Below are 57671 nucleotides of genomic sequence, written 5' to 3'. Positions count from 1 at the left end.
CTGCATCGAAATTATCAATGGACGCACGCAAATGTGCCAATTCATCCAATATTTTTTCCTGCATTATCTTTCCTTCCCTCTTTGCATCTTATTTTTTCTTGGGATGCTGAGGAAAATTTCCCCTATCGGCACTGCCATTGGAAAGACCAGGAAATGTAAGTCCACGCCCTGGAAGACCAGGTAAGACCTTGCCCCCATTACCACTTTCAATTTGTTTTTGAAGTTCTGAAAATTGCTTTGAATCAAACCCCGATAAATCAGGGAGTGCTCCAGAATCCCCGCCAACAGCTCCCATACCACCGAGTCCCATTTTAGAACCAAGTGCTCCGAACATTTTCCCCATCAAACCACTCTTGCCTTTACCTCCTATGGCTTTGACCATATCAGCCATTTGGCGATGCATTTTCAAAAGCTTATTAATATCAGCAGCACTTGTGCCAGATCCCTTAGCAATCCGTTGCTTACGGCTATGTTTCAAAACTTCAGGATGGGCGCGCTCTAAAGGTGTCATGGACGAAATAATAGCCAATTGACGATTAAACAAACGATCATCAAGTCCCGCAGCAGCAATTTGATCTTTTACCTTCCCTAACCCCGGCAACATTCCCATAATGCCGCCCATTCCACCCAGTTTTTTCATTTTCTGCAATTGTTCTGCAAGGTCATTGAGATCAAATTTTCCAGCCTGCATTTTTTTTGCAAAAGCAGCCGCTTTTTCATGGTCCATTGTCTCAGCAGCTTTTTCAACCAAAGAAACAATATCACCCATTCCGAGAATACGATCAGCAATACGACGAGGATGAAACTCTTCCAAAGCCTCTATTTTTTCACCGATTCCAATTGCTTTAATCGGCTTTCCTGTAACAGCACGCATTGAAAGAGCAGCACCCCCGCGGCCATCACTATCCATACGTGTTAAAATAATACCTGTAATTCCCACCCGCTCATCAAAAGAACGGGCAAGATGAACGGCATCTTGCCCCGTAAGACTATCAGCAACCAGCATAATTTCATGGGGAAGGGAACAAGCTTTAATTTCAGCCAATTCGAGCATCAAAGCTTCATCAATATGGTTACGTCCCGCTGTATCAAGAATCAGCACATCATAACCACCCAATTTTGCTGCCTGTACCGCACGTGACGCAATATCAACGGGAGACTGCCCCGCGATAATAGGCAAACTTGCAAGTTCTGCCTGTTCTCCTAATTGGCGCAGTTGTTCTTGCGCCGCGGGACGGCGTGTATCTAATGACGCCATAAGAACTTTTTTATTATGTTTATCAGTGAACCGCTTTGCAAGCTTTGCTGTTGTCGTTGTTTTTCCTGAACCTTGCAAACCAATCATCATAATAACAACAGGTGCCGGTGCATTTAAATCGCTCAGAACGCCTTCATTTCCAAGGACATTAACCAATTCATCATGAACAATTTTAACGACCATTTGGCCAGGTTTAATTGATTTAACAATTGCAGCCCCAACGGCTTTTTCGCGAACCCTATCGGTAAAAGAACGTGCGACATCAAGTGCAACATCGGCTTCTAACAAAGCACGACGAATTTCGCGCAACGCTTCTGTTACATCCTGATCCGACAAAGCCCCACGCCCTGTCAAATGAGACAGTATGGAACCAAGCCGCTCTTGTAAGGATTCAAACATTCTCTACCTCATTGCTGTATAACAAACAGGGCTGCATAACAAACAAACCAAAATGACATCCGAGAACGCACCGCGCCGTCGGATGTTGACCTCTGAGATCTCTTTATACCCTTAAACTGGGGTCTCAGTCGGTTGCTCCAAATTAATTTGGTCACTGAAAGCTTGTTCTTTCAAACAATAAAACCCTACCTTTGTCAAGATTTATCATATAATAGCTTCACTTTTAAAGTTATTTTATGAAAGAAAGGGAACGTTACACTTCGAGATCAGCCAACCTCAACACGCACAAAATACCCTGTGTCTTGTTCTATACTCCACAATTCACCGCTTGAGATATCAAACCAAACCCCGTGTAATGTTAAAACGCCCTGCTCTTTACGCGCCTTTATCCACGGAAATGTCTCTAAATTCCTCAACGAATGACGAATAGAAAGCTGCTCTAATGCGATCTGTTGTTCCGATACAGTTAACGATTTATTGCTTACAACTGTTTGCGCAGCTGGTGCCAAAAGGTCAATCCATTGACCAATAAAATCTTTTGATGATAAAGACTTATACGTCCCTTTAAGAGCAGTACTCACCCCTCCACAATGAGCATGACCAAACACAACAATATGCTTAACCTCAAGCAATTGTACAGCATATTCAAGAGCTGCAGATGTTGCATGATATTGGTTATCAGGAGAAAAAGGGGGGACCAAATTTGCCACATTGCGCAGTGTAAAAATTTCACCAGGCTTGGCATCAAAAATCGTTTCTGGTACTGCCCGCGAATCACAACACGCAATGACAAAAACTTCAGGTTTTTGCCCTTCAAGCGCCAATTGTTGATAATGTGTCCTTTTATATGAAAAGTGATTTTTTATAAAGGTCCGGTAACCGCTTAAAAGTCTTTCTGGCAAATGCGTCATTCTTTACTTACTTTCATTGTGTCTCTTTTGAAAAACAAACTCTTAACATACAAAGATACTAAAAATATCCTTTCATCTATGCACAATGGACTCCCTTAAGATAACGGATTATTGCTATACAATGGAAGAAACAAGTTTACCCTTTCTCAGAATAAATAACTATTCTCTTTGGGTAGAAGATGTTACAGTGCAAAATATGATATAATGGTCTAGTTCCATGAAGAAAAGATCCTAAAAGCAAAAAGGGAAGATTATTGTGTTACAACAAAAAGCAGCAGAAACAAAAAACAATCAAGATAAAATAGAACAGATCCTTTTTGCTCATACCGATAAAGAAGATATCGCCTGTTACGTAAACGACGAACTCAAAAAAGCTACAACCACTGCCATTGAAGCTTTTAATCTCCATCAAACTGGAAAAACGATCATCTGCTTTGAACAAAATTTAACGCGTAACAATAAACCTATAACTGTTATTACGCTCGTAAACGATAACAAGCCCTTCTTGCTCGATTCTATTTTGAATGTCTTCAATCAAAACAAGAATCATATTTATTTGATTGCGCACCCCGTTCTTGATTGTACCTCCGGGCAACGCATCAGCCTGATGCAAATTCACATTGAGTCCTTAAATGAACAACAAATACAAAAACTCAAAGAGGAGCTCACTCTTGTCCTTGAACAGGTCAATGCAGCTGTACAAGACTGGAAATCTATGCTTGAAGAAGTTGAAAAGCATATCCATGCCTATCAAACAAGCCTCCCACAGCACTACAAACAAGAAGGTGAAAAAGCCATTGAATTTCTTAACTGGCTGATGGACAATAATTTCATCTTCCTTGGCATGCGCACTTATCATTTCATCAAAAACCAAGAACCGACAAAAGCCTTTATAGCAAGCGATATTGAACTTGGTATTCTCACAGATGCCTCGATCCGCATTATCGGTGATTCTCGTGTAGAAGAACCTCCCCAAGAAATCTTATCCTTTATGGAAAGTGATAATTTGCTTATTGTAACAAAAGCAAACAGTCGTTCAAAAATTCATCGTCCTGTTTGGCTCGATTATATTGGTCTTAAAATCTTTGATAAAGAAGACAAGCTGTGTGGAGAATTACGCATTGTAGGATTGTTTACCTCCTCCGCTTATACGCGTTCTATTTTGCAAATTCCTTTCTTAAAAGAAAAAGCCAAAACCATCATTCAGCGCCTTGGATATAACCGCGCAGACTATTCTGGGAAAGCACTCATCAGTGTTTTAGAAACCTATCCAAGAGATGAAATGTTTCGTTCTGACGTTGAGACATTGACAGAAAATGCCAAACTTATTCTGCAATTAGACGAACGCCCTCGTCTGCGAGTCCTTGCACATACTGATTCTTTCGGACGCTTTGTTTCTATACTTGTCTATGTGCCCCGTGATCAATACAGCAGCAATATTCGCGAAAAAATTGGCGAATATTTTGTTGAAATCTACAAAGGCGATTTTTTTGAATCCTATCCGCTATTTTTAGAAAGTACACTCATCCGCGTCCATTATATCATCCATCGCAAAGGAAACGAAAGCGCGCCTGTCATCGAGCGCATGACACTTGAAGAAAACGTTCGTTCCATAGCACAAAGTTGGGAAGACAGTGTTCAAACCATAGCTCAAACCCGCAAAGCGACAGACCAACAAATACGTTTGGCGAGCCAATTTCCCAACAGCTACCGTGATTTATTTTCAACTGAAGATGCCATTGAAGACGCAGGACATATCTTAAGCCTTAATGATAAAAAGCCTCTTTTTGTTACTTTTTATCATGCGCACAAAAAAGAAAAACGAAATATTTCTCTTCGGCTTTTTCACCGCCACGAAGCTCTTGCCCTTTCTAAACGTGTACCACTTCTTGAAAATATGGGGTTTCGGGTCATTGCTGAACAAACGCTTGAATTACCAGATGGCAACGGACACTCTGTGTATCTTCATGATATGCAACTGGAAAGCGCTTTCCAACTCTGTATCGATTTTGACAAAAACAGTCAAAAGCATGCCGAAACATTCGAAGCCATTTGGTCTCAGAATGCGGATAATGATGCCTTTAATGCTTTAACCCAAACAGCTGAGCTTGATTGGCGTGAAATTGTCATTTTACGCCATTACGGACGTTATCTCCAACAAGCTGGAATTCCTTATTCACAAGACCGCGTTGCCCAAACTTTAAACGCTTACCCTGATATTACCCAAGATCTTTATGCTTTGTTTCATTTGAAATTTCATCAAAGCCATACAGAAAAAGAACGGAAAAAAAACCAGCAGATCATTCAACAGCGCATTGAAGAAAAATTACAAAACGTCTCAGGGTTAGATGATGATCTCATTTTACGCCGTTATCGTAATCTTATTGAAGCAAGTTTACGAACCAATGCCTTTACCCCTCTTCAAGATGGCACCCCACGGCGTATTTTAGCAACCAAGTTAGACCCCCGCCAAATTGAAGGCTTGCCTGAACCGCGACCCTATCGGGAAATTTTTGTTTATGGACCAGAAGTTGAAGGGGTTCATTTGCGTTTTGGTCCTATTGCCCGCGGCGGAATCCGTTGGTCTGATCGTGCACTTGATTATCGCACTGAAGTTTTGAGCTTAGTCAAAGCCCAACAGGTTAAAAATGCTGTCATCGTCCCCGTTGGTGCAAAAGGGGGATTTTATCCTCATCGCCTTCCCCAAACAAACGATCGTGCTGTCATAATAGAAGCTGCACGACAAGCTTATATTGACTTTATCACAGCTTTGCTTTCTATCACCGACAATCTGGTTAACGGCGAAATAAGCACTCCTCACAATATCATTTGTCATGATGGTCATGACCCTTATTTTGTTGTTGCTGCCGACAAAGGCACAGCAACATTTTCTGATACAGCCAACGCACTCAGCCAAGCAAATCACTTCTGGCTTGATGATGCTTTTGCCTCTGGAGGTTCAGCAGGTTATGACCACAAAGCCATTGGCATTACAGCGAAAGGTGCGTGGGAAGCCGTTAAAAGACATTTTCGAGAATCCTTTAATCACGATATTCAAACAACCCCTTTCACCTGTATTGGTGTTGGTGATATGTCTGGTGATGTTTTTGGCAATGGAATGCTTCTTTCTAAACAAACAAAACTTATCGCTGCCTTTGATCACCGCGATATCTTTATCGACCCAAATCCAAACATAGCTGAAAGCTATGCAGAACGTATGCGTCTCTTTCAACTTCCTCGTTCAAGTTGGCAGGACTACGATCAAACAAAATTATCAAAGGGCGGTGGTATTTTCTCACGTACAATGAAGACCATTACTCTCTCACCCGAAGCAGCACAAGCTATTGGTTTTGAAAAACAAACAGGAACTCCCTTTGAAATTATCTCTGCACTTCTCAAAGCACCTGTTGATCTTTTATGGTTTGGTGGTATTGGCACTTATATCCGTGCAACAACAGAAACGGATGCGCAAGTAGGGGATCGTGCAAATGATGCACTACGCATTACGGGTGATCAAGTTCGTGCAAAAGTTATTGGTGAAGGAGCCAATCTTGGTGTTACACAACGTGGTCGGATTGAATATGTCTCAAATGGTGGGCGCTGTAATACCGATGCCATTGATAACTCTGCAGGTGTTAATTGTTCAGATGTTGAGGTCAATATCAAAATTGTTCTAGCATCAGCACTTCGAGCTAAAACATTTACGCGCGAAGCACGCAATGAACTCTTGAAAAAAATGACTCCACAAGTCGAACAATTAGTTTTACGCAACAATTATCTACAACCACTTGCTCTTTCTTTGGCTGAAAGCCAAAGCATTGCGGATTTGCCTTATCAAATACGCTTTATGCATGATTTGGAACAGAAAAAACTTCTCGATCGGAGAGTGGAAATTCTCCCTGATGAACAAACTTTGCGGCAAAGAACAACACAAGGACTTCTTCGTCCAGAACTCGCCGTTCTTTTTGCATATGCTAAATTAACCCTCAAAGAAGAAATCGCCCATAGTCCCATTGTCGATGAACGTTATTTTGATGCAATCTTGTTGAACTATTTTCCAACGCAAATTCAGACAAACTTTGAGAAAGAAATCATTCATCATCAGTTACGCCGTAATATTATTGCAACCCTCATTGCCAATGATATTGTGAATCGCGGTGGACCTACTTTTGTTAGCCGCCTCCAAGATGCAACAGAACAAAAAATTGAAAATATTATTCGCGTTTTCATCGCACTGTGCGATGGTTTTGAAATACCCCAATTGTCTGATCAAATTGATAAGCTGGATAATAAAATACCAGGTCTTGTCCAAAACAAATTCTACGCAGCCATTACGTCAATGCTTTTTGAAACAACAAATTGGGGATTGCGCAATATGGATCTCTCGATTCCATTAGAAGAACTTGTGAAAACAATGAAGCAAGCCCGTACGGTTATTGAAAAACTTCTTCTGCATTCCAATGATAAGGATATTAATCAGAAAATTAAAGAAAAAACGATACATTATAGAGAAGAAGGAGCGACTGAGGCTTTAGCAAAACAATTGGCTCTCTTGGAAGCTGCTCCCATAATTTGTGACATTTCTTTCATTGCAAAACAAAGCACCAGCGACCTTATTAAAACCGCAGAAATTTATTTCTCACTTGCTCAAATCATCCGGATAAACCGCATTAATGAAGCAAGTCGAACAATTCCTGTCCTTGATTATTATGATAGTATGGCCTTAAGCCAAGCTAAAGAAAATATTGCTGAAAGCTTACGAAAAATTGTTATGAAAATCCTGAAAGATTACGGAACAAAAAAAGATCCGTTCGCCGCCTGGAGCCAAACAAAAGAAGACCAAATTCACAATGTAACAAATCGCATTGGTGCGCTCATTGAAAATGATCTCAATATTTCTCGCTTTACTTTCGCAGCAGGTATGATCGCACAACTTTAAAGCATCACCTCAGACTTTACATAGAGCAAGATAGCCAAGTTTTTAAAACCCTCATTTTGCTCCTCCCATGAGTAATCACCAAGCAAGGGGAAAATGAAGCTGCTATCTGCGCTTTTAGGCATAGCACTTAAAATTCTTTGTCCCACAGCAGGATGGTTTGCATAACTTTAAAACACAATTTTTAGACTTAAAGCGGTACGAGACGGCCAAGTTTTAAAAATCCTAATTTTGCCCATCCATGGTTAATCTGCAAGGGCAGAACTGGATAGCCATCTGGACTTTTAGGCATCACACCCAAAACAAAAAATAAAGCTTGCAGATTGTTAGCTTGCTCAGGAAATAAACGCTGCATAGTCGTAAGAAGCTCCATATGCTTCACAAAGACAAGCTCAAAGTTTGCTGTCAAATATCCTTCATCATCAAAAGAAAAAGGTCCACTAACACGCAATACGCCACCTGTATGAAAAATCAATTCACTACGTTTTAAAACACCGCTTTTCCCATACAAACGCTGTTTCCAACTATTTTCTCCATTTTCAAACAAATGCGTTACATCATTGAAAACCCATTTCAAATTGCCATCAATTTTTGGGAAATCAATAAAATAAGGAGCAAAAAACATGGAAGAATCAAAATCATCAAAAGTAATATGCCCTGATAAATGATTCTTTTCATGTTTAAGATCGAGTCGCAAAAATTCTGCTGTTATTTTTTGGGGCACATTCTCTTGATTTAATAAAGGCACAATCACATCTTGAACATCTGTTAAAGATGTTTGCTCTCCAACCTTTTCCTGCATTGTCTTTTTGTTTTTCGTTTGTGGTTCCAATTTTCCTTGAGGTTTTTGTTCCTTAAAAGAGGCGATGGTGGAAATTTCAAGCCCTTCAACCATCAGTTTAAATGTTTTCCCCGTTCTCCAATAAGGTTCTGTTTCAATCACTAGATTGCGCCAGTGTGATGCGATAGGCGTTTTTCCAGAAAAAACAATTGATGTAGGGGAATGAACATTAAACTCTACAAAATGAGGGGCATAAATTGGTGCACCAACCGTTAAACGCTCCGTTGATAAGGAAATCCCATGCAAAGGCCAAACAAACTGAAATTGATCACAAACAACACCAATACGCAACGGATAACCATTCTTATCCAGATGCTCGCACACAAGCGTCATATCATGAGCAGAGGCCTTAGCGAATAGATTGGAAATATGATCCTCTATTTTACGTGAAAAAAAAACCAGAGTGAGCTGTAAATAAGTACCAGAATAAGACAAAAGAGCCCGCAAAGCAAAGTACTCAAAGAAAGGCTTTTCCGTAGTGATGTCAAGTGAGAGAACATAGACAAAATTAAAACTTTCCTTATCTTAAATGAACAAATTTCTTAATTCTCACGTATGTGTAACAGGTGCACAAAAGATTTTTTGCAATGCATTTTCAAACCATTGGCTTAAAGCCTGATCATAAATTAAACGACCTTTCAAATGTGCAGAAGCAGGCTGAGCACCTTTTTCGGTCAATTTGTGTGCCGAACGAACCACTAAACGCCGCATCATAGCACGTGTGAATTCGGCATGAAATTGCAAACCCCATGCATTTTTTCCATAACGGAACGCTTGTGTAGGATATGTATGTCCTGTTGCCAAAAGCATCACCTCTTTAGGTAAGTCATAAATCCCTTCATCATGAAAATGATAAACCATTTCTGGCCAATTCATCAATGCCTTTCCCTGTAAGGTTGCTTCTAGTGGATACCAGCCAACTTCAACAGTTCCATCACTTCTTGTACCAACACGTCCTCCTAGATTTCGCGCTAACATTTGTGCTCCAAGACAAATACCCAAAAATGGTTTATTTTCTTTCAGCGATAGGGAAATCCAATCAATTTCTTCACCAATATAAGCTTCGTTGTCATTCACACTCATCGGCCCCCCTAAAATAACAACACCAGCGTAGTGTTCTAATGTATCAGGAAGTTTTTGTCCCAAAAGAGGGCGATAAATATCAAGCACAAAACCACTTTGTTGCAAGAATTTTCCCAAACGACCAGTATATGTAGAGTGACGATGCATAACCACCGCAATTCTTGGTTTGCACTTTCTTCGCTTTGTATCAAGATACCTTGGATGTAAAAACATTTTTTAACCAATCACTTCTGCCACAAAGTAAAATTTTATTTCTCAAATATAAGAAAATAATTTTTGCAAACAATATTCACTACAACTTTCTTTATTTAAAAGAAACGAAATTTCTTTCTCGACAAAAATGCACCTTCTTCTTCTGTTTTAACCCCCGGATCATCAACATTTAAATGGATTTTATTGAATATCTTGACATCATGATCTTTTGTATCTTGTTTTTTTACTTGTGCATGATGCAAAAGAGCATCCTCTACAGGAGATAATTCTTCAAGTATCTTAACTTCAACATCAGCACTTTTTTTCACAATATCTTCTTTATCTTGTTTTTTTGACACAATATCTGTAGCCTCCAATGTAAGAGGAGGAAGGCAGGGTGGCGCCTTCCATTCAAAACAGCCCAAACGACCACTTATTGGAGAAACCACTGACCAAGAAGGGAAGACAGCCCCATCACACATCCACACTGGATCGCGTTCAGCACGAAGTGCCAAAGAAAGCCATTGACGCACTGCTCCCTGATTATTTCCTTGTGCCTCTTCAATGTCTGCCAACAATAAATAAACACTTTCCCGTGGGTGATATTGAAGTGCTTTTTCGGCCTGTTCCTTTGCCAATACTGTTTCACCAGCATTCAAAGCAGCTTTGGCAATAAGGAAAGCCGCTTCAAATGTATCTTTATTATAAGAAGCAAGTGTTTTAGCCCTTTTCAATCGCCCAACAGCTCCTTCCTCTCTTTCAAGATAAAGCGCTGCTAAATCAGGATGTGGTTCCTTTTTCCAAGCTGTAATAATCATTTTATCAGCTTTGCGTATTTCATTGAGTTTATAAAGAATATCAGCAGCGATAACTATGATTGGAACGAAATCAGGTTCCAATTTATGTGCTTTCAAAATGGCTGCACGCGCTGCTACAGGGTGTGTTTCAAACAAATGAAGCGCTTGCCCACTGAACAGTAAAGCCTGTATATGTTGACGCTCCGCAGTTGAACGGGTTGAGCGCGGTAAAGCTTTTTGCGCGCGTTCAAAAACAGCCAGTGCTTTATCCCACCGACCCTCAACACTCAATCGATCAAGCACAGCTTGATGAGCCCATAAAAGTGCCGGTGATAAAGCCAATGCTTCTTCTGCATATTGTTGCGCTGCTTCATAAGCTTTACTCTTGAGAGCTTCACGAAACAATCCGTAAAGCCCCGCTAATTTTGTTGGCGTTTCTTTTCTCATCTCCTCATAAAGACTGATGGCAGAAGCAGAATTATTTTGCAAAGATAAGGTTTGAGCTCGTAAGAGTTTTGCCAACGGTTCCTGTTTGTCTGCAAGGTATTTAGCAACACGTGCCTCCATTTGTTGCGCCAAAATACCATCACCTGCAAAAACGGCAAGAATCCCCTCTGAAAGAGCTTGATAACCACGCTTTTTATGACGTTGATAAAAATAATGAGATAAAGAACTGGGTACTGAAAAAAGGACAGACAAAAACCACCATAAAAGCGCTAAAACTCCAAGAAATAAAATAAGCGCGCACAAAACTGTTAGAAATGAAACAGAAAACCGCAAGTGCAAAAATGTTATGACAAAGACACCGTTATGATTAGCAACCCACCCAAAAGCCAGTCCGATCACACATACAAAAAAACAATAAATAAAAATACGTATCATCTTAAGCCTATTTACCTCTTCATTGCCTTAAGAGATCCCTGTTGCACAGAAACTAGCAACTGTTGAAGAAGTTGATGAACAGCAATATGTCTTTCAAGTTGATGAACAAAATCCACCGAAATATCTTTTGCATTTTGGGGTAATGTTTGCCATTCGCTCAAAGCTTTTTCGTAATCACCATCTTGAATAGCAACTTCCATTCGCGCTGCAATTGCTCCCAGCGTCATGCCTTTAACATTTCCAACAGGACGTGACACAACTAAGCCTTTTATCCATGCCAAAACCCTTTCAGAAAAACCGGCATCTGAAGCAACTATATTTTGCACACGAACAATTTCATCCGCAACATTAGCAAAATTCGCAGCAAGTTGTGCGGAACTTGGAAGACCTATAGTGGCTGTTTCTTGCAATAAATCAAGTCCATCAAATGAAGGAGATAATTGCTGTACTGTTTTCAATTCATTGATATAAGATCCCCCACGCTCTACAGCATTTTTTAGAGAACTGATCGCAATAAATAGCGCAGTGTTGTTTTCGTTTTTCTCACTATTTTTAACAGCAAGTTCTTTTTGCAGAGTTTCTAAACGTTGCTTTAAAACAGCAAGAGCATTTGCATTATTCTGTCCAACGGACAAAGCCGTTTCCATATCTTTTGATATTTCAACGAAAGATTGCATAGATTCTTCAAGACTTTTCACTTTTTCTTCCAAAGCAGTCAAAGCTTTTCTGCTTTCTTCTTGCGATATTTCATCAGTTTGAATTGTTTCAACCTGTTGTGATGAAAAAGAAGAAAAATTTGTTTTCAATGTATCAATTTCTTGAAGCACATGCGCCAATTTCTTTATTGTTTCTTCACCTTGATTTTTTGCGATTTCAGCAATTTGCAAAGCTTTTTCTCCTCCAACGCGATTTTCCACGAAAGAAGAAGGAAGCACACGCGCCCATTGCAACCCCATGAAAAAACCTAAAGCAATGAGACCACCTAAAATTCCTGAAAGAAACAAATATAGCCAAGTCATAGGGGATCTGGATTGAAACCGCATATTCTTGTTCTGTTTGTCTATAGCATCCAATTCTGCTGAATTTGTTATGTGTTCTGAATCAGGATGCACAGCTTCATGCTCAATCACAGGCTTTTTACGGCGCGTACCGACATAATGTGGTTTAACTTTTGGTTTTGAAGAATCTTCCATTTTAGCCACTTTTTGTACACATTTTCATATAACGATAAAAGAATAAAATGAAAAAAGTTTTAAAAATGAAGCTTTTCTCAAACATCATAGCTTGTTTTATAATCTTTTTACAAAGAATATAACTTTACAGCAATTTTCAAAACCACATTTTTATCCGCAACATTTATAAATATATACTTTAATCAACAAAGTTTTAGAAAAGTATCAACATTTTATACTGAAAAACACAGCATCCCTTTTTGGTGAACAGTGCTTTTCGTGTAGAGACAGCATTATAATGGATCTCTTTATAGAGGTATCAACTCCAAGAGAATTTCTTTGCATCTTTTCCTATCCATGGTACGCAGACAAAAAAGAAACTTCAACATAAGGTTTTGTTCGAAATGCGTCTGTTGGGAATAGAAACAAGTTGTGATGAAACTGCTGCTGCTGTTGTTGAATACACCAATGAAGAAAACAGTCGAATTCTTTCGAATATTGTTTGGAGTCAAATTGATCATCATGCACCTTATGGCGGTGTCGTTCCTGAAATTGCCGCCCGTGCTCATGTTGAAATTCTCGATAGTTTAATTCTAAAAGCACTCACAGAAGCAAACACACCATTAGAAGATATTGATGCCATTGCCGCTACAAGTGGCCCTGGTTTGATAGGAGGACTTTTAGTAGGCGTTATGAGTGCAAAAGCACTTTCTCTTGCCATGAGAAAACCTTTTATTGCCGTAAACCACCTAGAAGGGCATGCTTTAACAGCTGTGCTCACGCATAATGTTCATTTTCCCTATTTACTGCTGCTGGTTTCAGGTGGACATACACAAACAATTCTCGTCCACGGGATAGGCAATTACCAGCGTTTAGGAACCACTATTGATGATGCATTAGGAGAAGCGTTTGATAAAACAGCTAAACTTTTAGGACTTTCTTACCCTGGTGGCCCAGCACTTGAAAAAATGGCTCTCTTGGGTGATAAAAATCGTATTCCTCTTCCACGACCTTTAAAAGGTGAAAAACGATTAGACTTTTCTTTTTCCGGCCTAAAAACCGCTGTCCGACAAGCCGCAACAGCTATGGCTCCTCTTACAGAAAGCGATGTTGCTGACATTGCAGCAAGTTTTCAAGCAGCCGTTACCGATACCGTGCATGATCGCGTTCATTTAGCTCTACAACACTTTACTCACCAGTATCCGCTCTCTCATTACCAAGGACGCCGTCCTCCTGCTTTAGTTGTTGCAGGCGGAGTTGCTGCCAACCAAGCTATACGATCGACATTACAAGAACTGGCACATCAACATGGTTTTGAATTTATAGCTCCACCTCTTTCCTTATGTACCGATAACGCTGCAATGATTGCTTTTGCTGGGGCACAAAAACTTGCACGAGGGGAAACAAGTTCTCTTGATATTGCTCCTCGTTCACGCTGGCCATTAGATGAAAAATCCCCCCCCTTAATCGGAATGGGACGCCGTGGAACAAAAGCATAAGAAAAACAAATTGGCTACTTTTGTTATTCACATGGCGCTTTCACGCACCCTATGAGGTAAAAAAGATTGCCCATTTTTCTATCACAAAATGTGACTCTAAAAAAGGAAACAAATTGATAATGCAATTCTTTACCCCATTTTAAAAATCACACTTGATGGTGTGTTATACAGAGGCTTATAAAAAGATGTACATGACTTGTAAAAAATATCAAAGTTCATAAAAAGGAGAGCTTATGGCTTATTGGCTTTTTAAATCTGAACCCCATAAATGGTCATGGGACATGCAAAAGCAAAAAGGTGCTGTTGGTGAACAATGGGATGGTGTGCGTAATTATCAAGCCCGTAATAATATGCGCGCTATGAAATATGGTGATAAAGGTTTTTTTTATCATTCAAATAAAGGATTAGAAATCGTAGGCATTGTAGAAATATGTGCTGAAGCACATCCTGATTCCACAACTTCTGACCCACGCTGGGAATGTGTAGATATCCGTGCACTCTGCGATATGCCAACACCTGTTTCATTAAAACAGATTAAAGCAAATCCAAAACTGAAAAATATGGTACTGGTTAATGTCTCTCGCTTATCAGTGCAACCCGTGTCAGAAGATGAATGGAAAGAAATCTGTTTGATGGGCAACCTTAAAGAAACATCCCTCGTTGCTCCCAATTCCATTTCGCAACAGCGCTCGTGAAGGACAGAGCTAAAACCAAACACGGAAAAAACGGTAGAAATTACAGAGAAACCCTTCTAAAAAGCGCATATGTGCTAGGAGCGTCGTACCATTTCCTTCACCCTTAAAAGCAGAAATACGCCGCGCCCTAAAACACAAAAAATGGTTCTCATCAACGTACAAAACACTCCGCCCGCAATTCCCCACTTGTCAGCGAATGACCAGAGAAACAACAAAATTCGTTTTTAAAAAAGCTTTCTTTTTTAATTTCTCTTGCATGAAATCCCATTTTTCATGAAACTACTCTCCACCAATTGGTACATCAATATATTTTATAAGGAAAAAAATGAACTCTATACCCTTTTAATTGTTGAAGAAGATGATGATCTGCGTCCTATTTTGGTAGAACAACTACAAATACATAAAGAATTTGAAGTCTTACAAGCAAAAACAGCTGAAGCAGGAATAATAATAGCCCGAGAGAAACATATTGATCTCGCTATTTTAAGTATTGAATTTTCTGATCTTGATGGTCATACCGCTGTTAAAAAATTACGCTCCCAAAAATTTCGTGCTCCCATCATCATGATTACCAATCATAACACAAATTGCGATATTCTTTTAGATCTTGAAACAGGCGCCAATGATTATGTGACAAAACCCTTTCGCTTTGCTGTGTTATTGGCACGGATCCGCGGCAATTGCGCCAATACGAGCAAAACAACGATGCAGTTTTCACATTGGTCCCTATAGCTTTAAACCAAAACAAAGGCTCCTCATTGATCAATGCAATAACAAAACGCATCTCACAGAAAAGGAAGCCGCGATTCTTAAATACCTCTCTTCCACACATGATAAAATTGTGAGCCGTGAAACACTGTTAGAACAAATTTGGGGCTACAATGAACATGTTGTCACGCATACTTTAGAAACCCATATCTATCGCTTGCGACAAAAAATCGAAAAAGACCCTTCCAACGCACAAGTCCTCATTACCGATCAAAATGGCTATCGCTTAAACCTTTAAAATTTCTCTCACATGAGCTGGTTCAAAAACGATTTTGATACCCTCAATTCTTACTTTGATACCCAAAATAGAATATTTTGACTTAGTAAAGATCATTCATCACTTTGCGCTTTGAATACGCATTCTGAAGAGAGCCATATTTCTCATTGTATCCCCATCTTATAATGGATTAAAAAGTTGCCTGCACACCACAAGAAAGAAGCGACATGGAAAACAAGCCAAAAAGAATGATAACGCCACTTAATCACTACATAAGAAAAAGTTGTTCCCCATAGATTTTGAGATTCTTCACGAGCGACGCTGTAAAAGGGGAGTAGAAATAAAACGAGAAGCGTTTTCATAAGCTTGTGGCGATAATGCAGGAATAAAAACACGCCGTGATTGACGACGCTGTACAAGCAAGCCTTGATAAACACGTTTTTGTGCCTGACACATTAAGAGCCCACCAAAATAAGGCAAAAGATAGCGTACAAACGGCTCATAAAAAAAAGAAAATAATCGTGAGGCATAACCTGAAGAAGGCATATAATGTACAATTTCTTGCACTGATCCAGAAATAAAATTTGTTTTTTCAAACAAACGAGTGATTTGTTGCCGACTATAAGGTTCACCGTAACCAAAAGGTGTACAAGCATTGCGCGCCCAAAATCCAGGGCGATGTGGAACAATAACAATTAAGTTCCCATTGGGTGCTAAAACGCGCCATATTTCATTCAGTGTTTCAAATGAATTTTCTGTATATTCAAGTGCATGAACCAATAAAATACAATCAATCGAAGCATCAGAAAGCGGCAAATCTTCTTCAAAAACAAGAGCCGTAGCAACCTTATCATCACAAGGCCAGGGCGAAGCACCCTGACCTGCTGGCATAAAAGCAAAACATTGTTGTGCACGTGCACGCAATACAGAAAGATAAGGAAGCGCATACCCCAACCCCATAACCCGTTTATCAGCAAGATCGGGCCACCATAAATTTAATTGCTCACACACTGTTCCCTGAACGCGCTGTCCAAGGGCAGAATCATAAAAATCTTTCAGTGTGACTATATCCAACTTAACATACCGTGTAGAAAAAAACTTCAAACATCACAAGCTTTCATATCCCCCACTTATATGGGCTTTTCCCTTTTCTCCGCAATGGCAAAAACTCTCATATTTCATATTTTAAACCCAAAGAACAAAAAACGGCACAGAATATTTTTCATAACCCCTTCATAAAAAACACTTTCATTACGCCTTTTATTCCACATCCTAAAAAATTTCGCATATGCTCTTTTCAACATCAGACAAAAAAAGCGATTAATGAAAATGAAGCAACCTTTCAAGATAGTTTTTTTCTTCTTCCAAAATATGCTCCTTACCAAGGCGCTTGCGAATTTCTTCTAAAATCCGCCGCGCACGCATTTGATCACTTTCTTGTGGTAGTGTCACACCTTCTTGCCCTTCTTGATCTGGTTTTGAAGAAAGCGACCGCCCTAATGGATCTTTAGGATCATGAATAGCATTTTGACTATCGCCGGATTCTTTAAGCATTTCACGCATTTTCTCTAAAACATTTTGTGCGCCTTGCCGCAAAGCTTCTAAAGCATCTGACTGATTTTGTATGGATTTCTGATTGTTTCCATGTTCAAGAGCATCTTCTGCAGAGTTCATTTTCTCTTCTGCTTTTTTGAATGCGTCACTTGGTTCAAATCCTTGCTCTGATAATTCTTTTTCTAACGTTGATAATTCAGACTGCAATTCGGCTTGACGTTTTTGTAAAGATTTTTTTTGCTTTTCTGGTCCATTTTCTCCCCGTCGTTGTTCCATTTCTAATTGGTGTGTTTCATTAAGAATTTCCTGTTGACGACGCATTAAATCTCCAAGCTTATCCATCTTTTCTTTCATTTGTGCAGATTGGCTCTGATTTTGCTTGGAACCTTGATTGCCTTTTTGAACTTGTAAATGATCAAGAGTCTGTTCAATTTCAGCCAACAACTGTTCAGCTGCTACAGAGGAACCCGTCTTGGCCATTTCTTCGATTAAATCCAGCTTTTTTTCTAATGAATCCTCAGAAAAGTTGGGACGACTAAGATTATGATTGCTGGGATTGCTCTTGTCTTGTGCTTTTTCAGCCAAAGCGTGAATATAATCATCCATAGCTTGGCGTAAATCTGCCATAAGCCGTTCAATTTCTGTATCTGGAGCACCATAACGAAGAGCATCACGTAAAGCCGCTTGCGCTTGTTTTAAATTTTTCTGAACGGATTCGAGTTGATTATCTTCAATACCCAAAGCAATCTGCCATAAATAATCGACCACATTACGCAAATCATCTTCTGTTTCTGCCATAGAAAGTCTTGTCCATGCACTCTGTAGAGCAAGAAAATGTGTGATATTTTTAAGCCCATCTTCTGGACGCACAAGCAAAGCAGACAGCATATCGAGTACACGCTCTTGTGCTAAAGCATCAAGAGCCAATAAACGACGCAATTCACTCACTGCGCGGGCAACAGGATTCGAAAAAACACGTTGTGGTAAGGTCATAACAAAAGTTTTGCTACGCCCTTTCTGTCCTGCACCATCTTCTGCCACCAAAGTAATTTTGACTTCTGAACCAGCCCATGGATGGGCCGATACATCTTGGACCGTTCGCATTTTACCTTTTCCGCCACGCGGTAGAAGAAGCTTTATTTCAGGTGCCTCATAAAGAGAAGAAGCGCCTTTACGCTGATTAAAAAAAGGTCCTATTTCAACAAAAGCCTTTGTCACTCCATAATCATCATCCAGCTCATACTGAAGTTCTAATGAACCCGTCAAAATCCGCCCTGGTTTTTCTAACCAACGAATTGTCGGAACCTGATCTTTAATCATTTGCAAATGCCATTGCTGTTTTTTATGCCGCGATAACACTTCTAAATTCATTGAACGTTCTAAGCGTGTTTCAAACTGAATGATGGGATCATTCAAAGCCACCTTTTCGTTTTTCTTAGAAAACAGAATTTCCTGTGCGTCCTCTTCAGAGTTTGCTTTCACTGTAACACCGGCACCATTAGTAACACGTACAACCACATCACTTCCTTCAGGAACCGCAAGTTGTTTTTCTTCACCTTGTGTTAAATAAAGAGGTGCAACGCCTGTATAAGCAGGTGGCGTTACCCAAGCATCAATCCGCATTGATGCTTCATCGACCAGAGGGCGTAAATCGAACGCATCTGCCAAACGTCCTCCTAACGAGCCAAAAGAAAAACTAAAAGCACACACAAAAAGGAGAGCACATAAAGCTCTGAGAGCCAGAGGATCACAAATTGCACTATTAGGATAGATAAATCCGGTTTTTAAAGGGTATAATTGTTCTGCCATACGGCGTTGATGTTCACGCCAAACAAGAGCACTAAAATCTTCATCATTCTCAAGACACAAACGATCTGTTTGAACGCTTAAAGGTTGATTTTTAAGACCGTTTTCTTGTTCAAGACGCTGATCAACTTCTCTCATTGTAGGAAAGCGAAAATGAATAAGAAAAAACAAGCTCCCTACAGCCAAAAAAAGTATAATCCCGAGTAAAAGCAAATGTAGCCAATAACCCAGAATTCCAAAAATACCGAACCAACTAAGCGAACAAAAAAGACTGAGAACTAAGAAAAACGGCAACAACCGTATCCATATCCGCTCAAATGAGAGGATAAACCACATCAAAACGCGTGCATACAAAAGTTTTATCCTTGCAAAACTTTTGATGTTTTCATTTCTCATAGACAAGCATGTGTCCCCTTTTACAACGGTGAACTGAGATCTTAATCTCCTCCTCACTTTAAAAGATGAAGATTCTTAACCAGCACCCATCTGTAATCAGATTGGTTTCTCTCGAGAGAAGTCCTACCCGCTAATCACTTGTGTGATTCATAGACCCTCTGAGCAAATCTTACCCTGAATATTACGTTCAACTTTATACTTTTACACTTGGTTGACGCAAAAGAAAACTGAAATTAAATAGATTTTCACTCTGCATGAATGCACCTTATTACTGTACTGAAGAAAAATATTTTATGACACTCCTGATAAACCACACATAAAATAATTTTCAGACACGAAACTGTTTCACCAAACTTTAGTAAAAATAAGACCAAGAATGCTTAACAATGTTCAATCCAATCTGGAATATGATCACAACCTATCAATTGAGCATAATCAAGACGCGGACGAACAACTGCATAACGCATATCCTGAACGAGAACTTCTGGTACCAAAAGTCGACTATTGTAGGTACTCGACATCACCGCACCATAAGCACCTGCTCCCGTAATGGCTAGAAAATCGCCTGCCGAAACAATCGGCATGGAGCGATTTAATGCCAAATAATCCCCTGTTTCACAAACAGGACCAACAACATCTACATTGATCAATGGAGCCTTCATCGGCGCTTTCTCCACCGGTATCACATTCTGCCACGCATCATAAAGTGTGGGACGCATAAAATCATTCATTGCCGCATCAACAATAACAAAATTGCGTCCTTCACCTTTCTTTAAATACAAAACAGATGTCACCAACACACCGGCGTCCCCAACAATACTGCGCCCAGGCTCTAGGATAATATGAATCCCTAAGGGAGCAATATGTTTTTTTACCAGTGCCGCATAATCAAAAGGAGAAGGTATTGGATGCTGCTCATGACCATAAGGAATACCAAGCCCTCCCCCAATGTCGACATGGGTTATTGCATACCCATCATTCCATAATTGGCGCACAAAATCTGCAGCAATCACAAATGCATCTTCAAAGGGCTTTAAGTCACAAATTTGGCTACCAATATGGAGATCAACACCACAAACATCAAGACCAGGCAATTGGGTTGCTTTTTTATAAGCATCCTTAGCCAACAGGAGTGGAATACCAAATTTATTTTCGGACTTGCCCGTTGTAATCTTCTTATGGGTTTTAGCATCCACATTCGGATTAATGCGCAAAGAAACACGTGCTGTTTTTGAAAGAGCAACAGCCCGCGCTGATAATTGTTCAAGTTCTGATTCTGATTCAACGTTAAAACAACAAATATCCTGTGCAAGAGCAAAATCCATCTCTTCAACTTTTTTACCCACACCAGAATAAACAACGCGATGAGCAGGAATACCAACAGCAAGAACACGCCGTAGTTCTCCTTCTGAAACCACATCCGCTCCCGCTCCATGATTCGCTAGAAGCCGTAAAACCGCTTGATTAGAATTCGCTTTAACCGCATAAGCAATCAAACTAGGCACATCTCGAAATGCATTCTGATAGTCTTTAAGATGTGCAAGGAGTGCATTGGCTGAATAGCAATAAAAAGGTGTTCCAACATCCCGCGCAAGTTCCAAAAGCGAAAGATCTTCAACGTGGAGTACATCCTGACGATAAGAAAAAAAATGCATAAAAACCTCTATTGTATCAATCGATCGAGAATAAAAGGTTTATCTGCTTTGCTTTGAGAAACGGAGGCTTCTTTCGAAGAATCCATCATTGTCGCAGGAGGCAATTCTAATGCCCCTTTGCGCCCACACCCAACGATCATAACACTCCCCCAAAGAACAATTGTTAAATTCTTCAAAATGATTTTCATACGCCCTCTTCCCTCCTATCGACATTTCTTTTATTTTTTGAATTTACAATCCAACCCTTCAGGCGGTTATAAGGCGTTTTTTCCAATAAGCAATTTGATAAAGCACTTCTGAAGGTGCCGTACCACCAAAACTTTTACGGCTTTTAACGGATTTTTCAACCGTCAAAACGTCAAAAAGTGCTGCATGAATCTCTGGACAGATCATTTGAAGTTCAACCAATGATAAATCATGCAAAGCGCATTGTTTTTTTTCTGCCAGTGCGACAGCCCGCCCAGTAATATGATGTGCTTTACGAAAAGGAATTCCTAATTCACGTACAAGCCAATCGGCAAAATCTGTTGCGGTAGCATAACCGAAAGCAGCCGCTTGTTTCATAGCATCTTCATTGACTTGCAAATCACCAAGAATCCCTATCATTGCTTCCAGTGATAATTCTAGACTCAAAGCTCCATCAAACACATATTCCTTGTCTTCTTGCATATCCTTCGAATAAGCAAGGGGCAGTCCTTTCATCACCGTTAACAGACCCATCAATGCACCATTGAGTCGCCCCACTTTAGCACGCACAAGTTCCGCAGCATCCGGATTTCTTTTTTGTGGCATAATGGATGAACCCGTTGAAAAAGCATCCGATAAACGAATAAAATGAAATTGTTCACTTGACCATAGGACAATTTCTTCGGCTAAACGCGAAAGATGCGTTGCACAAAGAGCACCAGCGCTTAAAAATTCCAAGGCAAAATCACGATCAGAAACACTATCAATCGAATTGCGTGTTGGTTCTCGAAAACCTAATGCTTTTGCTGTCATAAAACGATCAATTGGAAAGCTTGTTCCTGCCAAAGCAACAGCTCCCAAAGGGGATTCATTCATTCGCTCGACCGCATCACGCATTCGCGATAAATCTCGAGCAAACATTTCAACATAAGCCATCATATAATGACCAAATGTTACAGGCTGTGCCGATTGTAAATGCGTAAAACCTGGCATAAAGGTTTCAACATGCTGTTCTGCTCGAACAAGCAATTGCTCTATCAATCTTTTCAAAATTTGTGCAATTCTCTGTGATGCTTCACGCACCCACAAACGAAAATCAACGGCAACTTGATCATTGCGGGAACGCGCTGTGTGCAAACGTCCTGCTACAGGACCAATCAATTCATTCAATCGCGCTTCAATATTCATATGAATATCTTCAAGCTTTCGTGAAAAAATAAATGTACCGTCCTCAATTTCTTGTTGAATACGTTCTAAACCATGAACAATTTTTTCATAATCTGATTGTGAAATAATCTTTGTTTGTGCCAACATCGCGGCATGAGCAAGTGAACCTTCAATATCCTGCCGATAAAGTTTTTGATCAAAATCAATAGAGGCGTTAATTTTTTCCATAATTGCAGCAGGTCCTGCTATAAATCGGCCACCCCACATCTGGTTTTTTAATTTCTCATGCGTCATACTCTCAAAGCACCCAGTGAAAAGGACAAAATTATGTTTCCTCAAATTTTTATAAGCAAAAAAAGGCAACGTTTCCTTCTATTTTCTATTATTTTCCCCTCTTTTATTATTGCCTTGAGTATATACGCAACAATAACCCACTCTCATAAGAAAGTACAAGCAATAAACACCGATAAAGCACGAGCGGAAAAAATAATGGCGATCAAAAAAGCAGCCAACGGTTTTTTTACCCACATGCGATTTGCAGATACGCTCTTAGATATGAAAGAACTCTCTTTCCAAGATATTCAAGGAAAAGACTACAAACTTAACGACTTTACTGGAAAACCGATGCTCATCAATCTGTGGGCTATTTGGTGTGCACCCTGCCGCACAGAAATGCCAGAATTGGCGCAATTAAAACGTGAACTTGGTGGAGAAAACTTTGATGTCATAGCTATTAATATTGATAAAACTGCTTCTCCTGAAAAAATTCAGAAATTTTTACAAGATATTCATGCCGATAATTTGCTTTACTATCGTGATGAAACAATGGATATTTTCAACAATGTCAGAAAACAAGGGCTTGCTTTAGGACTACCCGTTACATTGCTTATCGATAAAAATGGATATCTCATTGCTTCTTTCAACGGTGCAGCTCCATGGGCGAATAACGATGCCAAAGCGCTTATAAGAGCTGTCATAAAAGAAGCACTCTAACCTAATAACCGCGTCTTTTTAAACGTTGTATAACGAGATCCAGTGCAGACAAAAAAGCCGAACGATCTTTGCGACAGAAGGGACGCGGACCACCTGTTATATTACCCTGTCCTCGCAAATCTTCCATCAAATTGCGCATTGCCAAGGCTTGACCAATTGAGTTTACATCAAAAATACGCCCCGTTGGCGAAAGACAAAAACCTCCCGCCTTCACAACGCGTGCAGCTAAAGGAATATCACTGGTAATAACGACACTAGCCTCATGCACATGTTCTATAATCCAATCATCAGCACAATTAAATTCTCCAGAAACAACCACCCTTTCAATGAGGGGTTCATCTGGAAGAGGAAAAAACCGATTTGCCACAACAAATGTTTTAAGCTGATAACGTTGCATCACACGATAAACTTCATCTTTTACAGGGCAAGCATCGGCATCAATCAACAAAGTAATGGCAGACTTTATAGGAATATTTGTACCTTGACTTTCACGCAATAACTAAATTCTTTCAATCATCTGAATGTTGCAAATGCTTGCGATAAAACATTATCGCCGCGTTTATTTCCGCGCCAAAAATAAAAATTGCGCTTAATATGTAAAGAAATATTATGGCAACCATAATAGATGCTAACCCCGCATAGGTAGAAATATAATCAAACATTGTCAAATATTGCGCAAAAGCAATAGAAGCCATAAACCACACCAACATTGTGACAACGATTCCTGGTAAAATCTCTATAAATTTCCGTCGCTCTGCTGGTAGCCATTTATGAACAATCAAAAGACTTACAAAGAGAACAACTGCTGCGATTATGTAACGCCATAAACGAATAACACCAATATATTCGGTCATGAAAAAAGAATGATTTTGCATAATCTTGAGAAGCAAAGGCGCTAAAATCAACAAAAAGCTGATTACAACAAGACCAATAGCTCCAAGGATCACAAAAAACAAACTTTGAAAACGACAAAACAACAAACTACGCCGTTCAACAACACGATAAGCTTTATTTAAGGCTGCACGTAACGCCTCTATTCCATTAGAGGCAAAATAAGCCGCTCCAATGACAGAAACTGTCAACACTCCTCCCCGCTGAATGGTCAAAACATTGACAATTTCTTGAGTTAAAGGCTCAGCAATGACATCTGGCAATAACTGTACCAAAGCTTTGATTTTTTGCGGCGTGTATGTAAAAGCGCCAATAAAACTAGCAAGAGATGTCCAAAAAATAAAAAAAGGGAAAAATGCTAAAAGCCCTGACAATGCAATATGACTAGCAAAAGCACTTCCATTATCACGCCAATAATGACTTACTGCATTAACAAGAATACGATAGCTATACCAAAAGATATTTTTTAACAAATCTTAATACTTTCTGATAACACCCTTTCTTAATCACTCCAAGCTTCACAAAAATCATCAAACTTAAAAAAACATTTCCCACTATAAAAGGCAATGATCTGTATAGTCAAGCTTCACTCTGTAGCGAAACTGAAAAGAACAATGCAACAAATCCTCCTTGTCAAGATCCAAAGATGATAAAGATGCGTACATGCAACTATCAATATGTCGATAAAATAGGTAACGCATCTCTAAAAAAACCAGCGTAATTCAATAAAACGCTTTTTCACTCACCCTTTTGAGAAACATTATGGCGCCCAAAATCAGGAGCATCAATTTCCTGTCCAGCTTCAATAATATTACGACGTACCGCGCGCGTACGCGTAAAAAAGTTAAACAATGTCTCACCATCTCCCAAACGGATGGCTTGTTCCAAAGAAGAAAGTCCTTCACTAAAACGGCTCAACATTTCCAAAATAGCATCTTTATTATGCAAACAAATATCGCGCCACATAACAGGATCAGAAGAAGCCAAACGTGTAAAATCACGAAATCCTGAAGCGGAATAAGCAATCACTTCGGAGTTCGTCACTTTTTCTAAATCACTAGCCGTTCCAACAGTATTATAAGCAATCAAATGCGGCAAATGGGAAACAATAGCCAAAACAAGATCATGATGTTTCGCATCCATCTTCTCGACCCGCGCACCACAAGCCTCCCAAAACGCTGTCAATTTTGCTATAGCTGCAACATCACTTTCAGCAAAAGGCGTTAAAATACACCAGCGATTCATAAACAAATCAGCAAAACCGGCATCAGGCCCTGAATATTCTGTTCCCGCAATCGGGTGACCAGGAATAAAATGAACGAATTTTGGTAATAAAGGTGCCATTTCTGCAATGACCAACGCTTTCGTAGAACCAACATCACTCACAATCGCCCTCGGCTTTAAATGATCACGAATGTTTTTTGCCACCTCCACGCTCGCCCCAACAGGAACAGAAATAATCACTAAATCTGCTCCTTTAACAGCTTCTGCATTATCGGTTGTATAAAAATCCCCAAGTTCCAACTCACGCGCTCTCTTCAATGTCTCTTGCCGCCGCGTTGCGATAGAAATTTGAGCTGCGAGATTTTTCTTTTTAATCACTCTTGCCAAAGAAGAGCCAATAAGACCAATCCCTATGAGGGCTATTTTTTCAAATTGGATATGGAGCATCTTTCACCTTTAATGGTAACAAAACCACAATTTGCCTCTCTGTTTATTCAAGATCTATCTATCAAACATTTTAAAAACCACAACCGACAAAAGAAGAAATAATGAAAGTCACACGCCCCCAATAATCGCTTAAGCAAACCACTAAAAGATCATTTTTACCTAAAAAATGCACAAAAAATGAATGATAGAAGAAACCTATGCCCTATTTACCATTTTAAGAGCACCCCTTTTATTTTTCAAAAAAACAAACAAATTTTATAAGAAAACAATATTTACTTCATAAAATTTTTAAGGTCTTCAAATAAACCATCATAAACGACTACATATTTTAAGCAGCCATTTGGCGCCGTGCAGCAATTGTAAGGCCCAGCAAAACCTGACGAATGATAGCCTCCCCTAAAGACGAATTTTTACGGCTTTCTAAAACAGCACTTTGAATTCTTTCCATTGCATAGGAAATATGTTCTAATTTCCAATATCTTAAAGCTTGCTCCACTGTTCTTTTCCGTTGAAAAAAAATGGGGGGACGTGCCTGAGAAATCACTGTAGAAGGAGATTTCCCTTCAACCTCCACTTGATAACGCAAGAGTTGTAATTGCTGAAAATGCCTTTGTGCGGTACTCAAAATAAAAAAAACTGTACCGTGCATTGCTGCATATCGGCTAAAATGGGCTTCAAATCCTGCGATATCTCCCAGCAACAGCGCATCAACCACTTCATCGAGAGAAAGAGCACTCACGTTGCTTACAATCGCTTTTACATCTTCAAGAGTCATACGGACATCAGAAGCGTAAAGACAAAGCTTTTCTAATTCACTACGTGATACAAGACGGTCCCCTCCCAAACTTTCGTGCAACCACTTTCGTGCATCCAAAGAAAGGGTTTTCTTAAAATGTCCCAAAACCTCATCAATCAATCCATCAAGAGAACGAGCATCATCTGCAAAACAGGGGAGAGCCATTGCTATTGATGCCGTTTCAACAACATTGCGCAATCCTGTTCCTTTTTTCAAATCTCCCGCTTCAATGAGAATAAAACACGCTTCTGGTGGTTCCTCAATTAAAAGCTTCAAAGCTGTAAGAAAACCTTTCTGGTTAGCACCATTAGAAACCCATATCAAACGATCACCCCCGAAGAGTGATAAAGTACGCGCTTCATTTCCCAAACGGGCAGGATCTTTATCAATCTCAGCAGCATCCAAACGAACCGTTGAAAATGGATCTTCTATTGCCACCTGCGTAAGCTTAGCAAAACGCTGTGCGCGTTCACAAACAAGACCACGATCTGGACCGTAAATGAGAACGATAGGAAAAGTACGCGAAAGACGCGCTAGGAAATGGTCAACTTCATGCGCTTTTTTCTGGGCCAAAATATCAATCCATTAAAAGTTCATCATCATCAAGGGCTTCCCCACGAACTTTTTGGAACATGCCTATAAGATCATTCACGCCCCACCCTTTACGTTCTTCTTGATGCACATCCAAAATCACTTTTCCGCCATGCAACATGAGTGTCCGGTCTCCATGATCAAGAGCCTGACGCATAGAATGTGTGACCATAATAGTGGTTAATTTCTTCTCTTCAACAATTTTTTCGGTCAACTGCATTACAAAATCAGCCATTCCTGGATCTAATGCTGAGGTGTGTTCATCAAGCAATAAAACATCTGCATGGGTTAAAGTCGCCATCACAAGACAAACTGCTTGACGTTGACCTCCAGATAAACTGTCCATAGGATTATGAATACACGCCTCAAGACCAATGCCTAGTTGGGCAATTTTATCTCGAAAAAATTGTCGGTTTTTATGATTTAAAGCTGAACGCAAACCACGATGGCTACCACGAAGAGCAGCAAGAGCTAAATTTTCTTCAATTGTTAAAGAACCGCAACTTCCCACTAACGAGTCTTGAAAAACGCAAGCAACCTTTCCAGCGCGCTCACTTATTGATTGCCTAGAAACATTTTGCCCATTGATGATCACTTTTCCTTCTGTAGGAAGAATTGCACCCGCTAAAACACTAAGCAAAGTTGATTTACCAGCACCATTTGAACCAATAATCGTAACAAAACTACCCCGATCAATTTTAAGGTTAAGATCAATAAGTGCTTGTTTTTCCAAAGGCGTTCGCGGTTTAAAAGTAACCCCAACATGAGAAAACTCAATCATGTTTACGCCTCCCTAAATAGCGTGGTACAATGAGTGTTGAAGCAACCAAAAGCGCCGTGATTAATTGAAGATCCGTTGACGTATCAATACCAATCCCCTGTGCCTCAAAAGCAAATTGCACTGCAACACGATAAAGAACAGAACCCACAATACAACTGATAATAATCCAAAGAATATTGCGCGTACGAAAGAGGGTTTCACCGATAATAACTGCCGCTAAACCGAAAACAATTGTACCAATTCCACCAGTAATATCGGTAGCAATCGCGGTTTGGATATAAAGTGATCCTCCAAGTGCCACGCATGCATTTGAAAGACCCATGCCAAAATAAATTAACGCTGAGGTATGAACCCCTTGCGCCGTAGCCATCCGTGGATTAGCACCCATTGCTCTCATAGCAAGACCTAGTTCACTTTCCAAAAAGCGCCAAATCAAAAACGCCACGACCAGCAATACAAAACCGACAAAAAGAGGCCGCACAAAGATATCAGGCAAACCAAATAGATCATAAAAAGGTGTTAAAGCCGTATCAGCACGTGCTAAATTAACATTAGACCCTCCCATAATCCCCATAATACGGAGATTAATTGTATAAAGCGCCGACATTGTTAAAATGGAAGCCAAAAGATTTAAAATGCCAAAATGCAAATTCAGCAAAGCTGTTAGTAAACCAGCTGCCATACCTGCAAAAAAGGCGCATGCCATAGCCGTCCATGCATTGAAACCTAAAAGAATCAAAACACCACAAACACATGACCCAAGAAGAAATGATCCATCGACAGTTAAATCAGGAAAATCCAAGACGCGAAAGGAAAGATAAACGCCAAGTGCAACAAATGCATAAATAAGACCTAATTCTACAGCACCAGAAAACGCAAATATACTCATCCAGAAACCCACCTCATGAAAACTTAACGTATTTTTATCATGTCAATATCATGACAATGGAAACCTACTGAATAACCTTTGTTGCGCGTTCAATAACTGCCTGTGGAATGATAATGCCAGCTTTTTTAGCTGCTTTCATATCAATGCGGATATCATTATTAGCTGCTTGCATAATATCAATATCGCCTGGCTTTTCACCCTTCAAAATACGCACGACTATTTTCCCAGCCTCAACTCCTACATTATAGAAATTTACGCCCTGCGTCATAAAAGGACCGCGCCCTATGGCATTAGAATCGACAGCAAATAAAGGCGTATTCGTTTCCTGTGTAACTCTTGACGCTCCCTCTAAAACAGAAAGAACCGTATTATCAGCGGGAATAAAAATGATATCCACCTTACCAATTAAAGCCCGCGTTGCTGCCTGAACATCAGAAGGCTTAGACGCTGATGAAGGTATGACTTCGACTCCCGCTTTATCTGCTACATCCTGTAACATCTTAAGTGTTGAAACAGAATTTGCTTCAGAAGCATTATAGAGATAACCAAGTTTTTTCAAATCTGGTTTTACTTCCTGTAATAGCTTAAGACTTCCTGCAACATCTATACGATCAGAAGTGCCTGTCACATTACCACCGGGTTTAGTAAGCGAAGACACGATTTTTGCTCCTATAGGATCAGAAATCGCAGCAAAAACAACAGGAATTTTTTTCGTTGCTGCAAACATTGTTTGTGCTGAAGGCGTACTGATAGCAACAATGACATCAGGATTATCACCAACAAATTTTCGTGCCACTTGCGTTGCCGTAGAAATATTGCCCTGTGCGGATAAAAAAGTGAGTTCGAAGTTTTCACCCTGCTTATAACCGCTCTCCGCTAACGCATCTTCCACCCCTCTGCGCACTGCATCGGCAGCAGGATGTGCCATAATTTGAGTAATTGCCACTTTCACTTGTTTAATGTGATCGTCCGCTTTTGCAAAATTATTCACGGCAAAAACAGCTGCAATAGCAATCCCTAATAGGCTTATTCTTTTCGACATTTGATTCCGCCCCTCTTTTGCAACAATTAAAAAAGTGATAGTTTATTGCTGAAGAATCTTTTAAAATCAATCTTTATTTGCTTTTTTGAGAGGCAAGCAAAATAAATCAATCTGAAATGTTATTTTTTTGTTGCAATTCGCAAAAGGCTACGCCATACAACAGCATCTGAAGCAAAATATGTTTCGAATCGGTGAGCGGGTGTAGCTCAGGGGTAGAGCACAACCTTGCCAAGGTTGGGGTCGTGGGTTCGAATCCCATCGCCCGCTCCATGAATTTCGCATTCAGTATTTTCATATCTGTAGCTTGCCACTAGTGTAGCTTGTCGGCGGGTTTTGTATAATTTGACAGTAGGTTTTGTACCAATTTATTTTTTTTCAAAGGGTTTTTAAGGGTGGTTTTCTGGATTTTCAAAACTCTCTTTTTTTGCCATCAGATTTTGATTTTTTCTATTTTCCATCGCCAAAATCCAAGTTTGCAAAAAATGCATAAGGTGATAAAATTATACTCACATCTCTTTCTCATCCCATTTCCTAAACAACTCCTACTGAATAAAAGGTAAGAACCACTCAACAAATCCTGAAATGGAATTTTATATGCAATTGCTTTAGCCATTCTTCCATAATTCATAAAAATGGTGAAGTGGCCCCCGTCCTTTTCCCACTTGTAAAGCATTTGAGGCAGATAAAGCACCATTCAAATAGTCCTTTGCTTGTTTAACAGAACAAATTAAAGGCTGCGTTGGCAATAAAGCTGCAATTGCAGCTGAAATAGTACAACCTGTGCCGTGATCATGCGTAGTTATGAAACGAGAAGCTTCCAGCATAACAAGTTCTTTAGAATCGCAATAAAGATCTGGACTTGAATCATCGTGATTCGCTGTATTTTTTCTAGTAAGAGCGCTTAAATGTCCACCCTTCAAGAGAGCTGCATGACACCCTAATGCCAAAAGCTGCGGACCATATTGATACATAGCGTTTAACGACCACTGCACTTCACATCCCAATAACAGTGCTGCCTCAGGCAAATTTGGCGTGATCAAAGTTGACAGTGGAACAAGAACATCACGCATGATTTCAATCGTATCGGGCTCTAAAAGGACATCACCACTTTTTGCCACCATAACTGGATCAAAAACAATAAAACGGGGTTTATAATAAGCCAAACGCTCTGCAATAATTTGAGCAATTTGAGCATTTGCCACCATACCAATCTTAACGGCATCCACATGAATATCTTCAAAAACGGCATCAATTTGGTCAGCGACAAAAGAAGCATCCAAAGCCTGAAAAGCACGTACACCTTGTGTGTTCTGTGCAACAACAGCCGTCACCACACTCAGACCATAGGTTTTCATAGCTGAAAAAACCTTCAAATCCGCTTGCATTCCAGCGCCACCAGAAGGATCAGTACCCGCAATAGATAAAATCCGCGGGATCAAAAGAGTATCTTGGCTACTCTGTAGTTTCATGAGCCTGTTTCCTTATGTTTTTAAATATCAGAAAAGAAGTTATCCAAAAAAGAGATATTTGAAAAAACATAAAGAGAGATGTTTTCTCACATAAATTGCGTTATATACATGGTCTCTTTGCAGATATAAAATGGAAAATATAGTGCTTGTTCTTCGTTCTCTTCTTTTTACATTCGCTTTTTATACAATGACCTTCATACAAATGATTCTTTACGCCCCCATCTATTTTTTAATGCCACGCAAAAAAGCGTGGATTGTACCTAAAACATGGGCGCGTGTTACACTTTTTTTACAAAAATACATTACAGGCACACACTATGAAATTGAAGGATTAGAAAATCTCCCCAAGGGGTCCTATATCATCGCTCCCAAACATCAATCTGCATGGGAAACTTTTGGCCTTGTACCTCATCTTGATGACCCTGCTCTTATCCTAAAACGTGAATTGACATGGATTCCCCTTTTTGGCTGGTACATGGCAAAAACACAAATTATCCCCATCAACCGAACCACACCCATTAAAGCTTTAAAAACCATCATACAAAAAGCAAAAGAAAAAGCAAAACAAGGGCGTCAAATTCTGATCTTTCCCGAAGGAACACGTCGACAACCAGGCCAAGAACCAGATTATAAATCAGGGATTGTTGCACTTTACAATGAATTGGACCTTCAAGTTGTTCCCATTGCACACAATGCCGGTTTATATTGGCCCCGCAACAATTTTCGCCGTTATCCTGGAACAATTCGTGTTCGTATTCTTCCCCCCATAGATGCCGGTTTAAGTAAACGTGATTTTCTAGACCAACTTATAGAAAAAACAGAAAAAGCCTGTGATGAATTGCTTCTACGAGCATCTAAAGATCCAAGCCCTCCCCCAATGCCTCCTTCCGCTATAAAAAGGCTTCAAGAACTTAAATCACTGCAAAAAATTGAGACGTAATTAACCATTTACCCTCACGGTTCTGGATTCGAAAGTGTTATGTGCTACATTAAAAGAGTTCTAAGTTACTGATAAACAGAAATTGGACTTAAACTTAATGCGGCAGCTTTTCTATAATTTATTTTTATCTTTCGTTATGAGTTTTATGAGTACCTTTACTCACGCTCAGCCTTTTATTTCTGTTGACGTGACAACTGGACGCATTTTAGAGCATAATCAAGCTTTTGATCGCTGGTATCCTGCCTCTTTAACAAAATTAATGACCGCTTATATTATTTTTCGTGGCATGAAAGCAGGGGAAATTTCACCAAAGCAACACATCACCATCAGCGAATATGCAGCAAAAGCTCCTGCACACCATTCAGGTTATAAAGCCGGTTCCGTTCTTACTCTTGATACAGCCTTAACAATTACTCTGGTTAATTCCACCAATGATTTGGCTATTGCTATGAGTGAAGCAGTCGCTGGTTCACAAGAAGCTTTTGTGCAAAAAATGAATGCTGAAGCGCAACGTCTTGGCATGTTTGGAACGCATTTTGCGAATGCAAGTGGATTACCACATCCCTATAATTATTCTACAGCACGTGATATTGCTCTTTTAGCGGTTCAGATTCGTCGAGAATTTCCTCAATATGTCCATTATTTTTCTATTCCAGCCATTGATTTTGGTAAAAAACGAAAAATTCAACCCAATTCAAACAATCTTATTGGTCGTTTTAACGGAATCGACGGCATGAAAACAGGCTTTATTTGTGCCTCCGGTTTTAATCTTGTTGCCTCAGCAACCCGCAACAAACGCACGATTATTGCTGTCATTCTAGGATCTAGCAACGTAAGTGAAAGAGAAGAAAAAGCCGCACAACTGCTTGAAACAGGTTTTTTGCACCAAGGATCGCCCCAAACAACATTAGCAACCCTAAAACCCTATGGAACTAAAATGACGCAAGCAAGTGACATGAAACAACAAACATGCACGCCTGAAGCTGCTAAAATGCATGCAAATTCTTATGATGATCAAGGAAATATCATCCTTACCTCACCTTTTATCACTCCTTCCCCTTCTTCTGCTCTTCCTTTATCAGTACGACTCATTAGTACGCCACAAACACATAAAGCAAAAATAAAGCCACTAAAAAAATTTCACATTCCCTACAAAAAGCAAGAAAACCACCCTATAACAAAAGCAGCAAGTCATGGTCGATGATGAAATATGAAAAAAACGCGCATTCCTCTCACGCTTATTACCGGATTTTTAGGCTCTGGAAAAACGACTTTTCTCAACCGCATGCTACGCGATCCTCTTTTGGCTGATTGTGCTGTTATCATCAATGAATTTGGCGAAGTGGGTATTGATCATCTTCTGGTTGAAAAAACGACCGAAGGAATCATCGAACTTACAAATGGTTGTTTATGCTGCAATTTGCGCAGTGATCTTATTGATACATTAACTGATTTGATTGTTCGCATTAATAGAGGAGATCTCAAACAGCTCAACCGCATTATCATCGAAACAACAGGCTTAGCTGATCCGGCCCCTATTCTACAAGCTCTTCTAAGCCATCCCCTTTTAACACAAGCATTTTCTATCGACGCTGTTCTTGCAACATTTGATATATTAAACACACCTTCCATACTCAAACGTTACCCTGAAATACAAAAACAATTAGCATTTGCTGATAAAATTATTCTTACAAAAACGGATCTTATTGACGAAAAAACGCTTTCAAATACACTTATCAACACACTCAAAACGATAAATCCTACAGCACAAATCATTGATGTCCATTCTGACCATTGTTGTTCAAGTGCCTTAATGAGTGAAACATTATGGGATGAAAAAGAAGAAAATGGATACTTTAAACAATGCCTCACCAGTACTCCATATGATCATACGCACCCTTGGACCATTCGCAGCTTTTTATTAGACTGTGAAGAACTTCTTGATTACACTACTATTGAAGCTTTTTTAGATCTCCTAAGAGACCTTTATGGTGCAAAATTATTACGTCTTAAAGCAATTGTTGCCTTGCGTGATGATCCACACCACCCACTTGTGTTGCACGGTGTACAGACATTTTTTCATCCACCTATAAGACTTTCAGCTTGGCCACAAGGAATCATACAAACGCGTTTTGTTATCATTGCAGATGGAATTGAAAAAGAAGCAATACAAAAACTCTTCGATGCATTTTTAAACAAACCAGCAATAGATACTGCAGACAAAACTGCCATATTAGACAATCCCCTAGTCATTCCAGGAATGAAATTTTAATTTCTTCTTTAATCTTCAATAAGAAAATTCTTAATAGACAGAGAAAACAGGTTTTCAAACACACTCCACCACATCTCACCACAAGTACTCACACACTACGAGTCAATAACAAAGCATTCTCAAACAAGCAGAGAGATCTACGTTTATATAAGAATACCTTCACTGCATTAAAGAAGCAGAAATTTTATCAGTGTCACGATTAAAAACATAACGTTTTGCATAAACTTGAACGATTGGAGGCTTACGATGCTCCTCAAAGAAATCATAGCCTTCTTTCAACATTACCCAAAATTGATAATGTGGATCGGTACGATAGCGTTCCATATTAGCATCAGTCATACGAAAAGGAAAAGCTTGCAACTGAAATTCTCTCTGTCCTCCTCTAAAAGCATCTCGTGCAAAAGCATAAATTTGTGCCATATTTTTATCACTCATGGAATAACATCCCGCGGAAAAACAAGAACCATGCACCATAAGATGTTTTCCTGTGCGACCATTTGCCTGATCATAAAGGTTTGGAAAACCTATATTAAAGGAAAGATAATATTTTGAGTAAGGATTCATTTGATTTGCAGTAATGGTATAAAAACCTTCAGGCGTCTGTAAATCCCCCTCTTTATATTTGGGCCCAAGCTGTCCTGACCATTTGCAAATACCATAGCGGGCTACCAGCATAAAAGGCCCCGAACGAGATTGCTTCCAAATTTCGGCAACATTTTCCTCCTTAAAAAAACGCATCATAATTGGTGCATAGGGATCGATATTATAGAGAGCCATTCTATTGTAGATTTCTTGTGGAAGTGGTTGCTCAACTTTAGCCCGAATAGATGCCGGCAATCTTACCCCGCATGCCGTTAATATTCCCATTGCAAACACAACACATACAGTGAGGAACCTGTTGAATGTCATCGAATAAAACTCCAATCTATCCCCTCACAAAAAATAACTTATGCTAGAGATCTACCAATTTGAAGATATTTCTCCCAACGCTCTCGTTTAAGAACTTCACCAGCTTTGCCTACCATAGTCTCTAATGCAGAAGAAATCACATTACCCGCTTCATCAATTGCTGCTTCTTTATCTCGATGCGCACCTCCTAGAGGTTCCAGAATAATGTCATCAATAATCTTTAACCGGTATAAATCTTGTGCGGTAATACGCATATTCATTGCGGCATCTTTTGCACGGGTTGGATCACGCCATAAAATAGAAGCAGCCCCTTCTGGAGAAATAACAGAATAAATTGCATGTTCCAGCATATAAACTTTGTTGGCGGCAGCAATTGCTATCGCCCCTCCCGAACCACCTTCTCCAATAACAACGGACACAACAGGAACTTTTAAACGCAAAGTTGCCGCTGTTGATTGGGCAATTGCTTCTGCTTGGCCCCGCTCTTCAGCGCTCACACCAGGATAAGCCCCAGCCGTATCAATAAAAGTGAGGAGGGGCAAACCAAACCGATCAGCCATTTCCATAATACGCACGGCTTTACGATATCCTTCTGGTCGTGCAGAACCAAAATTATAGCGCAAACGGGTTTGCGTATCATGACCTTTCTCCTGACCTATGTACGCAATTGCTTCTCCTTTAAAGCGTGCAAATCCCGCTTGAATAGCCTCATCTTCCGCAAATTTGCGGTCTCCCGCCAAAGGGGTCACATCACTAAGCAAACGTGCAGAGTAATCCATAAAATGAGGACGATCAGGATGGCGAGCCACTTGTGTTTTTTGCCACGGAGATAATTTTTTATAGATATCACGCAATGCCGTTTGGGAGCGCACTTCAAGACGCGCGATTTCATCGCTCATATCAAGGCTTCCCTCTTGTTGAGCAATCTGTTTTAATTCGAGAATTTTCCCATCAAGATCAGCAACTGGTTTTTCAAAATCAAGATAATTATACATTGTCCTCAACTTATTTGATGTGACTTATAAACTTATAATTCGCTTTATAAAGTGTTTTTTTAAACAACACCTTTTCTTTACCCAGCCTTCTGTTTATCTGCAAGTGGATGATGCTCATTAACCAAACGATAAAGACCTTCTTCCAACACATGTGTGTAAATTTGAGTGGTAGCAATATCAGAATGGCCTAATAAATGCTGAACAGCTCGTAAATCAGCGCCATTTTGCAAAAGATGGCTAGCAAAAGCATGGCGTAACACATGTGGAGAAAAGCCACTCCTTATTCCTGCTCTTCTTGCAAGACCTTTCAACTCGCGTGCAACAACTTGTCGAGCAATATACCCTGTCTGTGAGTGTGCAGGAAAAAGATAAAGACTTTCCGCACCCTTTCCTTTATCACGCAAATCTAACCATTGTGAAAGAACTTGATATGCTTTTTTCGATAAAAGCACCATTCGTTCTTTTTTGCCCTTGCCACGCACTAAAACACTGTACCCCTCCCCTCGGACAGCCTGTACCGGAAGACTCACCAATTCACTAATACGCAGCCCTGTTGCATAAAGCATTTCCATCAACAGCTGAAGACGCAATGCGCGAAAATAATTCTTTGACCCATAGTCTGCTTGTTCCACTTCCAACTGTGCTAAATCAAGCAATTTTGTCACCGCATCCTCACTAACAATTTTAGGCAAAGGGCGTCCCTGACGAGGCGCATCAATATCATAAGAGGGATCATCTGCTCTCACCCCCTCTGCATAAAGAAATTGATAAAACTGACGCAATGTCGATAAACGACGCGCTTGCGAAGCTGCTGTAAAGCCAAGAGTGTGCATAAGCGACAAAAGACCAATTAAATCTTCTTTTTGCGCTGAAAAAAGCGAAACAGAATGCGAAGACAGTTTATCTTGTGCCCATTGTAAATCATGCTGATAAGCTGCAAGCGTATGTGGAGAAGCTCCTCGCTCAGCACTCATCATCTCAAGAAAATGATCTACCATAGCACCATTTTTCATTTTATTGATTCGCTTTCGAAGAAAGATTCAAGGAATCTAAAGGAACATCGATATACATATCCACAGTCACCGGTTCCACCCAAACCACGAGAACAGCCATTATACTGAAAAGCACAATAAGCGAAATGAAAAGAATCATCAAAAATCTGGTCAATGTTGGCATAAAACAATAAACACTCTAAAAACACTCTATGCCTTATCATGCCTTACAAAGATTAACAGGAATTGACTTTAAGGCAGATAAATGCCGAAATAAAGTTATGAAAAATCATCAATCTAAGCAGCCTTCGATAGCACAAATAAAGAAACAACTTTTATCAACTCTTGATAAACGAGCCCTTGTCCTTGTAGGTCTTATGGGTGCAGGAAAATCTGTAATCGGACACCGCATAGCCACTATGCTTCACTTGCCATTTTATGATTCCGACCAAGAGATTGAAAAAGCAGCACAAATGACAATCACAGAACTTTTTAAAATTTATGGTGAAGCAGAATTCCGCGCTCTTGAACAACGCGTTATTCTCAACATCATGAAAAAAAGTCCTCTTGTTTTAGCAACAGGCGGTGGTGCCTATATGAACGAAAATATTCGCAGAGCCATTCATCAAAATGGTGTATCCATATGGCTCAAAGTGGATCTTGATATCCTCATGAAACGTGTTTTACGGCGTCCAACGCGACCACTCCTTCAAACAGCAAACCCTAAAGAAACCATGCAAAAACTCATGGAACAACGCAATCCAATCTATGCAAAAGCAAATTTAACAATTAACAGTCATAAAGAAAGCCGTCATACTGTAGCACAAAATGTTATACGGTCCGTACAGCACTACTTGTACACAGAACTCAACGATAGGAATAACAAGAATGCAAGCCAAGACCGTCACCATTAAATTGGATAAGCACTGTTACGATATCATCATCGGCCCAGATCTGATTGCACAAGCTGCTTCACACATAAAGCGTTCTCTTAACCAAAAAGGTTTTCAAACGCGTTTAGCTGTTATTACAGATAAAAATGTTGCACATCTCCATTTGGCTAAATTGCAGGAAGAATTAACAAAAAGTGAAATCCATTTTGTTCCAATCGTCGTAGAAGCAGGAGAGCAATCAAAATCATTTTCAACTCTGCAAACTGTCATCGATAAAATTCTTGCTGCACGTCTAGAAAGAGGTGATTGCGTTATTGCTTTTGGTGGTGGTGTCATTGGAGACTTAGGAGGATTCGCCGCAAGTATGATACGCCGCGGTATGAATTTCATTCAAATGCCTACAACGCTTCTTGCACAAATTGACTCCTCTGTTGGTGGAAAAACAGGCATCAATAGCCAATATGGTAAAAATCTCATTGGTGCTTTTTATCAACCCCAATGCGTTATTGCCGACACATCTGTTCTTGATACATTACCCTTGCGCGAATTTCGCGCTGGCTACGCTGAAATGGTTAAATATGGCCTTATTAACCAACCTGATTTCTTTGAGTGGCTTGAAAAAAATGGGCAAGAAGTTTTTTCCAATGGCCCCATACGAATAGAAGCGATTGTCCGCTCATGCCAATTTAAAGCTGACATTGTTGCACGTGATGAATATGAAAGAGGAGAACGTGCACTCTTAAACCTTGGCCACACCTTTGGACACATGCTTGAAACAGCAACAGCCTATGACTCAAGCCGCCTCATCCACGGTGAAGGCGTAGCAATTGGGATGGTTTTAGCCCATCAATTTTCTGCTCAACTCAATTTAACAGACCCCACAATCACACAACGTGTTGAAACACACCTCAAAGCCATGGGACTGCCTACACAATTAAAAGATATTCCAGGGAAACTCCCAGATGCTAAAACACTGCTCACCTTCATTGCTCAAGACAAAAAAGTTTCGCAAAATAGCCTGACCTTCATCCTAACACGCGGAATTGGGCAATCATTTATTGCAAAAAATGTCCCTCCGGAGACAGTTTTGACCTTTCTAGAACAAAAAATAGCAGAAATTCGTTAATTCATATTGAATATAATTGATTCGTTTTTATACTTCTATTAAAGAAATAAAGTATGATGATGTCTGCGTAGCTCAGGAGGATAGAGCACAGGATTCCTAAAGAAATTGGGCGCCTTAAGGAGAAATCCTTAAAGTGGATCTGCTCAAATTCGGGGAAAGCTTCATAGGAGACTATATGCCAATCCCGAGCCAAGCCTTTTTTTAAAAAGAAAGGAAGGTGTAGAGACTGAACGGGCAGCACCTAAAGAGCACAAGCTTCAAGGTGAAGAGACAGTCCAGACCACAAACAGCCTTGTAAAGCTGGCGGTGAAAATCGAAGTGGTATGAATCCTGGGGCCGCAGGTTCGAATCCTGCCGTAGACACCATTATATCAGTCAAATCATTCTTCTGCATAACACAGGGAAGCATTATGAAAAAAACTTTACGAATTTGGGGATTTTTTGCCACTTTGATTCTATCACCTTTCAGCTCAATGAATGCCTTCGCTGGCTCTTTCATCATTGAAGTACCAGACACTCCAGAACCCAAAACACAAACGATTGCCTATCGATGTGATGCTGGAACAAGTAAAGAACGGGTTGAAGCAGTCTATCTCAATGCTGACAATATTTCGTTGCTTGATTTCAAGTGGAAAGGTGATCGTGTCATTGCTGCAAATGTAATCGCCAACATAGGAAAAAAATATGAAGGAGAAGGGTACATTTGGTGGGAAAACAACAACGAAGTCACACTTCATGATCGTATTCGTGATCCAGAAGGAAAAAAACTCATCCGCTGCAAAGATGAAACAACATTATTATTCTAAATAATCAGGTAAACATTATGAAAAAAACTTTTTTTAATTTACAGTTTGTATCCACTTTAATTTTCTCACTGTTTAGCGCAATGAGTGCTTTTGCTGGCTCTTTAGTCATTGAGGTACCAGACACTCCAGAACCAACAATAGAATCTGTTACCTACCAATGCAATATTGGAACAAAAAAAGAGCGCGTTGAAGCAACCTACTATGATACCGATGATATTGCTTTAGTTGATCTCAAATGGAATAAAAAGCGTATTATCGCGGCCAATGTCATTGCTGCTTCGGGCGCAAAATATGCGGGAGGTGAATATATTTGGTGGACAAAACAAAACGAAGCCTTATTGTATGACCTCATTAATGATTCAGAAGAGGGAAAGCCCTTCCGCTGTGTAGAAGAAAAAGATACAAAATAAAAAACTTCTTATACACTCAAAACCATGCTGGCTCTTAATCTTATGATGTTTCTTCTGTTGCGGATAATTTTTCGTCCGTCTGATGCGATAAAAGAGCCAGCGGCTTTTTTAATTTATTTTCTGAATAATTTCGATAAGCTGCGGCCTGTGACAGCAACATAGAGGATACTGGTGTCGTTACAAACAAAAAGATCACTAGCAAGAATTCATGAAAAACAAAATGCTGGTCTACAAATATTGAATAAAGAAATGAAGAAATGAGAATACTCCCTGCGCCCCAACTTGTACTCAATGAAGGCATATGCAAACGCTCATAAAAATTGGAAAAACGCACCAACCCTACTGCTCCAATCAATGTGAGACCAGACCCTAATATTAAAAAAACTGTAACAATAATAGCAACCACAAGCGATACATCGTCTTTCATTCAATAATCTCCCCGCGCATAAGAAATTTTGCCAAAGCAACACTCGATACAGGGCCTAAAAGCCCAAGAATAAGAGCTGCTACAAAATAAATGGTTGTTCCTGAACGGATATCGAATGTAAGAAATAAAAGGATAGTATTTATATAAAGAGCATCTAAACCAACAATACGATCCTGCGCCCGCGGTCCATAAATCAGCCGAAACAATGCGAGAAGCATCGCTAAACTTAAAAAAAACTGTGAGATGAAAAGCCCCCAATAAAGAATAACCATACTCATGAAAAAATCTCCAAAAGTAATTGTTCATATCGTTGTTTGATAAATCGCTGGTAATCATATCCATTCTTAAAATTTAAGACATGAAGCAATAGTTCACCATTTTTTCTATTATAGGCAATCCAAACGGTTCCTGGAGTTATTGCAAGGATGCACGCTAAAACTGCCAAAGCAGTATAACTCTCAAGAAAAAGAGGTACCACGATAAAACCAGATTGTTGTTTTTGAAGCCTTTTTGTAAAAACAAAGAAAGCTACTGAAATATTTGACATGATAGAATCGATAAACACGCGAAAAATCAAACGAAAAATTGCACGCCAATTTTTAAGAGTGATTTTTTCCAGCTCAAGAAACTGCATCACCCAACCACTAAACAAAGCAATTATAATCCCTAAAAGCAATTGATCTAAACTAAAACCGTTTAAGGTCAACCACATAAAAACAATTGCTGCACTAAAAAAAGGGAAAGGACAAAAAGAGTTCATCGTTTTATCTCCCTCTTTTTGAGAGAAAAATCATCTAAAACACTTCCAATGTAATTTTGAGGCTCATATAAAGTTTTAGCTGTTTCAGCCATATAATGACCAACAGGAGCAGCAACAATTGTTATAAGAAAACACAAAACAAGAAGAACAACAATAGGTGCAAATTCAATCACCTGCACACGCGGAATCCTCTCTTCAAGAGAGACCCAAAAAGTATGGATACCCGTTCGTGTAAGAGCAATTAGAGCTGCAAAACCAGAGAGGGTAACAAAAATCATAAAGAGCCAATCATGATAAACCGGTAGAGAAGCAGATAAATCCTCCTTAATGTGGTTTAAAATTGCCAAGAACATCATAAGTTTTGCAACGAAACCTGAAAAAGGTGGAAGACCAATAATCAAAATAGCACAAAGACCAAAACAAGCCCCAAGAATTGCCAAAGTTACTGGCAAATAAGTGCCGACTTCATCGTCTTCCTCCTCTTCATCATCACCATATACTTCCATTGTAACAGTCAAAACATTCGCAGCCACATCCTGACAGCGTTCAACAAGCTCTACCAAAAGAAAAAAAGCGCCAAGAGCTAAAGTTGAAGAAACAATATAAAAGAGTGCCCCTGCTATAAGCTCTGTACTGCCAATACCAATTGCTGCCAACAATGTACCGGAAGAGACAAGAACACTATAAGCTGCCAAACGCACCAAAACTTGGCTAGCCAAGACCCCAATAAAACCAAAAGCCATAGTAGCAAGCCCACCATAAAACAAAACCATATGACCAAAATGGCTAAAATATCCACTTTCAGGGCTAAAACAGAGCAATGTTAAACGTAAAATAATATAAATACCCACCTTACTCAAAAGTGCAAACGATGCCCCCACGGGAGCTGCTGCTGCGCTGTAAGTTGGCATCAACCAAAAATTAAGTGGCCACATACCCGCTTTGAGTAAAAAGGCAATACCCAAAAGCGCAGCACCTATTTCGAATAAAACAATATCGCCAGAAGCTATATGTTTCATTTTTACAGCCAAATCGGCCATATTAAGGGTACCAACGACTCCATAAATGAGTGCCGTACCAAGTAAAAAAAAGAGCGAAGCTACAAGGTTAACCACAACATAATGCAACCCTGCACGCACACGTAACTGACCAGAACCATGCAATGCTAGCCCATAAGAAGCTGTTAACATCACTTCAAAAAACACAAATAAATTGAATAAATCACCTGTCAAAAAAGCACCGTTTATTCCAACCATGAAAAATTGCATCAGTGACTGAAAATGAGGACCCGCTTTGTACCAATGCGCCTGTGCAAAAACCAACGCGCTCATCATCAACAAACTAGAAAGCAAAAGCATCATAGCGCTTAAACGATCAAGAACTAAAACAATTCCGAAGGGAGAAGGCCAATTGCCAAGCCGATAAACCTCCGAAGCCGGCGTAACTTCAAGAGCACGCACAATCAACAAAACCGCAATAATAACCAACAATCCCGCAGAAAAAAGACTGATGAGAGATTTAAGTTTTGAACGCCGTTCATCATAAAAGAGAAGGAGTGCTCCAGTGCTTAATGGTAAAAGAATAGGCAAAATAAGAAGGTGCTGCATGCAGGATTTCATCATTGCACCTCACGTCCATCAACGTGATCTGAGCCTGTTAATCCACGTGAAACGAGGAGAATCACCAAAAATAAAGCCGTTGTTGCAAAACCAATCACAATTGCCGTCAAAACCAACGCTTGCGGAAGAGGATCAACATAATTCTCTGGATTGATCAGAGTGGAAGGATCAACAATCGGTGCAGCATTGCTACGTGGTCTACTCATTGAAAACATAAAAAGATTAATACCATAGGAAATCAAAGATAACCCAAGAATGACCTGAAAAGTTCGTGGACGTAAAACCAGCCAAATACCTGATCCAACAAGAACACCAATACCCAAAGAAAGAATAATTTCCATTAATCCTCCTTCTCTTTTAAAAGAGGTTTCTTACCGATTCGGTAACTACGAATGGACTGGTGTGCAAGTGCAATTAAAATGAGAACAGTTGCTCCAAACACAAGACAAAATATACCACAATCAAATAAAAAAGCAGATGCTACAGGAATCTTACCAATCAACGGAAGATCAGTATATTGAAAAAAGGAGGTTAAAAAAGGATAGCCAACCAACAAAGCCCCCCCTCCCGTAGCAACTGACAATAGTAAGCCAAACCCCATCCAACGCAAAGGTAAAACCCTCAAACGGCTTTCCACCCAACGAATATCACGAGCAAGATATTGCAAAATAAAACCTATCGCTAACGTCACGCCACCGACAAACCCGCCTCCTGGAAAATCATGCCCCCGCAGAAATAAATAAACCGAAAAAGCGATAATAACCGGAAAGAGCCACCCCATCATAACGGCAGGAATAGTGAGATAATTCAATACTGTATCCCCCACATCCCGATCAGGCTGTTCCATATCAAAAGCTTTTTGAACACGTTGTTGAAAAGGCGCATCAATACTTTCAGGAGCAGGACGAAACCGCCGTAAAAGAGCAAAAACAGTGAGTGAAACAATACCCAAAACGACAATTTCTCCCATGGTATCAAAACCACGAAAATCAACCAACAACACATTCACAACATTGCGACCACCTGCAGCAGAATAAGCATTTGTCAGAAAAAAATCAGAAATTGTTGTCCCTTGAGGACGTGTCATCATGGCAAAGGAGAGCCACGCTACCCCTGCACCTCCGACAAGAGCTATAAAGAAATCACGCATACGACGCAAACGCACAAAAAAATGAACAGAAGTTGGAGCAGGATTATACAAACGTTTAGGCAACCACCGCAAACCAAGCAATAACAAGACGGTTGTTACCACTTCAACAACCAATTGTGTTATTGCCAAATCAGGTGCAGAGAGCCATAAAAAGGTTGCACAAGTCATCAAACCGGCTCCCCCCAACAGCATAAGTGAAGCAAGGCGATGAAACTTCGCCTGCCAAGCAACTAAAAGTGCGCACAATCCGCCCACCAACCAAAGAGCAAGAAAAGGAATATCAAGTGGAAAAAGCGGTAAAGAACCTGCTGTAATTAAACCATCGCACCAAAGCAAAAAACCAACAAAGACAAAACACACCCCAAAAATCCAGTGCAACTGTATTTGCAAACGGCGTGTTGATAAAATAGATTCCACAGTACGCGCCCATTTCCAAGAAACAATCACAAGAACGCGTTCAAAAATACGTGGTCCTTTCAAGTGACGAAAGAACGGAGGCCCATCATCACAAGATAAAAAATAACGATGCCCGACAGCATAGAGCAATCCGCCCCCTAATAAAGCCACCAAACTCATCATTAACGGGGTATTAATTCCATGCCAAACAGCTAAGCTATAAGGAACTGTCATTGGTCCTAAAACAGACAAAACTGCATTATCCAAAATAGGCCCTATTGTTACATTCGGAAAAATACCAACTGCTAAACAAATAAAGACCAAAAGCTCCATTGGTAAACGCATAAAATGCGGTGGTTCATGTGGTGTTTTGGGTAAATTAAGAGGTTTTGGTCCCCAAAAAACACCATGAATAAAGCGTATAGAATAAGTCACACTAAACAAGCTCGCCAGTGTCGCTACATAAGGTGCAATCCAATCGAGCCATGAATCCATATGCATTTCAACTGCTTCAGCAAAAAACATCTCTTTCGATAAAAAACCATTTAACAAAGGAACTCCAGCCATTGCCGCACTTGCCACTAAAGCAAGAGTTGCTGTAATAGGCATAAAACGATAAAGACCTGTCAGTTTACGCATATCACGTGTTCCTGTCTCATGATCAATAATGCCAGCAGCCATAAATAAAGAAGCTTTAAAAGTAGCATGATTGGCCATATGAAAAATTGCTGCAACACATGCAAGCGGGCTACCAAGGCTTAAAAGAGTGGTAATCAATCCAAGATGACTAATCGTTGAGTAAGCAAGCAATCCTTTTAAGTCTTGCTGAAACATGGAAAAGTAGGCACCAAGCAAAAGGGTTGAGAGACCTGAAAAGCCAACAAGCCAAAACCAAGATTCTGTCCCAGAAAGTACAGGCCATAAACGAACAAGCAAAAACAATCCTGCTTTCACCATTGTCGCCGAATGCAAATAAGACGATACGGGTGTTGGAGCAGCCATGGCATTGGGCAACCAAAAATGAAAAGGAAACTGTGCACTCTTTGTTAATCCTCCCAATAAAATACAAATAAGAACAGGGTTATAAAAAGGACTTGACCGGATCATATCTCCAGACTGCAATACCTTATCCAAATCAAAACTGCCAATGATGAACCCAATCAATAAAACTCCAATAAAAAGAGCAAAACCACCAAAACCTGTGATCGTTAAAGCCATACGCGCTCCCTCACGCGCACTTGCATTGTGATACCAATAACCAATCAATAGAAAAGAAAAAATACTAGTGAGTTCCCAAAAAACAACCAAAAATACGAGATTTCCTGACAAGACTATTCCCATCATTGATCCCATAAAAGCCAGGAAAAAAGAAAAAAAACGCGGTACAGAATCCGCTGGATCTATATAATAACGTGCGTAGACAACAATAAGCAGTCCAATTCCTGTAATGAGCAAGCAAAAAAGCCACGATAAACCATCCATACGGAGAATCAAATCAACGCCCCACTCTGAAAGCCATGAAATATCTAAACGTACCACATGGTTTCCATGTACCACTGGATAAAGCATTATTGTAAAAAGAAGACAGAAAAGTGCAACAATCCCAGCAAACCATGCTTCATTATTTTTTGCCGTCGAACGAAAGAAACCAATCACAGCACTTCCACCAAAGGGGAGCAAAACGAGCAATATCAACATTGCTTCCCGTATTGTCATTCTTTAAGCTCCCTACTGTCCTTAATATTTTGTCATAAACAAAATAAAAATTTATAATTTATATTGTCACCCCCTCATCTCGCACTTACGATAATAAGATTTAATAAAACTTAAAAGCACTTAAAATTTTTAAAAAACAACTGTTGCGCGAAAAAATACGCATCATATAAATTCCCTCTTTAATTTTAAAATAAGAACGAATACGACAAGATTCGACAGAAATTTTTTACATTTAACAACTTCTACCCTTTTAAAAAGCGCGAAAGACACTGCTTACGAGGCCCATAAAAAGGTTGATAACTGTTATCATTTTTATTATAAGAGCGATAACGCGCACGACAAGATTCAATATGCTCTTGAGGCAGTTTTTTCGCATCTGATATACCTTTCAAGAGCGTGTGTTTTGTATTTAGATGTGGCAATACAACAAAGGCCGCTTCAGGATACCACCAATTATCTCTATACTTACGATAACCACGCCGATAATTATGATACCCTTTAAAACCGTTAAGTTCTCTACGTCCCGTAAAAACCAGAGGCATCGTACTTTCTTGAACAAAAACCTGAGGAGCCACTTTGGCTTCAACATCACTCTTATTTTCCCCCCAATAAACAACGTTAACTGTTATAATGAAAAAACCACTAACGAATATAAGAGCTAAAGCATAATATAATTTTTTTTTCACATACATAACGCAAATCTCATCATTACAAAACCAAAACGCAGTTACAGAAAATTTTTCTACTGCTAAAGAAAAACAGACCTCTTTTTTTTTGAGACATTCTGTTGCTCTTTGTATTAAACGTTAGTCTTGGTAATAAGATCCTTCAAAAGAGAATGGATAAACAATGATAAGAACTCCCTATTATCTTATAGATAAATCTGAACTCGTAAAAAATATGGAAATTATCACGCGCTTACGCGAAATATCTGGAGCAAAAATTCTGCTTGCTTTGAAATGTTTTGCGACATGGAGTGTTTTTGATTTAATGTCTGAGTTCATGGATGGAACCACATCATCATCCCTTTATGAACTGCGTTTGGGAAGAGAAAAATTCGGCAAAGAAACCCATGCTTATTCGGTTGCTTGGGCAGATCATGAGATTGATGAAGCATGTGGTTATGCAGACAAAATTATTTTTAATTCCATACAACAACTTCAACGCTTTGCTGATAAAACAAAAACCATTCAACGAGGGCTCAGATTAAATCCAGGAATCAGCGCATCCAACTTTGATCTTGCCAACCCTTCTCGCCCTTTTAGCCGCTTAGGAGAAGCCAATAAAAGTGCTATCAAAGAAGTTTTGCCCCTTATCAATGGGCTCATGATTCATAATAATTGCGAAAATGCTGATTTTAATCTTTTTAATCAAATGCTAAATTATATGGAAGAAAAATTCGCAGAACTTTTCGCTGCTGTTGACTGGATAAGCCTTGGTGGTGGAATTCATTTTACAGCTGAAAATTATCCTCTAGAAACTTTTGCAAAACGTTTAAAACATTTTTCAAGAACCTATGGTGTCACCATTTTTCTAGAACCAGGAGAAGCCGCTATAACAAAAAGCACCACACTAGAAGTAAGTGTTCTTGATACGTTATATAATGAAAAAAAACTCGCTATCGTTGATAGCTCAATTGAAGCCCATATGCTTGATCTTCTCATTTATCGTGAAAATGCCAAATTAGAGCCCAATCAGGGCCCTTATGAAATTATGGTCTGTGGAAAATCCTGTCTTGCCGGTGATATTTTTGGAACATTTCATTTTCCAGAACCCCTTAAAGTAGGTGATAGATTATCGTTTCAAGATGCAGCAGGCTATACAATGGTTAAGAAGAATTGGTTTAATGGTGTTGCAATGCCCGCCATTGTTATTAAAGAATTTGATGGTACACTAACAGTTCAACGCCAATTTAGCTATAATGACTATCTGAAAAGTCTTTCATAAAAAAATAACCGTTCAAGAAACGTCATACAACAGTGTTAAAAAGGAAACGAATCTACAATGAAGAAAAATATTCTCATTATTGGTGCTGGAGGTGTTGCACAAGTTGTCGCACACAAATGTGCTCAAAACAACGATATTCTCGGTGACATTCATATTGCTTCACGAACACTCAAAAAATGTGAAGCTATCATTGCTTCCATTAAAGAAAAAAACACAATGAAAGAACAGCGTGTTCTTAAGGGGCATATGCTCAATGCAATGAATGTAGAAGAGACCATAAAACTCATCCAAAAAACAAAATGTGAAATTGTCATCAATGTTGGATCGGCTTTTCTTAACATGTCTGTTCTTTCGGCTTGTATCGAAACAAAATGTGCTTATATCGATACTGCAATTCATGAAGACCCTTTGAAAATTTGTGAAACACCTCCTTGGTATGGCAATTATGAATGGCCTAGACGTCAAGAATGTGAAAAGGCTGGTATAACAGCTATTTTAGGTGCAGGCTTTGACCCAGGCGTTGTAAATGCCTATGCAGCGTTAGCGCGTGAATGTTACTTTGATAAAATCACCGATATTGATATTATCGATATTAATGCCGGAAACCATGGACATTGGTTTGCCACAAATTTTGATCCAGAAATTAACTTCCGAGAATTTACGGGAAAAGTATGGTCTTGGCAAAATAAAAAATGGGTTTCTAATCAAATGTTTGAAATTAGCCACGAATGGGATCTTCCCGTTGTGGGAAAACAAAAAGCTTATATGACAGGGCATGATGAAATTCATTCATTATCTAAAAATCTCGATGTTGAAAATATTCGCTTCTGGATGGGATTTAGTGAACATTACATCACTGTTTTTAACGTTTTGAAAAATCTTGGACTTTTATCCGAACAGCCCATAAAAACAGCAGAGGGTCAAGAGGTTATTCCTTTAAAAGTGGTGAAAGCCGTCTTACCAGATCCCGCTTCTTTAGCACCAAACTATACAGGAAAAACCTGTATTGGAGACCTTATTAAAGGCGAAAAAGATGGAAAGCCAAGAGAAGTTTTTATCTATAATATCGCTGATCATAAACAAGCTTTTCATGAAACCGGTGCACAAGGCATTTCTTACACAGCTGGTGTACCAGCAGCTGTTGCCGCTCTTCTTATTGCCACCGGAGAATGGGATGTTAAAACCATGGTCAATGTAGAAGAATTACCCTCACGCCCTTTCCTCAAATATCTTGATCATATGGGGCTTTCAACTTGGATAAGAGAACAACAAGAAGAGAAAAAGTTACAATTCTAAACCTATTTCCACTACCAGAAACAAATACAGAAAAACCGTCCCTTGAAAAGGACGGTTTTTGCATAAATCCCCAACACATAAATTTACAAAAATGTATCTTAGCCTTTTTCAGAAAGAGTTACAGAGCATGAAAAATCGCATCTAGAGAGTTAAATATGCAGTGGTTTAGCAAATGTTGCTAAAGCTGCTTCTCGCACTGCTTCCGATAAAGTAGGATGCGCATGGCAACAACGTCCTAAATCTTCTGATGAACCACCAAATTCCATTAAAACTGCAATTTCATGGATCATTTCACCAGCACCAAATCCAAGAATATGTCCACCCAAAACCCGATCTGTTTTTTTATCGGCAAGGATTTTAACAAACCCATCATTTTTTTGCATCGCGCGTGCACGACCATTGGCCATGAAAGGAAACTTACCAACATTATAATCAATGCCAGCAGCTTTCAGTTCTTCTTCTGTCTTTCCTACACTGGCAATTTCCGGTTGTGTATAGACAACACTAGGGATCACATCAAAATTAACATGTCCTTTTTGACCCGCCAAAATTTCTGCCACAGCAACACCTTCTTCCTCCGCCTTATGCGCCAACATTGGTCCTTTAACAACATCACCAATTGCATAAATTCCTGGAATATTCGTCTGCCAATGCGCATCGATATCAATAAAACCACGCTCATCCACTTTAACACCAGCTTCTACCAAACCAAGACCTTCCGTATATGGAGAACGTCCAGTAGCAATGAGTACAACATCAGCCTCTAAAGTTTCAGATTCTCCACCTTTAACCGCTTCAAAGCTTACTTGAGCTCCTGAACCAGATTGCGTAATAGCTGTCACTTTTGCACCAGTCTTATATTCAATTCCCTGTTTTTCCATTATCTTTTGAAACTGTCGTGAAACTTCACCATCCATTAATCCTAAAACTTTATTAAGATATTCAATAATGGTAACTTTAGCGCCCAAACGACTCCAAACTGAACCAAGCTCTGAACCAATAACACCAGCACCAACAACAATCATACGCGTTGGTACTTTCTCAAGAGCAAGTGCCCCTGTAGAAGAAACAACAACCTTTTCATCGATTTCGACATTCACGCCCGGAATGCCCGAACTTTCTGAACCCGTAGCAATAATGATATTCTTCGTTGCAATCGTTTGTTTGTTACCATCCCTAGCAACAACTTCAATTTGACCTGCGGCTAAAATTTTGGCTGTACCAAAAAAAGTGTCAACTTTATTCTTTTTCATCAAGAAAGAGACACCACTGGTATTGGCTGTAACAACAGCTTTTTTATGCGCCATCATTTGATCAAGATTAAGCTTCGATTTTGCAATAGAAATACCAAGTGTTTCAAAGCCATGTTGCGTTTCAGCAAACACTTCTGAAGCATGTAGCAATGCTTTAGAAGGAATACAGCCGACATTAAGACACGTCCCCCCCAACGTTGTACGTTTTTCAATAATTGCTGTTTTAAGGCCCAGTTGCGCCGCTTTTATTGCTGCGACATAACCACCCGGCCCCGCTCCAATCACAACCACATCATAAGACATCCGTTTTTCCTTTCATCCTGAAAATTGCACTTTTACAAGTCAAGAACAAGGCGTTCCGGATCTTCTAAACTTTCCTTAACACGCACAAGAAAAGTCACAGCTTCTTGACCATCTACAATACGATGATCATAAGAAAGTGCCAAATACATCATAGGGCGAATGGCAATTTGGCCATCAATAACCATTGCCCGCTCTTTAATGGCATGCATTCCCAAAATACCAGATTGTGGTGCATTCAAAATCGGCGTCGACATTAACGATCCATAAACCCCGCCATTGGTAATGGTAAAAGTTCCGCCTTGCATATCAGAAACTGCTAATTTTCCATCACGAGCGAGACGCCCCAAACGTCCTATTTCCTTTTCAATTTCTGCCAACGACATCTGATCTGCATCACGAACGACAGGAACGACAAGTCCCTTATCTGTTCCAACAGCAATTCCGGCATTAACATAATTCTTGTAAATAATATCTGTCCCATCAATTTCCGCATTAACAGCAGGAAGTTCTTTTAACGCATGACAAACAGCTTTGGTAAAAAATCCCATAAAACCAAGCTTAACACCATGTTTCTTTTCAAAAAGATCCTTATAACGCTTGCGCAAATCCATCACAGCAGACATATCAACCTCATTAAACGTGGTTAACATTGCCGCTGTATTCTGTGCATCCTTAAGACGACGTGCAATTGTTTGACGCAATTTTGTCATACGAACGCGTTCTTCACGCATTTCCTGAACAGGAGCAACGGAAGAACTAGATACAAAAGCAGGTGCAGAGCTGGACGCAGAAACAGCAGGAGGTGGCGCTTTTATCCCTTGTGTCAAAACATTAAGAACATCTTCTTTAAGAATTTGTCCACGTTTTCCAGAACCCAAAATATCACTTTTCGCAATATTATTTTCAGCCATCAATTTTGCTGCCGAAGGAGCAGGGGGCATTGTATTGCTTGAAGAAGGATGCTTCAGTTCAGATGGAGCTGCAGACACAGATATCTCAGAAGACGACGGTGATTTAGCAACACCAGCTGCTCCAGCTTCAACCGCTCCCAAAAGTGCATTCACTTCAACTGTATCGCCTTCCTTTGCAATAATTTCAGACAATTTTCCCGCAACAGGTGAAGGAACCTCAACTGTCACTTTATCAGTTTCTAATTCAACCAAGGGCTCATCCATAGCGACAGCTTCACCAAGTTTTTTAAACCATTTGCCAACTGTCGCTTCAGTAACCGATTCGCCCAAAGTAGGAACACGGATTTCAGTAGTCATAATATTTTTCCATACATCAGAGTAGTCATAAATTAAGAACCTAATGCGTCTTCAAGAAACGCAGAAAGCTGTTCAAGATGTTTCACCATCAACCCAGAGGCCGGTGATGCACTTGCAGGACGCCCCGCATAACGTGCACGTGAATATTGCGCATTAATATGCGTCAAAACCCATTCTAAATAAGGCTCAATAAATGACCAAGCCCCCATATTCTTTGGTTCTTCTTGGCACCAAACAACTTCTGCTTGTAAAAAACGCGATAACACATCCACCAAAGCTTTCGCAGGAAAAGGATAAAGCTGTTCAACACGCAGCAAATAAACATTATCAATGCCTCTTTTTTCACGTTCTTCATAAAGGTCGTAATAAACCTTACCTGTACAAAGAACGATACGGCGAATTTTACTATCTTTCTGCAATTTAATGGCAGAATCTTTGAGACGTTCTGCATCATCAAGTAACAAACGCTGGAAACTCATTTCTGGTCCCATTTCACTGAGGAAAGAAACAGCCCGCTTATGACGCAAAAGTGATTTTGGTGTCATTAAAATCAAAGGTTTACGGAAATCGCGTTTAATCTGGCGACGCAAAATATGAAAATAATTTGCAGGTGTCGTACAATTAGCAACCTGCATATTATCTTCGGCACAAAGTTGAAGGAAACGCTCCAAACGTGCCGAAGAATGCTCAGGCCCTTGCCCCTCAAAACCATGAGGCAACAAACACACTAGACCAGACATACGGAGCCATTTGCGCTCTGCGGAAGAAATAAATTGGTCAAAAATGACCTGTGCTCCATTAGAAAAATCACCAAATTGCGCTTCCCAAAGTGTTAATCCCCGAGGTTCAGCAAGGGAATATCCATATTCGAAACCAAGAACGGCTTCTTCAGAGAGCATAGAATTGACAACCTCATAAAGAGCTTGCCCCTTCTGTAAATGATTCAAAGGAATATAACGCGCTTCATTTTCTTGGTCATAAAGAACTGAATGGCGTTGTGAAAAAGTCCCACGTTCTACATCTTCACCAGAAAGACGCACCGGCGCTCCTTCTAAGCAGAGTGAACCAAAAGCCAAAGCTTCAGCAGTTGCCCAATCAACGCCTTCTCCAGTTTCAAAAATTTTAGCACGATTACTCAAAAAACGCTGTATCGTTTTATGCACATGAAAATCTGCTGGAATCTCAACAAGTTTCTGACCAATTTCCTTTAAAGTCTCTATTGCAACACCTGTTGTCCCACAATGCTGCTCATCAGCACTACTACAAGCTTTTAAACCCGTCCAGCTCCCATCAAGCCAATCAGCCTTATTGGGTTTATAAGAAGCACTAGCTTCAAATTCACTCTCAAGCTTATCGCGCCATTGCTTCTTTTGCCGCTCGATTTCTTCTGAAACCACCACTCCTTCCGCTACTAACTGTTCACCATAAAGCTGCAGCGTCGTTTTGTGATTACGAATTGCTTTATACATAAGCGGTTGTGTAAAGGAGGGTTCATCTCCTTCATTATGTCCATAACGGCGGTAACAGAACATATCAATTACCACGGGTTTATGGAAAATTTGACGAAATTCTGTTGCGACTTTTGCAACAAAAACAACAGCTTCAGGATCATCCCCATTCACATGAAAAATAGGGGCATCAATCATCTTTGCTACATCTGATGGATAAGGCGAAGAGCGCGAAAAACGCGGATCCGTTGTAAAGCCAATCTGATTATTGATAATGACATGAACAGAGCCTGCAACGCTGTAACCTTTAAGACCTGAAAGACCAAAAGTTTCCTGAATAACACCTTGCCCAGCGAAAGCAGCATCACCATGAATAAGCAATGGCAAAACCTTTGAACGTTCACTTAATGGAAGTTCATCAGTGTGTGTAAATCCCATAAGTTGATCTTGTTTAGCCCGTGCCTTTCCCATAACAACTGGATCAACAATCTCAAGATGAGATGGATTAGCCACAAGCGATAAATGAACTTTTTTACCATCAAATTCAAGATCAGCTGAAGTTCCCAAATGATATTTGACATCACCTGATCCTTCTACATCATCAGGTTTATAAGATCCCCCTTTGAATTCGTGAAAAATAGCTCGATGTGGTTTTGCAAGGACCTGTGAAAGAACGTTCAAACGACCACGATGCGCCATTCCTAAAATAATTTCCTGCACACCCAAAGCACTACCACATTTAATAATCTGCTCGAGAGCAGGAATCAGTGCTTCACCACCATCAAGTCCAAAACGTTTTGTTCCCTTATATTTCGTATCTAGAAACTGTTCAAACCCTTCTGCCTCAATAAGCTTATTAAGGATAGCTTTCTTGCCTTTCTGTGTGAAGGCAATGTGTTTATCCGGTCCTTCAATACGCTCTTGAAGCCATGCTTTTTGAGCAGGATCAGAAATATGCATATATTCCACACCAATCGTTGAGCAATAAGTACGATTGAGAATCTCAAGCATTTGCGGAATAGTCGCGTATTCCAATCCTAAAACATTATCAATAAAAATTGGTCGCTCGTAATCAGCAGGGGTAAAACCGTAAGCTTCCGGAGAAAGTTCCTTATAGTCTTCAAGTTTTTCCGCCAATTGAAGAGGATCGAGCCGTGCACGAAGATGCCCACGTGCTCGAAAAGCACGAATCATCATAAGTGCGTGAACAGAATCACGCGTTGCTCGAATAATATCTTGTTCGCTAGAAGCTTTTCCTTTTTGCACAGCACCCGCTGCTGCTTTTTCTTTTAATTTATCACCAACATGCTTTTCAAGAGCAGACCAATCGCTATCAAGAGCAGAAACTAACTCACCATTTGCCTTTAACGGCCAATGATCACGTTGCCATGTTGCCCCTTCAGCGTTTCTGAGAACATCTTCTTTTTTATCATGAAGGTTTTCAAAAAAAGTACGCCACTGTGAATCTACACTGGTGGGATCTTTTTCATATTCGGCATAAAGCTGATCTATATAATCCGCATTTCCACCATACAGAAAAGACGTTTGTGCAAAAAGACTATTTATTTCGTCCTGCCTTGCCATATACCTCTCCGGAACATTTATTCCGTCTCCTTATATCTCTTTTTGACCTCTCAATACTTGTCAAGCAAACAAAGATCAGAAAATTCAAAAAACTTCACCTTTTTATATCCAATGTCTCACCTGAATAAGAAAAAATTCTTATTCAGGTGATTTTTTACCCCTTCAAAACCGACATCAAAGTCTTTCCTATCTGCGATGGAGAAGGAGAAACGCGAATTCCAGCTGCTTCCATTGCAGCAATTTTATCTTCTGCTCCACCTTTACCACCAGAGATAACAGCACCAGCATGACCCATTGTACGTCCTGGAGGGGCTGTACGACCAGCAATAAAACCAACCACTGGCTTTTTACGACCTTTTTTTGCTTCATCTTGGAGAAACTGTGCCGCTTCTTCTTCAGCAGAACCACCAATCTCACCGATCATAACAATAGATTGGGTTTCCTCATCAGCTAAAAACATCTCTAACACATCAATAAACTCTGTGCCCTTAACAGGATCACCACCAATACCAATAGCTGTAGTCTGCCCAAGACCTTCATGAGTGGTTTGAAAGACTGCTTCATAAGTTAAAGTTCCCGACCGCGACACAACACCGACAGAGCCTTTTCTAAAAATAGAACCGGGCATAATACCGATTTTACATTCATTAGGGGTGAGAATACCAGGACAATTAGGACCAATAAGACGTGATTTTGATTTCTCCAATCGCGCCTTTACTTTAACCATATCCATAACAGGAATGCCTTCCGTAATACAGATAATGAGACGGATTTCGGCATCAATAGCTTCCATAATAGCAGTTGCAGCCCCTGCGGGAGGAACATAGATAACGGAAGCATCCGCTCCTGTCTTTTCCTTTCCCTCAGCAACACTAGCAAAAATAGGAAGCGTTTCACCTTTTGAACCTTCCCATGTTTCACCCCCTTTTTTAGGATTAACACCACCAACCATTTGCGTGCCATAATAAGCAAGCGCTTGTTCTGTATGAAACGTCCCTGTTTTTCCCGTAAGCCCTTGAACCAGAACTTTTGTATCTTTATTCACAAGAATCGACATAGCTTAAGCTCCCTTCACGGCTGCAACGATTTTTTGAGCAGCATCATCTAAATCATCAGCGGGAATAACGTTCAAACCACTTTCACTGATAATCGCTTTACCCTGCTCAACATTTGTGCCTTCAAGACGAACAACCAAAGGAACCTTTAAACCAACTTCTTTCACAGCAGCAACCACACCTTCAGCAATCACATCGCAACGCATAATGCCACCAAAAATATTAACCAAAATACCTTTAACATTTGGATCAGCGGTGATAATTTTAAAAGCAGCAGTTACTTTTTCTTTTGAAGCTCCGCCACCAACATCAAGAAAATTTGCGGGCTCTGCCCCATAAAGCTTAATGATATCCATTGTCGCCATAGCAAGACCCGCCCCATTGACCATGCAACCAATTGTGCCTTCAAGAGCAACATAAGCAAGATCATGTTTTGATGCTTCAATTTCTTTTGGATCTTCTTCTGAGATATCGCGCAATTCCAAAATATCTGGATGACGGAACAAGGAGTTATTATCAAAAGAAACTTTTGCATCAAGAACGCGCAAATGGCCACTTGTCATCACAAT

General features: G+C 39.9%; 48 protein-coding genes, 1 tRNA gene and 1 pseudogene (2 of these 50 cut by a window edge). 15 read left to right on the top strand and 35 right to left on the bottom strand.

Features of this window, described 5'->3' with window-relative positions:
• From J7R12_RS01660 to J7R12_RS01650, 3 genes are all read right to left on the bottom strand, one after another.
• A protein-coding gene (locus J7R12_RS01660) for a chorismate mutase (RefSeq protein WP_126602019.1) crosses the window boundary here: on the bottom strand, positions 1 to 64 show its 5' end (the start). Its footprint begins 236 nt before the window's first position; the window shows 64 of its 300 coding nt (coding positions 1–64); its start codon is at positions 62 to 64; its stop codon lies off the left edge, out of view.
• Positions 65 to 88: 24 nt separating this feature from the next.
• Entirely contained in the window at positions 89 to 1657 is a 1569-nt protein-coding gene (gene ffh / locus J7R12_RS01655) for a signal recognition particle protein (protein WP_126602021.1), read from the bottom strand.
• Between the two features lie 266 nt (positions 1658 to 1923).
• Positions 1924 to 2568 (bottom strand): carbonic anhydrase, encoded by a 645-nt coding sequence (locus J7R12_RS01650; protein WP_126602023.1) that lies wholly within the window; start codon positions 2566 to 2568, stop codon positions 1924 to 1926.
• A 256-nt stretch (positions 2569 to 2824) separates the two neighbouring features.
• Between J7R12_RS01650 and J7R12_RS01645 the strand changes: the two genes are divergently transcribed.
• Positions 2825 to 7507 carry an NAD-glutamate dehydrogenase gene (locus J7R12_RS01645; protein ID WP_126602025.1) on the top strand — a complete coding sequence of 1561 codons (4683 nt, stop codon included), beginning with the start codon at positions 2825 to 2827 and terminating at the stop codon, positions 7505 to 7507.
• 187 nt (positions 7508 to 7694) lie between these two features.
• Here the strand turns inward: J7R12_RS01645 and J7R12_RS01640 are convergent, their stop codons facing one another.
• The 4 genes from J7R12_RS01640 to J7R12_RS01625 all read right to left on the bottom strand — a co-directional run bounded on the left by J7R12_RS01640 (position 7695) and on the right by J7R12_RS01625 (position 12492).
• Positions 7695 to 8747 carry a DUF2125 domain-containing protein gene (locus J7R12_RS01640; RefSeq protein WP_197721524.1) on the bottom strand — a complete coding sequence of 351 codons (1053 nt, stop codon included), beginning with the start codon at positions 8745 to 8747 and terminating at the stop codon, positions 7695 to 7697.
• 147 nt (positions 8748 to 8894) lie between these two features.
• Positions 8895 to 9641 carry a glutamine amidotransferase gene (locus J7R12_RS01635; protein ID WP_126602029.1) on the bottom strand — a complete coding sequence of 249 codons (747 nt, stop codon included), beginning with the start codon at positions 9639 to 9641 and terminating at the stop codon, positions 8895 to 8897.
• Between the two features lie 95 nt (positions 9642 to 9736).
• Entirely contained in the window at positions 9737 to 11299 is a 1563-nt protein-coding gene (locus J7R12_RS01630; RefSeq protein ID WP_126602030.1) for a heme biosynthesis protein HemY, read from the bottom strand.
• Between the two features lie 11 nt (positions 11300 to 11310).
• The gene (locus J7R12_RS01625) at positions 11311 to 12492 is read right to left on the bottom strand and encodes a hypothetical protein (protein ID WP_126602032.1); all 1182 of its coding nucleotides are present in this window, start codon (positions 12490 to 12492) and stop codon (positions 11311 to 11313) included.
• Between the two features lie 383 nt (positions 12493 to 12875).
• Between J7R12_RS01625 and tsaD the strand changes: the two genes are divergently transcribed.
• The 3 genes and pseudogenes from tsaD (at position 12876) to J7R12_RS01610 (ending at position 15671) form a co-directional block, all read left to right on the top strand.
• Positions 12876 to 13970, top strand: coding sequence for a tRNA (adenosine(37)-N6)-threonylcarbamoyltransferase complex transferase subunit TsaD (gene tsaD / locus J7R12_RS01620; RefSeq protein WP_126602034.1), 1095 nt, complete (start codon positions 12876 to 12878; stop codon positions 13968 to 13970).
• Positions 13971 to 14203: 233 nt separating this feature from the next.
• Positions 14204 to 14665 carry an EVE domain-containing protein gene (locus tag J7R12_RS01615; protein WP_126602036.1) on the top strand — a complete coding sequence of 154 codons (462 nt, stop codon included), beginning with the start codon at positions 14204 to 14206 and terminating at the stop codon, positions 14663 to 14665.
• A 273-nt stretch (positions 14666 to 14938) separates the two neighbouring features.
• Positions 14939 to 15671 (top strand): annotated as a pseudogene (locus J7R12_RS01610) (response regulator transcription factor).
• Between the two features lie 288 nt (positions 15672 to 15959).
• Here J7R12_RS01610 and J7R12_RS01605 read toward each other — a convergent pair.
• The 5 genes from J7R12_RS01605 to argH all read right to left on the bottom strand — a co-directional run bounded on the left by J7R12_RS01605 (position 15960) and on the right by argH (position 22708).
• Positions 15960 to 16724: a class I SAM-dependent methyltransferase gene (locus tag J7R12_RS01605; protein ID WP_126602038.1), complete on the bottom strand. Its 765-nt coding sequence runs from the start codon at positions 16722 to 16724 to the stop codon at positions 15960 to 15962.
• Between the two features lie 246 nt (positions 16725 to 16970).
• Positions 16971 to 19406 (bottom strand): TIGR02302 family protein, encoded by a 2436-nt coding sequence (locus J7R12_RS01600; protein ID WP_126602040.1) that lies wholly within the window; start codon positions 19404 to 19406, stop codon positions 16971 to 16973.
• A gap of 380 nt (positions 19407 to 19786) precedes the next feature.
• Complete coding sequence (gene lysA / locus J7R12_RS01595) at positions 19787 to 21061, bottom strand: diaminopimelate decarboxylase (protein ID WP_126602042.1); 1275 nt, start codon at positions 21059 to 21061, stop codon at positions 19787 to 19789.
• Between the two features lie 8 nt (positions 21062 to 21069).
• Complete coding sequence (lptM, locus tag J7R12_RS01590) at positions 21070 to 21249, bottom strand: LPS translocon maturation chaperone LptM (protein WP_126602044.1); 180 nt, start codon at positions 21247 to 21249, stop codon at positions 21070 to 21072.
• A 58-nt stretch (positions 21250 to 21307) separates the two neighbouring features.
• The gene (gene argH, locus J7R12_RS01585; protein WP_126602046.1) at positions 21308 to 22708 is read right to left on the bottom strand and encodes an argininosuccinate lyase; all 1401 of its coding nucleotides are present in this window, start codon (positions 22706 to 22708) and stop codon (positions 21308 to 21310) included.
• Between the two features lie 33 nt (positions 22709 to 22741).
• Between argH and J7R12_RS01580 the strand changes: the two genes are divergently transcribed.
• Positions 22742 to 23407 (top strand): TlpA disulfide reductase family protein, encoded by a 666-nt coding sequence (locus tag J7R12_RS01580; RefSeq protein ID WP_126602047.1) that lies wholly within the window; start codon positions 22742 to 22744, stop codon positions 23405 to 23407.
• 1 nt (position 23408) lies between these two features.
• On the opposite strand, the gene J7R12_RS01575 is transcribed toward J7R12_RS01580, so the two are convergent.
• From J7R12_RS01575 to J7R12_RS01545, 7 genes are all read right to left on the bottom strand, one after another.
• Positions 23409 to 23903 (bottom strand): YaiI/YqxD family protein, encoded by a 495-nt coding sequence (locus J7R12_RS01575; protein WP_126602049.1) that lies wholly within the window; start codon positions 23901 to 23903, stop codon positions 23409 to 23411.
• A 13-nt stretch (positions 23904 to 23916) separates the two neighbouring features.
• The gene (locus J7R12_RS01570) at positions 23917 to 24771 is read right to left on the bottom strand and encodes a YihY/virulence factor BrkB family protein (protein ID WP_126602051.1); all 855 of its coding nucleotides are present in this window, start codon (positions 24769 to 24771) and stop codon (positions 23917 to 23919) included.
• A gap of 265 nt (positions 24772 to 25036) precedes the next feature.
• Entirely contained in the window at positions 25037 to 25969 is a 933-nt protein-coding gene (locus tag J7R12_RS01565; RefSeq protein WP_126602053.1) for a prephenate/arogenate dehydrogenase family protein, read from the bottom strand.
• A 328-nt stretch (positions 25970 to 26297) separates the two neighbouring features.
• Positions 26298 to 27338, bottom strand: coding sequence for a DNA polymerase III subunit delta (gene holA / locus J7R12_RS01560; RefSeq protein ID WP_126602055.1), 1041 nt, complete (start codon positions 27336 to 27338; stop codon positions 26298 to 26300).
• Positions 27339 to 27342: 4 nt separating this feature from the next.
• Positions 27343 to 28137, bottom strand: coding sequence for an ABC transporter ATP-binding protein (locus J7R12_RS01555; protein ID WP_126602057.1), 795 nt, complete (start codon positions 28135 to 28137; stop codon positions 27343 to 27345).
• On the bottom strand, positions 28130 to 29026 hold the full coding sequence (locus J7R12_RS01550) for an ABC transporter permease (RefSeq protein ID WP_126602059.1): 897 nt from the start codon (positions 29024 to 29026) through the stop codon (positions 28130 to 28132). Before J7R12_RS01550 ends, J7R12_RS01555 begins: the two co-directional genes overlap by 8 nt.
• 64 nt (positions 29027 to 29090) lie before the next feature.
• Complete coding sequence (locus J7R12_RS01545; protein ID WP_126602061.1) at positions 29091 to 30068, bottom strand: ABC transporter substrate-binding protein; 978 nt, start codon at positions 30066 to 30068, stop codon at positions 29091 to 29093.
• Positions 30069 to 30263: 195 nt separating this feature from the next.
• Between J7R12_RS01545 and J7R12_RS01540 the strand changes: the two genes are divergently transcribed.
• Positions 30264 to 30338 (top strand) — tRNA-Gly (locus tag J7R12_RS01540).
• A 335-nt stretch (positions 30339 to 30673) separates the two neighbouring features.
• Here the strand turns inward: J7R12_RS01540 and thiD are convergent.
• Positions 30674 to 31537, bottom strand: a complete 864-nt coding sequence (gene thiD, locus J7R12_RS01535) for a bifunctional hydroxymethylpyrimidine kinase/phosphomethylpyrimidine kinase (protein WP_126602062.1) — start codon at positions 31535 to 31537, stop codon at positions 30674 to 30676.
• A gap of 130 nt (positions 31538 to 31667) precedes the next feature.
• Between thiD and J7R12_RS01530 the strand changes: the two genes are divergently transcribed.
• The 3 genes from J7R12_RS01530 to J7R12_RS01520 all read left to right on the top strand — a co-directional run bounded on the left by J7R12_RS01530 (position 31668) and on the right by J7R12_RS01520 (position 34749).
• Positions 31668 to 32477, top strand: coding sequence for a lysophospholipid acyltransferase family protein (locus J7R12_RS01530; RefSeq protein ID WP_197721516.1), 810 nt, complete (start codon positions 31668 to 31670; stop codon positions 32475 to 32477).
• A 97-nt stretch (positions 32478 to 32574) separates the two neighbouring features.
• A complete protein-coding gene (locus J7R12_RS01525; protein ID WP_126602064.1) occupies positions 32575 to 33681 on the top strand; it encodes a D-alanyl-D-alanine carboxypeptidase family protein in 1107 nt (368 codons plus the stop codon).
• Positions 33682 to 33687: 6 nt separating this feature from the next.
• Positions 33688 to 34749 carry a CobW family GTP-binding protein gene (locus J7R12_RS01520; protein WP_126602066.1) on the top strand — a complete coding sequence of 354 codons (1062 nt, stop codon included), beginning with the start codon at positions 33688 to 33690 and terminating at the stop codon, positions 34747 to 34749.
• Positions 34750 to 34908: 159 nt separating this feature from the next.
• On the opposite strand, the gene J7R12_RS01515 is transcribed toward J7R12_RS01520, so the two are convergent.
• The 3 genes from J7R12_RS01515 to J7R12_RS01505 all read right to left on the bottom strand — a co-directional run bounded on the left by J7R12_RS01515 (position 34909) and on the right by J7R12_RS01505 (position 37666).
• On the bottom strand, positions 34909 to 35658 hold the full coding sequence (locus tag J7R12_RS01515; protein ID WP_126602067.1) for a L,D-transpeptidase family protein: 750 nt from the start codon (positions 35656 to 35658) through the stop codon (positions 34909 to 34911).
• Positions 35659 to 35696: 38 nt separating this feature from the next.
• Positions 35697 to 36653 carry an acetyl-CoA carboxylase carboxyltransferase subunit alpha gene (locus tag J7R12_RS01510; protein WP_126602070.1) on the bottom strand — a complete coding sequence of 319 codons (957 nt, stop codon included), beginning with the start codon at positions 36651 to 36653 and terminating at the stop codon, positions 35697 to 35699.
• Positions 36654 to 36730: 77 nt separating this feature from the next.
• Positions 36731 to 37666, bottom strand: coding sequence for a site-specific tyrosine recombinase XerD (locus tag J7R12_RS01505; protein ID WP_126602072.1), 936 nt, complete (start codon positions 37664 to 37666; stop codon positions 36731 to 36733).
• A 260-nt stretch (positions 37667 to 37926) separates the two neighbouring features.
• On the opposite strand from J7R12_RS01505, the gene J7R12_RS01500 reads away from it, so the two are divergent.
• The 4 genes from J7R12_RS01500 (at position 37927) to J7R12_RS01485 (ending at position 40880) form a co-directional block, all read left to right on the top strand.
• Positions 37927 to 38559, top strand: a complete 633-nt coding sequence (locus J7R12_RS01500) for a shikimate kinase (protein WP_126603997.1) — start codon at positions 37927 to 37929, stop codon at positions 38557 to 38559.
• On the top strand, positions 38534 to 39664 hold the full coding sequence (aroB, locus tag J7R12_RS01495) for a 3-dehydroquinate synthase (protein ID WP_126602074.1): 1131 nt from the start codon (positions 38534 to 38536) through the stop codon (positions 39662 to 39664). Before J7R12_RS01500 ends, aroB begins: the two co-directional genes overlap by 26 nt.
• Positions 39665 to 40074: 410 nt before the next feature.
• A complete protein-coding gene (locus J7R12_RS01490) occupies positions 40075 to 40470 on the top strand; it encodes an MliC family protein (RefSeq protein ID WP_126602076.1) in 396 nt (131 codons plus the stop codon).
• Between the two features lie 17 nt (positions 40471 to 40487).
• Positions 40488 to 40880: an MliC family protein gene (locus tag J7R12_RS01485; protein ID WP_126602078.1), complete on the top strand. Its 393-nt coding sequence runs from the start codon at positions 40488 to 40490 to the stop codon at positions 40878 to 40880.
• Between the two features lie 40 nt (positions 40881 to 40920).
• Here J7R12_RS01485 and mnhG read toward each other — a convergent pair whose 3' ends face one another.
• From mnhG to J7R12_RS01450, 7 genes are all read right to left on the bottom strand, one after another.
• On the bottom strand, positions 40921 to 41307 hold the full coding sequence (mnhG, locus tag J7R12_RS01480; protein ID WP_126602079.1) for a monovalent cation/H(+) antiporter subunit G: 387 nt from the start codon (positions 41305 to 41307) through the stop codon (positions 40921 to 40923).
• Positions 41304 to 41585, bottom strand: coding sequence for a K+/H+ antiporter subunit F (locus tag J7R12_RS01475; protein WP_004862486.1), 282 nt, complete (start codon positions 41583 to 41585; stop codon positions 41304 to 41306). The genes mnhG and J7R12_RS01475 overlap by 4 nt, the downstream gene beginning before the upstream one ends.
• Positions 41582 to 42067, bottom strand: a complete 486-nt coding sequence (locus J7R12_RS01470) for a Na+/H+ antiporter subunit E (RefSeq protein ID WP_126602081.1) — start codon at positions 42065 to 42067, stop codon at positions 41582 to 41584. Before J7R12_RS01470 ends, J7R12_RS01475 begins: the two co-directional genes overlap by 4 nt.
• Positions 42064 to 43686 carry a monovalent cation/H+ antiporter subunit D gene (locus tag J7R12_RS01465; protein ID WP_126603998.1) on the bottom strand — a complete coding sequence of 541 codons (1623 nt, stop codon included), beginning with the start codon at positions 43684 to 43686 and terminating at the stop codon, positions 42064 to 42066. The genes J7R12_RS01470 and J7R12_RS01465 overlap by 4 nt, the downstream gene beginning before the upstream one ends.
• Positions 43686 to 44027, bottom strand: a complete 342-nt coding sequence (locus J7R12_RS01460) for a Na+/H+ antiporter subunit C (protein WP_126602083.1) — start codon at positions 44025 to 44027, stop codon at positions 43686 to 43688. Before J7R12_RS01460 ends, J7R12_RS01465 begins: the two co-directional genes overlap by 1 nt.
• Positions 44027 to 46948 carry a monovalent cation/H+ antiporter subunit A gene (locus J7R12_RS01455; RefSeq protein WP_126602085.1) on the bottom strand — a complete coding sequence of 974 codons (2922 nt, stop codon included), beginning with the start codon at positions 46946 to 46948 and terminating at the stop codon, positions 44027 to 44029. The genes J7R12_RS01460 and J7R12_RS01455 overlap by 1 nt, the downstream gene beginning before the upstream one ends.
• Before the next feature lie 242 nt (positions 46949 to 47190).
• Positions 47191 to 47640: a BA14K family protein gene (locus tag J7R12_RS01450; protein WP_126602087.1), complete on the bottom strand. Its 450-nt coding sequence runs from the start codon at positions 47638 to 47640 to the stop codon at positions 47191 to 47193.
• Between the two features lie 157 nt (positions 47641 to 47797).
• Between J7R12_RS01450 and J7R12_RS01445 the strand changes: the two genes are divergently transcribed.
• Both J7R12_RS01445 and J7R12_RS01440 read left to right on the top strand, forming a co-directional pair.
• Positions 47798 to 48895, top strand: a complete 1098-nt coding sequence (locus tag J7R12_RS01445) for a carboxynorspermidine decarboxylase (protein ID WP_126602089.1) — start codon at positions 47798 to 47800, stop codon at positions 48893 to 48895.
• Positions 48896 to 48952: 57 nt separating this feature from the next.
• On the top strand, positions 48953 to 50191 hold the full coding sequence (locus J7R12_RS01440; protein ID WP_126602091.1) for a saccharopine dehydrogenase family protein: 1239 nt from the start codon (positions 48953 to 48955) through the stop codon (positions 50189 to 50191).
• A gap of 149 nt (positions 50192 to 50340) precedes the next feature.
• Here J7R12_RS01440 and lpdA read toward each other — a convergent pair whose 3' ends face one another.
• From lpdA to sucC, 5 genes are all read right to left on the bottom strand, one after another.
• Positions 50341 to 51747: a dihydrolipoyl dehydrogenase gene (gene lpdA / locus J7R12_RS01435; RefSeq protein ID WP_126602093.1), complete on the bottom strand. Its 1407-nt coding sequence runs from the start codon at positions 51745 to 51747 to the stop codon at positions 50341 to 50343.
• A 32-nt stretch (positions 51748 to 51779) separates the two neighbouring features.
• The gene (odhB, locus tag J7R12_RS01430; RefSeq protein ID WP_126602094.1) at positions 51780 to 53015 is read right to left on the bottom strand and encodes a 2-oxoglutarate dehydrogenase complex dihydrolipoyllysine-residue succinyltransferase; all 1236 of its coding nucleotides are present in this window, start codon (positions 53013 to 53015) and stop codon (positions 51780 to 51782) included.
• 32 nt (positions 53016 to 53047) lie between these two features.
• Positions 53048 to 56047: a 2-oxoglutarate dehydrogenase E1 component gene (locus J7R12_RS01425; RefSeq protein WP_126602096.1), complete on the bottom strand. Its 3000-nt coding sequence runs from the start codon at positions 56045 to 56047 to the stop codon at positions 53048 to 53050.
• Between the two features lie 154 nt (positions 56048 to 56201).
• The gene (sucD, locus tag J7R12_RS01420) at positions 56202 to 57104 is read right to left on the bottom strand and encodes a succinate--CoA ligase subunit alpha (RefSeq protein ID WP_126602098.1); all 903 of its coding nucleotides are present in this window, start codon (positions 57102 to 57104) and stop codon (positions 56202 to 56204) included.
• Between the two features lie 3 nt (positions 57105 to 57107).
• Positions 57108 to 57671, bottom strand: partial view of an ADP-forming succinate--CoA ligase subunit beta gene (gene sucC, locus J7R12_RS01415; protein WP_126602100.1) — the end only. 633 nt of this gene lie beyond the right edge of the window; the window shows 564 of its 1197 coding nt (coding positions 634–1197); the start codon falls outside the window, past its right edge; the stop codon is at positions 57108 to 57110.

The organism is Bartonella vinsonii subsp. vinsonii, assembly GCF_902825235.1.
Taxonomy (GTDB): domain Bacteria; phylum Pseudomonadota; class Alphaproteobacteria; order Rhizobiales; family Rhizobiaceae; genus Bartonella; species Bartonella vinsonii.
Note: the sequence above shows the minus strand (reverse complement) of the source record. Positions and strands in the feature narration are given on the sequence as shown.

Coding starts and splice junctions, on each gene's coding strand:
- J7R12_RS01525 (WP_126602064.1), top strand. CDS start 32,575: ATGCGGCAGCTTTTCTATAATTTATTTTTATCTTTCGTTATGAGTTTT.
- J7R12_RS01520 (WP_126602066.1), top strand. CDS start 33,688: ATGAAAAAAACGCGCATTCCTCTCACGCTTATTACCGGATTTTTAGGC.
- J7R12_RS01505 (WP_126602072.1), bottom strand. CDS start 37,666: ATGAAAAATGGTGCTATGGTAGATCATTTTCTTGAGATGATGAGTGCT.
- J7R12_RS01440 (WP_126602091.1), top strand. CDS start 48,953: ATGAAGAAAAATATTCTCATTATTGGTGCTGGAGGTGTTGCACAAGTT.
- J7R12_RS01445 (WP_126602089.1), top strand. CDS start 47,798: ATGATAAGAACTCCCTATTATCTTATAGATAAATCTGAACTCGTAAAA.
- sucD (WP_126602098.1), bottom strand. CDS start 57,104: ATGTCGATTCTTGTGAATAAAGATACAAAAGTTCTGGTTCAAGGGCTT.
- J7R12_RS01580 (WP_126602047.1), top strand. CDS start 22,742: ATGTTTCCTCAAATTTTTATAAGCAAAAAAAGGCAACGTTTCCTTCTA.
- J7R12_RS01475 (WP_004862486.1), bottom strand. CDS start 41,585: ATGAGTATGGTTATTCTTTATTGGGGGCTTTTCATCTCACAGTTTTTT.
- lptM (WP_126602044.1), bottom strand. CDS start 21,249: ATGAAAATCATTTTGAAGAATTTAACAATTGTTCTTTGGGGGAGTGTT.
- argH (WP_126602046.1), bottom strand. CDS start 22,708: ATGACGCATGAGAAATTAAAAAACCAGATGTGGGGTGGCCGATTTATA.
- J7R12_RS01615 (WP_126602036.1), top strand. CDS start 14,204: ATGGCTTATTGGCTTTTTAAATCTGAACCCCATAAATGGTCATGGGAC.
- lysA (WP_126602042.1), bottom strand. CDS start 21,061: ATGCATTTTTTTTCTTATCGTCAGGATGTACTCCACGTTGAAGATCTT.
- J7R12_RS01630 (WP_126602030.1), bottom strand. CDS start 11,299: ATGATACGTATTTTTATTTATTGTTTTTTTGTATGTGTGATCGGACTG.
- J7R12_RS01650 (WP_126602023.1), bottom strand. CDS start 2,568: ATGACGCATTTGCCAGAAAGACTTTTAAGCGGTTACCGGACCTTTATA.
- odhB (WP_126602094.1), bottom strand. CDS start 53,015: ATGACTACTGAAATCCGTGTTCCTACTTTGGGCGAATCGGTTACTGAA.
- aroB (WP_126602074.1), top strand. CDS start 38,534: ATGCAAGCCAAGACCGTCACCATTAAATTGGATAAGCACTGTTACGAT.
- J7R12_RS01470 (WP_126602081.1), bottom strand. CDS start 42,067: ATGAACTCTTTTTGTCCTTTCCCTTTTTTTAGTGCAGCAATTGTTTTT.
- lpdA (WP_126602093.1), bottom strand. CDS start 51,747: ATGTCTTATGATGTGGTTGTGATTGGAGCGGGGCCGGGTGGTTATGTC.
- J7R12_RS01565 (WP_126602053.1), bottom strand. CDS start 25,969: ATGCTCCATATCCAATTTGAAAAAATAGCCCTCATAGGGATTGGTCTT.
- J7R12_RS01555 (WP_126602057.1), bottom strand. CDS start 28,137: ATGATTGAGTTTTCTCATGTTGGGGTTACTTTTAAACCGCGAACGCCT.
- J7R12_RS01600 (WP_126602040.1), bottom strand. CDS start 19,406: ATGAGAAATGAAAACATCAAAAGTTTTGCAAGGATAAAACTTTTGTAT.
- J7R12_RS01550 (WP_126602059.1), bottom strand. CDS start 29,026: ATGAGTATATTTGCGTTTTCTGGTGCTGTAGAATTAGGTCTTATTTAT.
- ffh (WP_126602021.1), bottom strand. CDS start 1,657: ATGTTTGAATCCTTACAAGAGCGGCTTGGTTCCATACTGTCTCATTTG.
- J7R12_RS01500 (WP_126603997.1), top strand. CDS start 37,927: ATGAAAAATCATCAATCTAAGCAGCCTTCGATAGCACAAATAAAGAAA.
- J7R12_RS01485 (WP_126602078.1), top strand. CDS start 40,488: ATGAAAAAAACTTTTTTTAATTTACAGTTTGTATCCACTTTAATTTTC.
- J7R12_RS01635 (WP_126602029.1), bottom strand. CDS start 9,641: ATGTTTTTACATCCAAGGTATCTTGATACAAAGCGAAGAAAGTGCAAA.
- mnhG (WP_126602079.1), bottom strand. CDS start 41,307: ATGAAAGACGATGTATCGCTTGTGGTTGCTATTATTGTTACAGTTTTT.
- J7R12_RS01460 (WP_126602083.1), bottom strand. CDS start 44,027: ATGGAAATTATTCTTTCTTTGGGTATTGGTGTTCTTGTTGGATCAGGT.
- J7R12_RS01530 (WP_197721516.1), top strand. CDS start 31,668: ATGGAAAATATAGTGCTTGTTCTTCGTTCTCTTCTTTTTACATTCGCT.
- J7R12_RS01545 (WP_126602061.1), bottom strand. CDS start 30,068: ATGTCGAAAAGAATAAGCCTATTAGGGATTGCTATTGCAGCTGTTTTT.
- J7R12_RS01425 (WP_126602096.1), bottom strand. CDS start 56,047: ATGGCAAGGCAGGACGAAATAAATAGTCTTTTTGCACAAACGTCTTTT.
- J7R12_RS01455 (WP_126602085.1), bottom strand. CDS start 46,948: ATGACAATACGGGAAGCAATGTTGATATTGCTCGTTTTGCTCCCCTTT.
- J7R12_RS01490 (WP_126602076.1), top strand. CDS start 40,075: ATGAAAAAAACTTTACGAATTTGGGGATTTTTTGCCACTTTGATTCTA.
- J7R12_RS01625 (WP_126602032.1), bottom strand. CDS start 12,492: ATGGAAGATTCTTCAAAACCAAAAGTTAAACCACATTATGTCGGTACG.
- J7R12_RS01510 (WP_126602070.1), bottom strand. CDS start 36,653: ATGTATAATTATCTTGATTTTGAAAAACCAGTTGCTGATCTTGATGGG.
- thiD (WP_126602062.1), bottom strand. CDS start 31,537: ATGAAACTACAGAGTAGCCAAGATACTCTTTTGATCCCGCGGATTTTA.
- J7R12_RS01450 (WP_126602087.1), bottom strand. CDS start 47,640: ATGTATGTGAAAAAAAAATTATATTATGCTTTAGCTCTTATATTCGTT.
- J7R12_RS01465 (WP_126603998.1), bottom strand. CDS start 43,686: ATGAAATCCTGCATGCAGCACCTTCTTATTTTGCCTATTCTTTTACCA.
- tsaD (WP_126602034.1), top strand. CDS start 12,876: ATGCGTCTGTTGGGAATAGAAACAAGTTGTGATGAAACTGCTGCTGCT.
- J7R12_RS01515 (WP_126602067.1), bottom strand. CDS start 35,658: ATGACATTCAACAGGTTCCTCACTGTATGTGTTGTGTTTGCAATGGGA.